Annotated in this window: 51 protein-coding genes, 1 tRNA gene and 4 pseudogenes (1 of these 56 cut by a window edge); 31 read left to right on the top strand and 25 right to left on the bottom strand. The window is 71.2% G+C overall.

All coding sequences use genetic code 11. The features are described 5' to 3' along the window. Positions 1-2,383, bottom strand: partial view of an ATP-dependent chaperone ClpB gene (gene clpB, locus ACWD68_RS12255; RefSeq protein WP_451806350.1) — the 5' portion only. Its footprint begins 230 nt before the window's first position; only the first 2,383 of its 2,613 coding nucleotides appear in the window; its start codon is at positions 2,381-2,383; its stop codon lies beyond the left edge, outside the window. Between the two features lie 129 nt (positions 2,384-2,512). On the opposite strand from clpB, the gene ACWD68_RS12250 reads away from it, so the two are divergent. Continuing rightward, positions 2,513-2,926, top strand: a complete 414-nt coding sequence (locus ACWD68_RS12250) for a pyridoxamine 5'-phosphate oxidase family protein (protein WP_451806349.1) — start codon at positions 2,513-2,515, stop codon at positions 2,924-2,926. 134 nt (positions 2,927-3,060) lie between these two features. Here ACWD68_RS12250 and ACWD68_RS12245 read toward each other — a convergent pair whose 3' ends face one another. Both ACWD68_RS12245 and ACWD68_RS12240 read right to left on the bottom strand, forming a co-directional pair. Beyond that, the gene (locus ACWD68_RS12245; RefSeq protein ID WP_451806348.1) at positions 3,061-3,396 is read right to left on the bottom strand and encodes a hypothetical protein; all 336 of its coding nucleotides are present in this window, start codon (positions 3,394-3,396) and stop codon (positions 3,061-3,063) included. Beyond that, entirely contained in the window at positions 3,393-3,527 is a 135-nt protein-coding gene (locus ACWD68_RS12240; RefSeq protein WP_451806347.1) for a hypothetical protein, read from the bottom strand. The genes ACWD68_RS12245 and ACWD68_RS12240 overlap by 4 nt, the downstream gene beginning before the upstream one ends. A gap of 266 nt (positions 3,528-3,793) precedes the next feature. Between ACWD68_RS12240 and ACWD68_RS12235 the strand changes: the two genes are divergently transcribed. Then, positions 3,794-4,786, top strand: a complete 993-nt coding sequence (locus tag ACWD68_RS12235) for a helix-turn-helix transcriptional regulator (RefSeq protein ID WP_451806346.1) — start codon at positions 3,794-3,796, stop codon at positions 4,784-4,786. 36 nt (positions 4,787-4,822) lie between these two features. On the opposite strand, the gene ACWD68_RS12230 is transcribed toward ACWD68_RS12235, so the two are convergent. Further along, positions 4,823-5,887 (bottom strand): LuxR C-terminal-related transcriptional regulator, encoded by a 1,065-nt coding sequence (locus tag ACWD68_RS12230; protein ID WP_451806345.1) that lies wholly within the window; start codon positions 5,885-5,887, stop codon positions 4,823-4,825. Positions 5,888-6,281: 394 nt separating this feature from the next. Beyond that, the gene (locus ACWD68_RS12225) at positions 6,282-6,938 is read right to left on the bottom strand and encodes a M15 family metallopeptidase (protein ID WP_451806344.1); all 657 of its coding nucleotides are present in this window, start codon (positions 6,936-6,938) and stop codon (positions 6,282-6,284) included. Here ACWD68_RS12225 and ACWD68_RS12220 point away from each other — a divergent pair. Continuing rightward, positions 6,937-7,116, top strand: coding sequence for a hypothetical protein (locus ACWD68_RS12220; RefSeq protein ID WP_451806343.1), 180 nt, complete (start codon positions 6,937-6,939; stop codon positions 7,114-7,116). The two genes, ACWD68_RS12225 and ACWD68_RS12220, sit on opposite strands and share 2 nt — an antisense overlap. A 31-nt stretch (positions 7,117-7,147) precedes the next feature. On the opposite strand, the gene ACWD68_RS12215 is transcribed toward ACWD68_RS12220, so the two are convergent. Then, positions 7,148-8,215 carry a sugar ABC transporter substrate-binding protein gene (locus ACWD68_RS12215; protein ID WP_451806342.1) on the bottom strand — a complete coding sequence of 356 codons (1,068 nt, stop codon included), beginning with the start codon at positions 8,213-8,215 and terminating at the stop codon, positions 7,148-7,150. Between the two features lie 339 nt (positions 8,216-8,554). On the opposite strand from ACWD68_RS12215, the gene ACWD68_RS12210 reads away from it, so the two are divergent. Further along, on the top strand, positions 8,555-10,225 hold the full coding sequence (locus ACWD68_RS12210) for a fibronectin type III domain-containing protein (protein ID WP_451806341.1): 1,671 nt from the start codon (positions 8,555-8,557) through the stop codon (positions 10,223-10,225). A 64-nt stretch (positions 10,226-10,289) separates the two neighbouring features. Here ACWD68_RS12210 and ACWD68_RS12205 read toward each other — a convergent pair whose 3' ends face one another. The 5 genes from ACWD68_RS12205 to ACWD68_RS12185 form a co-directional block, all read right to left on the bottom strand. Continuing rightward, the gene (locus ACWD68_RS12205) at positions 10,290-10,742 is read right to left on the bottom strand and encodes a heat shock protein transcriptional repressor HspR (RefSeq protein WP_385706498.1); all 453 of its coding nucleotides are present in this window, start codon (positions 10,740-10,742) and stop codon (positions 10,290-10,292) included. 7 nt (positions 10,743-10,749) lie between these two features. Beyond that, complete coding sequence (dnaJ, locus tag ACWD68_RS12200) at positions 10,750-11,937, bottom strand: molecular chaperone DnaJ (RefSeq protein ID WP_451806340.1); 1,188 nt, start codon at positions 11,935-11,937, stop codon at positions 10,750-10,752. Between the two features lie 33 nt (positions 11,938-11,970). Then, a complete protein-coding gene (grpE, locus tag ACWD68_RS12195) occupies positions 11,971-12,630 on the bottom strand; it encodes a nucleotide exchange factor GrpE (RefSeq protein ID WP_451806339.1) in 660 nt (219 codons plus the stop codon). Next, positions 12,627-14,471 carry a molecular chaperone DnaK gene (dnaK, locus tag ACWD68_RS12190; RefSeq protein ID WP_451806338.1) on the bottom strand — a complete coding sequence of 615 codons (1,845 nt, stop codon included), beginning with the start codon at positions 14,469-14,471 and terminating at the stop codon, positions 12,627-12,629. The genes grpE and dnaK overlap by 4 nt, the downstream gene beginning before the upstream one ends. A gap of 147 nt (positions 14,472-14,618) precedes the next feature. Continuing rightward, the gene (locus ACWD68_RS12185) at positions 14,619-15,734 is read right to left on the bottom strand and encodes an MraY family glycosyltransferase (protein WP_451806337.1); all 1,116 of its coding nucleotides are present in this window, start codon (positions 15,732-15,734) and stop codon (positions 14,619-14,621) included. 266 nt (positions 15,735-16,000) lie between these two features. Between ACWD68_RS12185 and ACWD68_RS12180 the strand changes: the two genes are divergently transcribed. The 5 genes from ACWD68_RS12180 to ACWD68_RS12160 all read left to right on the top strand — a co-directional run bounded on the left by ACWD68_RS12180 (position 16,001) and on the right by ACWD68_RS12160 (position 22,890). Then, positions 16,001-18,292 carry a (Fe-S)-binding protein gene (locus tag ACWD68_RS12180; RefSeq protein ID WP_451806336.1) on the top strand — a complete coding sequence of 764 codons (2,292 nt, stop codon included), beginning with the start codon at positions 16,001-16,003 and terminating at the stop codon, positions 18,290-18,292. 137 nt (positions 18,293-18,429) lie between these two features. Then, complete coding sequence (locus ACWD68_RS12175) at positions 18,430-19,722, top strand: FG-GAP repeat domain-containing protein (protein ID WP_451806335.1); 1,293 nt, start codon at positions 18,430-18,432, stop codon at positions 19,720-19,722. A gap of 302 nt (positions 19,723-20,024) precedes the next feature. Then, positions 20,025-21,518, top strand: a complete 1,494-nt coding sequence (locus ACWD68_RS12170) for an FG-GAP and VCBS repeat-containing protein (protein WP_451806334.1) — start codon at positions 20,025-20,027, stop codon at positions 21,516-21,518. Positions 21,519-21,676: 158 nt separating this feature from the next. Then, positions 21,677-21,844: a hypothetical protein gene (locus ACWD68_RS12165; protein WP_451806333.1), complete on the top strand. Its 168-nt coding sequence runs from the start codon at positions 21,677-21,679 to the stop codon at positions 21,842-21,844. Between the two features lie 26 nt (positions 21,845-21,870). Continuing rightward, positions 21,871-22,890: a Yip1 family protein gene (locus ACWD68_RS12160; RefSeq protein ID WP_451806332.1), complete on the top strand. Its 1,020-nt coding sequence runs from the start codon at positions 21,871-21,873 to the stop codon at positions 22,888-22,890. A 402-nt stretch (positions 22,891-23,292) separates the two neighbouring features. On the opposite strand, the gene ACWD68_RS12155 is transcribed toward ACWD68_RS12160, so the two are convergent. Both ACWD68_RS12155 and dcd read right to left on the bottom strand, forming a co-directional pair. After that, positions 23,293-23,847 (bottom strand): phosphoribosyltransferase, encoded by a 555-nt coding sequence (locus tag ACWD68_RS12155; protein WP_451806331.1) that lies wholly within the window; start codon positions 23,845-23,847, stop codon positions 23,293-23,295. A 4-nt stretch (positions 23,848-23,851) separates the two neighbouring features. Then, a complete protein-coding gene (gene dcd, locus ACWD68_RS12150) occupies positions 23,852-24,427 on the bottom strand; it encodes a dCTP deaminase (RefSeq protein ID WP_451806330.1) in 576 nt (191 codons plus the stop codon). 585 nt (positions 24,428-25,012) lie between these two features. Here dcd and ACWD68_RS12145 point away from each other — a divergent pair. From ACWD68_RS12145 to ACWD68_RS12135, 3 genes and pseudogenes are all read left to right on the top strand, one after another. Then, positions 25,013-25,086, top strand: a tRNA-Gly gene (locus ACWD68_RS12145). Positions 25,087-25,540: 454 nt separating this feature from the next. After that, complete coding sequence (locus ACWD68_RS12140) at positions 25,541-26,986, top strand: integrin-like protein (RefSeq protein ID WP_451806329.1); 1,446 nt, start codon at positions 25,541-25,543, stop codon at positions 26,984-26,986. A gap of 46 nt (positions 26,987-27,032) precedes the next feature. Next, positions 27,033-27,281, top strand: a pseudogene (locus tag ACWD68_RS12135) (alpha/beta hydrolase); the annotation flags it as partial. 142 nt (positions 27,282-27,423) lie between these two features. Here ACWD68_RS12135 and ACWD68_RS12130 read toward each other — a convergent pair. Then, a complete protein-coding gene (locus ACWD68_RS12130) occupies positions 27,424-28,059 on the bottom strand; it encodes a hypothetical protein (protein ID WP_451806328.1) in 636 nt (211 codons plus the stop codon). Positions 28,060-28,736: 677 nt separating this feature from the next. On the opposite strand from ACWD68_RS12130, the gene ACWD68_RS12125 reads away from it, so the two are divergent. The 4 genes from ACWD68_RS12125 (at position 28,737) to ACWD68_RS12110 (ending at position 31,801) form a co-directional block, all read left to right on the top strand. Further along, positions 28,737-28,940, top strand: a complete 204-nt coding sequence (locus tag ACWD68_RS12125) for a cold-shock protein (RefSeq protein ID WP_103550103.1) — start codon at positions 28,737-28,739, stop codon at positions 28,938-28,940. Between the two features lie 493 nt (positions 28,941-29,433). Next, entirely contained in the window at positions 29,434-30,930 is a 1,497-nt protein-coding gene (locus ACWD68_RS12120; protein WP_451806327.1) for a DEAD/DEAH box helicase, read from the top strand. 166 nt (positions 30,931-31,096) lie between these two features. Continuing rightward, positions 31,097-31,399 carry a CBS domain-containing protein gene (locus ACWD68_RS12115; RefSeq protein WP_451806326.1) on the top strand — a complete coding sequence of 101 codons (303 nt, stop codon included), beginning with the start codon at positions 31,097-31,099 and terminating at the stop codon, positions 31,397-31,399. A 69-nt stretch (positions 31,400-31,468) separates the two neighbouring features. Further along, positions 31,469-31,801 carry an SCO5918 family protein gene (locus ACWD68_RS12110; RefSeq protein WP_451806325.1) on the top strand — a complete coding sequence of 111 codons (333 nt, stop codon included), beginning with the start codon at positions 31,469-31,471 and terminating at the stop codon, positions 31,799-31,801. A 69-nt stretch (positions 31,802-31,870) separates the two neighbouring features. On the opposite strand, the gene ACWD68_RS12105 is transcribed toward ACWD68_RS12110, so the two are convergent. Next, entirely contained in the window at positions 31,871-32,245 is a 375-nt protein-coding gene (locus tag ACWD68_RS12105) for a hypothetical protein (RefSeq protein WP_451806324.1), read from the bottom strand. 442 nt (positions 32,246-32,687) lie between these two features. Between ACWD68_RS12105 and ACWD68_RS12100 the strand changes: the two genes are divergently transcribed. From ACWD68_RS12100 to ACWD68_RS12090, 3 genes are all read left to right on the top strand, one after another. Next, positions 32,688-33,032, top strand: coding sequence for a helix-turn-helix domain-containing protein (locus ACWD68_RS12100; protein ID WP_451806323.1), 345 nt, complete (start codon positions 32,688-32,690; stop codon positions 33,030-33,032). Positions 33,033-33,349: 317 nt separating this feature from the next. Then, positions 33,350-33,694 (top strand): hypothetical protein, encoded by a 345-nt coding sequence (locus ACWD68_RS12095; protein WP_451806446.1) that lies wholly within the window; start codon positions 33,350-33,352, stop codon positions 33,692-33,694. Between the two features lie 95 nt (positions 33,695-33,789). Beyond that, positions 33,790-34,881, top strand: coding sequence for an NAD-dependent epimerase/dehydratase family protein (locus ACWD68_RS12090; protein ID WP_451806322.1), 1,092 nt, complete (start codon positions 33,790-33,792; stop codon positions 34,879-34,881). Here ACWD68_RS12090 and ACWD68_RS12085 read toward each other — a convergent pair. Beyond that, the gene (locus ACWD68_RS12085) at positions 34,856-35,950 is read right to left on the bottom strand and encodes a sensor histidine kinase (protein WP_451806445.1); all 1,095 of its coding nucleotides are present in this window, start codon (positions 35,948-35,950) and stop codon (positions 34,856-34,858) included. The two genes, ACWD68_RS12090 and ACWD68_RS12085, sit on opposite strands and share 26 nt — an antisense overlap. Before the next feature lie 14 nt (positions 35,951-35,964). Beyond that, the gene (locus tag ACWD68_RS12080; RefSeq protein ID WP_451806444.1) at positions 35,965-36,741 is read right to left on the bottom strand and encodes a response regulator transcription factor; all 777 of its coding nucleotides are present in this window, start codon (positions 36,739-36,741) and stop codon (positions 35,965-35,967) included. A 415-nt stretch (positions 36,742-37,156) separates the two neighbouring features. On the opposite strand from ACWD68_RS12080, the pseudogene ACWD68_RS12075 reads away from it, so the two are divergent. From ACWD68_RS12075 to ACWD68_RS12065, 3 genes and pseudogenes are all read left to right on the top strand, one after another. Continuing rightward, positions 37,157-37,855 (top strand): annotated as a pseudogene (locus ACWD68_RS12075) (glycosyltransferase family 2 protein); the annotation flags it as partial. 374 nt (positions 37,856-38,229) lie between these two features. Further along, positions 38,230-38,841, top strand: a pseudogene (locus ACWD68_RS12070) (TIGR04282 family arsenosugar biosynthesis glycosyltransferase); the annotation flags it as partial. A gap of 335 nt (positions 38,842-39,176) precedes the next feature. Next, positions 39,177-40,202 (top strand): class I SAM-dependent methyltransferase, encoded by a 1,026-nt coding sequence (locus tag ACWD68_RS12065; RefSeq protein WP_451806321.1) that lies wholly within the window; start codon positions 39,177-39,179, stop codon positions 40,200-40,202. Positions 40,203-40,557: 355 nt separating this feature from the next. On the opposite strand, the gene ACWD68_RS12060 is transcribed toward ACWD68_RS12065, so the two are convergent. Next, positions 40,558-41,841 carry a molybdopterin-dependent oxidoreductase gene (locus tag ACWD68_RS12060; RefSeq protein WP_451806320.1) on the bottom strand — a complete coding sequence of 428 codons (1,284 nt, stop codon included), beginning with the start codon at positions 41,839-41,841 and terminating at the stop codon, positions 40,558-40,560. A gap of 305 nt (positions 41,842-42,146) precedes the next feature. Here ACWD68_RS12060 and ACWD68_RS12055 point away from each other — a divergent pair, with 305 nt between their 5' ends. Then, positions 42,147-43,529: a hypothetical protein gene (locus ACWD68_RS12055; RefSeq protein ID WP_451806443.1), complete on the top strand. Its 1,383-nt coding sequence runs from the start codon at positions 42,147-42,149 to the stop codon at positions 43,527-43,529. Between the two features lie 161 nt (positions 43,530-43,690). Here the strand turns inward: ACWD68_RS12055 and ACWD68_RS12050 are convergent, their stop codons facing one another. After that, a complete protein-coding gene (locus tag ACWD68_RS12050; RefSeq protein WP_451806319.1) occupies positions 43,691-44,149 on the bottom strand; it encodes a (2Fe-2S)-binding protein in 459 nt (152 codons plus the stop codon). An 81-nt stretch (positions 44,150-44,230) separates the two neighbouring features. Beyond that, a complete protein-coding gene (locus ACWD68_RS12045) occupies positions 44,231-46,315 on the bottom strand; it encodes a molybdopterin cofactor-binding domain-containing protein (RefSeq protein WP_451806442.1) in 2,085 nt (694 codons plus the stop codon). 172 nt (positions 46,316-46,487) lie between these two features. On the opposite strand from ACWD68_RS12045, the gene ACWD68_RS12040 reads away from it, so the two are divergent. Then, positions 46,488-47,075 (top strand): hypothetical protein, encoded by a 588-nt coding sequence (locus tag ACWD68_RS12040; RefSeq protein ID WP_451806318.1) that lies wholly within the window; start codon positions 46,488-46,490, stop codon positions 47,073-47,075. A gap of 107 nt (positions 47,076-47,182) precedes the next feature. Then, a complete protein-coding gene (locus ACWD68_RS12035; protein WP_451806317.1) occupies positions 47,183-47,578 on the top strand; it encodes a TOBE domain-containing protein in 396 nt (131 codons plus the stop codon). Positions 47,579-47,605: 27 nt separating this feature from the next. Here ACWD68_RS12035 and ACWD68_RS12030 read toward each other — a convergent pair. Together ACWD68_RS12030 and ACWD68_RS12025 are read right to left on the bottom strand one after the other, a co-directional pair. Continuing rightward, positions 47,606-47,728, bottom strand: a pseudogene (locus ACWD68_RS12030) (NAD-dependent formate dehydrogenase); the annotation flags it as partial. Positions 47,729-47,758: 30 nt separating this feature from the next. Then, positions 47,759-48,277, bottom strand: coding sequence for a molybdopterin-dependent oxidoreductase (locus tag ACWD68_RS12025; RefSeq protein ID WP_451806316.1), 519 nt, complete (start codon positions 48,275-48,277; stop codon positions 47,759-47,761). A gap of 220 nt (positions 48,278-48,497) precedes the next feature. On the opposite strand from ACWD68_RS12025, the gene modA reads away from it, so the two are divergent. The 3 genes from modA to ACWD68_RS12010 all read left to right on the top strand — a co-directional run bounded on the left by modA (position 48,498) and on the right by ACWD68_RS12010 (position 51,513). Beyond that, a complete protein-coding gene (gene modA / locus ACWD68_RS12020; RefSeq protein ID WP_451806315.1) occupies positions 48,498-49,334 on the top strand; it encodes a molybdate ABC transporter substrate-binding protein in 837 nt (278 codons plus the stop codon). 148 nt (positions 49,335-49,482) lie between these two features. Further along, complete coding sequence (gene modB, locus ACWD68_RS12015) at positions 49,483-50,376, top strand: molybdate ABC transporter permease subunit (RefSeq protein ID WP_451806314.1); 894 nt, start codon at positions 49,483-49,485, stop codon at positions 50,374-50,376. Positions 50,377-50,430: 54 nt separating this feature from the next. Then, the gene (locus tag ACWD68_RS12010) at positions 50,431-51,513 is read left to right on the top strand and encodes an ABC transporter ATP-binding protein (protein WP_451806313.1); all 1,083 of its coding nucleotides are present in this window, start codon (positions 50,431-50,433) and stop codon (positions 51,511-51,513) included. A 118-nt stretch (positions 51,514-51,631) separates the two neighbouring features. On the opposite strand, the gene ACWD68_RS12005 is transcribed toward ACWD68_RS12010, so the two are convergent. Further along, positions 51,632-52,573 (bottom strand): FkbM family methyltransferase, encoded by a 942-nt coding sequence (locus tag ACWD68_RS12005; protein WP_451806312.1) that lies wholly within the window; start codon positions 52,571-52,573, stop codon positions 51,632-51,634. Positions 52,574-52,654: 81 nt separating this feature from the next. Here ACWD68_RS12005 and ACWD68_RS12000 point away from each other — a divergent pair, with 81 nt between their 5' ends. Continuing rightward, complete coding sequence (locus ACWD68_RS12000; protein ID WP_451806311.1) at positions 52,655-53,113, top strand: cupin domain-containing protein; 459 nt, start codon at positions 52,655-52,657, stop codon at positions 53,111-53,113. Positions 53,114-53,295: 182 nt separating this feature from the next. Beyond that, positions 53,296-53,715, top strand: a complete 420-nt coding sequence (locus ACWD68_RS11995; protein ID WP_451806310.1) for an ATP-binding protein — start codon at positions 53,296-53,298, stop codon at positions 53,713-53,715. Positions 53,716-53,904: 189 nt separating this feature from the next. Here the strand turns inward: ACWD68_RS11995 and ACWD68_RS11990 are convergent, their stop codons facing one another. Together ACWD68_RS11990 and ACWD68_RS11985 are read right to left on the bottom strand one after the other, a co-directional pair. Next, complete coding sequence (locus ACWD68_RS11990; protein ID WP_020871138.1) at positions 53,905-54,108, bottom strand: cold-shock protein; 204 nt, start codon at positions 54,106-54,108, stop codon at positions 53,905-53,907. 281 nt (positions 54,109-54,389) lie between these two features. Next, positions 54,390-54,704, bottom strand: a complete 315-nt coding sequence (locus tag ACWD68_RS11985) for a MerR family transcriptional regulator (protein ID WP_451806309.1) — start codon at positions 54,702-54,704, stop codon at positions 54,390-54,392. 243 nt (positions 54,705-54,947) lie between these two features. Here ACWD68_RS11985 and ACWD68_RS11980 point away from each other — a divergent pair, with 243 nt between their 5' ends. Continuing rightward, on the top strand, positions 54,948-55,796 hold the full coding sequence (locus tag ACWD68_RS11980) for a hypothetical protein (protein ID WP_451806308.1): 849 nt from the start codon (positions 54,948-54,950) through the stop codon (positions 55,794-55,796). The last annotated feature ends 119 nt before the right edge of the window (positions 55,797-55,915 follow it).

The raw sequence follows: 55,915 nt of genomic DNA, 5'->3' as shown, positions 1-55,915 counted from the left end.
CGGCGAGCCGCTTTGCCAGGCGGTCGATCTGGAGCCTGGCGATGCGCTCCAGCTCCCGCTGGTCGAGCGCGGAGAAGACGACGATGTCGTCCAGCCGGTTCAGGAACTCCGGCTTGAAGGAGGCCCGGACGACGTCCAGGACCTGCCGCTTCTTGTCCTCCTCGGAGGACAGCGGATCGGCGAGACTCTGCCCGCCCAGGAACTGGCTGCCCAGGTTCGAGGTGAGGATCAGGATGGTGTTGCGGAAGTCGACCGTCCGCCCCTGGCCGTCCGTCAGCCGCCCGTCGTCCAGGACCTGGAGCAGGATGTCGAAGACCTCGGGGTGCGCCTTCTCCACCTCGTCGAGCAGGATCACGCTGTACGGGCGACGGCGTACGGCCTCGGTGAGCTGGCCGCCCTCCTCGTAGCCGATGTACCCGGGCGGCGCTCCGACCAGCCGGGCCACGCTGTGCTTCTCGCCGTACTCCGACATGTCGATGCGGACCATCGCCCGCTCGTCGTCGAACAGGAAGTCCGCCAGCGCCTTGGCCAGTTCGGTCTTGCCGACACCCGTCGGGCCGAGGAAGAGGAAGGAGCCGGTGGGCCGGTCCGGGTCGGCGATTCCGGCCCGGGTGCGGCGCACGGCGTCCGACACCGCCCCCACGGCCTCGGTCTGGCCGATCAGGCGGCGGCCCAACTCCGCCTCCATGCGCAGGAGTTTCTGCGTCTCGCCCTCCAGCAGACGGCCGGCGGGGATGCCGGTCCAGGCGCCGACGACGTCCGCGATGTCGTCCGGCCCGACCTCCTCCTTCACCATGGTGTCCTTGCCGGCCTCCTCCTCGGCCTCCGAGGCGGCCTCCAAGTCCCTTTCCAGGGTGGGGATCTCGCCGTAGAGCAGCTTGGAGGCGGTGTCGAAGTCACCGTCGCGCTGCGCGCGTTCGGCCTGGCCGCGCAGCTCGTCGAGCTTCTCCTTCAGCTCACCGACACGGTTGAGGGACTGCTTCTCCTTCTCCCAGCGGGCGGTGAGACCGCGCAGCTCCTCCTCCTTGTCGGCGAGGTCGCGGCGCAGCTTGTCCAGCCGCTCCCTGCTGGCGGCGTCCGTCTCCTTGCCGATCGCCAGCTCCTCCATCTTCAGCCGGTCGACGACACGCTGGAGCTCGTCGATCTCGACCGGGGACGAGTCGATCTCCATGCGCAGCCGTGAGGCCGCCTCGTCGACGAGGTCGATGGCCTTGTCGGGAAGGAAACGGGAGGTGATGTAGCGGTCGGACAGGGTCGCGGCGGCCACCAGCGCCCGGTCGGCGATCTGGACCTTGTGGTGGGCCTCGTACCGGCCCTTGAGCCCGCGCAGGATGGCGATGGTGTCCTCGACGGTCGGCTCGGCGACCAGCACCTGCTGGAAGCGCCGCTCCAGCGCCGGGTCCTTCTCGATCCGCTCGCGGTACTCGTCGAGGGTGGTGGCGCCGACCATGCGCAGCTCACCGCGGGCGAGCATGGGCTTGAGCATGTTGCCGGCGTCCATGGCGGAGTCGCCGCCCGCGCCGGCCCCGACGACGGTGTGCAGCTCGTCGATGAAGGTGATGATCTGCCCGTCGGAGTCCTTGATCTCCGCGAGCACGGTCTTCAGGCGCTCCTCGAACTCGCCCCGGTACTTCGCACCGGCGACCATCGCGCCGAGGTCGAGCGAGACGAGCCGCTTGTTCTTGAGGGACTCGGGTACATCGCCCTTCACGATCCGCTGGGCGAGCCCCTCGACGACGGCCGTCTTGCCGACGCCGGGCTCGCCGATGAGGACGGGGTTGTTCTTCGTGCGGCGGGACAGGACCTGCACCACCCGGCGGATCTCGTGGTCCCTGCCGATGACGGGGTCGAGCTTGCCCTCACGCGCCGCGTCGGTGAAGTCGGTACCGAACTTTTCGAGCGCCTTGTACTGGCCCTCGGGATCCGGGGTCGTCACCCGGCGCCCTCCCCTGCTCTTCTGGAACGCGTCGAGCAGCTTTTTCGCGCCCGCGCCCTGCTGGGAGAGTACGTCGGCGATCTGGCCGCCCTTCGCGGCGATCCCGATGAGCAGGTGCTCGGTGGAGATGAACTCGTCGCCGAATTCCTTGGCGCGCTCGGCGGCGTCGGCGATGACGGCGAGCACGTCGCGGTTGGGCTGCGGGGGCGCGACGGTGGAGCCGGTCACGCTGGGCAGGCCGGATAGCACCCGCTCGGCGCCGGCGCGCACGGAGACCTGATCGGCGTCCACGGATGCCAGCAGGTCGATGATGTTCTCGTTCTCCTGCCCCTCCAGCAGAGCGAGCAGCAGGTGGGCGGGGGTGAGGTCCGGGTGCCCCTCCTTCACGGCGCGGCTGCTGGCCGCGTTGATCGCGTCCCGGCTCCTGTTGGTCAGCTCGGCGTCCACGTTCGCGTTCTCCTCCTCCTGATGTCCTGACCGTTGCCTGACTCGGCCAACGTACACAAAGTTGAGTCTATTCCACTCAAGGCTGGAGTGGGGGCGGAACGGGCACCGCGAGGCGTAGATTCGGGCCTCATGGCTTCCTATCCGGTGGACCCGCGGCAGCCCGACGCCGCCTACCTGAGCTTCTGGCGCGAGCGCCACCTGTGCACACTGACGACCCTCCGGCCCGACGGCTCCCCGCACGTGGTGCCCGTCGGCGTTACATACGACCCCGAGGCCGGTCTCGCTCGGGTCATCACCAACAAGTCCAGCGCGAAAGTGGGCCACGTGCTCGCGGCGGGGCAGGACGGGGCGCGCACGGCGGTCTGCCAGGTGGACGGCCGGCGCTGGGCGACGCTGGAGGGGCGGGCCCGGGTGTCCACGGACCCGGTACGCGTCGCGGAGGCCGAGCGGCGCTACGCCGAGAGGTACCAACGCGTGCCCTCGCCGAACCCGTCCCGCGTGGTGATCGAGATCGAGCTCACGGCGGCGATGGGCCGCGGATGAGACCGCGGGCGGCGACGGGCGGGCGGAACCCGGGAATGTCCCGTAAAACTGCAGCGGCGTCACCGTGTTCAGGTCACGGTGACGCCGCTGCGGGGGGAAGTACCTGCGCGATCTACTACGACGGGGGAATCGCGTCAGGCACTGCGGGGGGTGGCTGCGATGGTTTCGATGTCCGGGACATCCGGGCCGGCCAGCTGGTGGTCGCGCTGGTCGAGGTTCACAAAGATCATTCCGTAACGAATGGCGCACCGTACTGGCTGCGGCGCCCCCCGAGGTCGCCGCAGACACCGGTAGGCCCGTACGTCCTCGTCGTCGTCGCGGGTGACGACCACGGGCTCCCCGAACACGGTCACCATCAGCGAGTCACCGCTGTAGGGGATGGCGGTGACCAGATCGATGAAGTGCCAGCCGGATCGGTAGGCGGTGGCCATTTCTCGGCGAAAGGAACGGTCGTCGGGAGGAATAGTCATGCTTCTGCGTCCGCGGAGATGATCGTCCAGCCACTGTCCACCGGGGCCGCCGCCTCGACGGAGGTCCAGCCGCTGTCCGCCGGGCTCGCCTCGACGTCGGTCCAGCCGCTGTCCGTCAGAGTCGCCTTCACGCTGGTCCAACCGCTGTCCGGGCCGGCCCACGTCCGGGCACCCCCGGCATCAAGGCCCGAGCCCCCCAGGGCGCCGGACGCCACAGCGACAGAGAAGACTGCGGCAAGCACTGAACCAAGCAATCTCGCTCGCATAGTCGGCTTCGTCCTCACTTGATGGAATCTTCTCCCCCGTCGTCACAAGACGATGGCTCATTCAGGCACGTCAATGCCACAGGAGCGATGCATCATGTTCCTGCACGTTCAGGACCCTGGGGGGTGGAGATTTGACCACAAACAACTCACAACCGACACATCCCCACGCTGTCACCACGTTGTGTGACGAAGGAGCACGCCTTTACGCCAGTGCGTTGCACTCCGGCCGCATCACCCGGGTCGAGGTGGAAACAGCCCCTTGCCTCTTGGAGTTCGCACTGCTTCATCCCGATCCCGACGACGAGAAGTGGCTGCGCCCCGTGCCGCCGTCCGTCGCGCTCGCACAACGCCTGCAGCCTCTGGAACGGGAGATCCAGGAGCGCCGCCGGCTGGCCATCGAACTGACCGATTCTTTCGATCCGTTCATCGCGATCAGCACACAGAGCGCGGCGAGCATCCACGCGATCACCGTCCTGGAGGGATTCGACCGGATCAACGCGGCGCTCAATTCGGCCACCGCCGAGTGTCACACGGAAATGCTGACGATCCAGCCCGGGGGCGGTCGCCCCGCCGACGCCCTCATGCAGGCGCTGGAACGCGACAGGCCGCTGACCGACCGCGGGGTGCGCATCCGCACGCTGTACCAGCACACCGCCCGGCACAGCCAGGGAACGCTCGCCTATGTGGAGCGCATATCGGGCGGCAGGATCCAGGTCCGCACGCTCGAGGAACTCATCGAGCGGCTGATCATCTTCGACCGGACCGTCGCCTTCATCCCGGCCAGCGACGACCGGCGGGTCGCCCTGGAACTCCGTCACCCCGGACTCGTGCTGTACCTGAGCAAGGTTTTCGAACAGCTCTGGCAGCGCGCCGTCCCGCTCACCGAGGACGTCCCGAACGACGTCGGGCCCAACGGCATCACCGGCGTCCAGCGTTCCATAGCCAAGCTGCTCATCGAGGGGTACGTGGACGAGGCGATCGCCCGCCGCCTGGGCATGAACGTCCGCACCTGCCGGGCGCACATCGCCAAACTGGCCTCCGCCCTCGGCAGCGGAAGCCGCGCTCAACTCGGCTTCCTGATAGCTCAGTCGGGACTCCTGGACCAGCCCGAGGGAGGGGAGTGACCCCGTCGGCGGGAGCAGGGGCCCGGCCCGGCGGCGTCAACGGCCGCTCGGGGACCCCCGGTCGGGCACACCGGGGGCGCCAGGGGCCGCCTCAGCGACGGTGACGGTCTCCAGTTCCGGGGACCGCTGCGGCCCGTCCAGGCCCGCCTGAGCGATCCGTACGCCCAACTGCGTCCGGCTCGCCGCGCCCAGCGTCTCCGACAGCCGGGCGATGTGCGCCCGGCACGTCCGCACGCTGATGCCCAGGCGTTCCGCGACGACCGCGTCCTGGTGCCCCTCGGCCAGCAGCGCCGCGATGGACCGCTCCCGGTGGGTGATGCCCTCGATGCCCGTCGAGGGCAGCGGCGAGGTCAGCGGGATCGCCAGCCGCCACAGCCGCTCGAAGACCGTCACCAGGTAGTCCACCAGCGCCGGGTGCCGCAGTTCCAGCGCGATCGTGCGGTCCGAGTTCGCGGGGATGAAGGCGACCGTGCGGTCGAAGAGGATGAGCCGTTCGACCACCTCGTCGAGGGTGCGGGCCTCGGCCGCGTCGCCCATCAACTCCATGTAGTTCAGCAGGCCTTGACCGTGCCGGGCCACGTGGGTGTACAGATCGCGCATACGCACCCCGCGCCGCCGCATCTCCAGCGCCCGGTGCAGACCCTCCACGAGTTCGTCCTCGCGCCGGATGCCGCCCGGCTGCACCGTCAGGACCTCGCCGGTGCACTCCGAGGTGGCCTTGTCCATGGCGGCGTGGATCCGCGGCAGCCCGTCGAGGACACGGATCGCCACTCCCTCGGCCGGTGTCCGTACCCGGCCGCCGAGCCCCGCGTACCACTCGAAGGCCGACACCGCGTCGCCCACCCGGGCCTGGCTCGCGCTGACTTCCTCGTACACGCCCTGCAGGAGCCGTGTCATGACTTCCTGGGGCGAGGTCGGCACCAGGAAGCCCATGTCGTCGGGATCGGGGTGCAGCAGCGCCAGCTCCACCAGGCAGGGCACCGTCTCGGCGTCCTCGCGGGGCACCCGGCCACGCCGCACGGCCCGGGAGTACACCCGGTCGCCGGCCTCGCACAGTCGGTCAGCGCCGTGCGGATGCCTGTCCGTCCCGTGCCCGGCCATCTCCCACCCCTGGCTCCAGCTCCAACCCCTGGCGTGAGCCCGCGTCAGGGCGTCACCGCAGCGCAACTATGCGCGGACGCGTCCGGCATCGCAACACGGCTGCACCGCCCTCGGACGTCTGTTCACCCCTGCTCATCCCGATAAATCCCGACCTCCGCCGCGCCCGTTGCAACAAGCTGAAGGGGGGCGCCTCCCGGACGTCCGGCACATCGCGGAACAGCCTCCGCGGGCACGCCCGGCATCCGTCCCGGCCTCGGCCGTCCGGAATCAACTCACGCCGTCCCCAACGGACTTGCGGCAGGGATGCGGCGCAGACCATGGCCGAGATGTTCCGCAGGCGGGTGCGGTGGGGGCGGTCGGGGTTCCGGGCTCGGCGTCGGGTTCGCCCCGGAACTCACACCTCGAGTTCGCGTGGCCCGTAGAGCGCGTGACCGGCGCCCGTGGCGAGCGCCCAGTAGCGGTCGCCGTACGACCAGTGCCACCACTCGGTGGGGTAGTTGACGAGGCCCGCGGCGGTCAGCGCGTCGGACAGGAGCCGGCGGTGGGTCCGTGCCGTCCCGCTGATGCCGTCCGCGGCGCTGTAGCAGGCGCCGTCGCTCTCCTCGGGGTTCGCGTTCACCGGCGTCCCCATGTCCAGCTCCCGGCCGTCGGCGTCGACGAGGGTGAGGTCGACGGCGGCGCCCGCGCTGTGCGGGGCGATCTCCGGCGGGGACACGTAACGGCTGGCCGCGTCGCGCAGACGCGCGGCGTCCCACTCGGGGTGCTCCGCCCGCAGTCCGGCGGCGTACCGGTCGAAGTAGAGCCGCTGCAGCGAGGGCGGGCGGTAGCCCTCGACGAACAGCAGCCGTATGCCGTCGGGCAGCAGATCTCCGGCCGCCACGAGCCGGTTCAGCACCCCTTCGCGCAGATACGCGTACGCCCCCGAGTCGTCCCGTCTGCGGGCGTCGAGGGGGAAGGGCTTCCTCGCCCGTACGTCGAGGAGCGGCTCGCCGCGGTCCACGACGGGTATCGCGGCGATCCTCGGGTCGGACATCAGCACGATCCTGGACATGCGGCGATCATGCCGCACCGGGGCGCAGCAGCCCCCAGGGGGCGCCGAAGAGGCCGGGTGGGGCATCCGGGTGCCGGGCGGGCGGACCGCCGCCCAGCGCCCCGGGAGGGCCTTCCTCGCCGCCCGTCACGACGGCGAGGACCCGTACCGACCGCCTCGCCCCGAAGCGGTGCGGTGAGCGCCCTGCCGGGGCGCCCTGGCCGAGCGACCTACTTGAGACCGATCGCGGCGCAGGCCGCCTTGTACGGTGCCGTGCAGATCTGCTTGATGGTGTAGATGCTGTCCTGGATGACCGTGTCCTGGATGTTGTCCGTGGTGAGACCCACCACGGGCACGAGCTGGGCCGGGATGTCCTTGTTCGTGGGGCTGCTGACCTTGTCGCGGGTGAGGGCGTCGAACTCGATCGAGCGACCCTGGACCTTGGCGACCGCCATCTCGGCGGCGGCGCTGGCCTCCTGCGGGTACGACTTGTACACACTCATGTACTGGTCGCCCTTGATGATCCGCTGCACGGCGACGAGCTCGGAGTCCTGGCCGGTGACCGGCGGCACCTTGCTGACACCCGCGCTCTTGAGGGCGTCGATGGCCGCGCCCGCGATGCCGTCGTTGGCGGCGTAGACACCGGCGATGTTGCTCAGGCCGATGGCCTGGATGGACTGCTCCATGTTGGCCTTGGCGTTGACCGGGTTCCAGTCCTTGGTGTCGTACCTCTTGGCGACGATCACCTTGTCCTTGAGCTCGGACTCGGCGCCGGCCTTGAACTGCGCCGCGTTCGGGTCGGTCAGCGAGCCGTTCATCATGACGATCTTCTTCGAGGCCGCGTTGGCGCCCAGCGCGCCGACCAGGGCCTTGCCCTGGACCTGGCCGACCAGCTCGTTGTCGAAGGAGATGTACGCGTCGATCGGGCCCTGCGCCAGGCGGTCGTAGGCGATGACCGGGATGCCGGCGTCCTTGGCCTTGCGCACGCCCTTCGCGATGGACACCGAGTCCACCGCGTCCACCAGGATCACGTCGACCTTGTCGTCCACCATCTGCTGGAGCTGGCTCAGCTGCTTGGCGGCGTCCTGCTCGGCGTTGGCGTAGGCGACCTTGCCCTTGTGCTCGGTGAGCTTCTCGACCTGATCCTTGATGATCTTGTAGTCGAACTTCTCGTAACGGGTGTTCTCCTTCTCCGGAAGGAGCAGGCCCACCGTGATGTCGTCGCCCTTCGTGGGGCTGGCCTTGGTGTCGCTTCCACCGAGCCCGCCCACGCCGCAGCCGGCGAGTGTGATGGCCATGGCGGACGACGCCAGGGTTATGACGGTACGGCGGAGGCCGGTGTTACGAGTGTTCACATCAGGTGCCTTCCGGGCGAGGTTGCAGCATTGCGACCCAGGTGGCTGAAAGCCAACGCGGCGATCACCTCAGCGTCAAGGACTAACCACTTAACGAGATGGCAACGGCGTTTCGTGTTCCACAAGTGAACACGACGAGAAGAGACTACGCCCTCCCTTTGAGCAATCCCCTCAGCTTCACCTTCTGTCATTCACGTCGTACAACCAACTCCCGTCCCCGGGAGTCATGATCGTCGGCGGTTTTTAACCGCTGTTGACGATCCGGCAGACCAGAAGGAACGCATGAACAGAGCCACCCGCACGACGGGCACCCTCTCCTCGGTCCTCGTGCTCGCCACCGCGGGCGGACTGCTCACCGCGTCCGGCACCGCCGCCTCCGCCGTGACGAACTGCACATCGCCCGTCTATAAGCGGCAGTTCTATGCGAACACCACATTCTCGGGCACACCGAAGAAGACGGACTGCGACTCCGCGATCGACCAGAACTGGGGATCCGGCGCGCCCGCCCCGGGTCTGCCCTCCAACGGCTTCGGAGTCCGCTGGACGGTGACCCGGGACTTCGGATCGGGCGGCCCCTTCACCCTCCCCGTCACAACCCAGGACGGAATACGGGTCCATCTGGACGACGTGCGCAAGGTCGACCTCTGGAAGAACGTCTCGGCCACCCGGTCGAAAACGGTCAACCTCACTATTCCGCCCGGAAAGCACACTCTTCGCGTCGATTTCGTTAATTGGACGGGCAAGGCAAATGTCACCTTCGCCTACAAAACCGTCACTTCCGCCACCACTGACAAGATCAAGCCACTTGTGCCCACGGGTTCTTCGGCGACCTACGACACCGTCACGGGCAAGGCCAAGGTCTCCTGGTCGCCGAACAAGGAGATGGACCTCGCGGGCTACCGCGTCCTGCGCCGCCTCAAGGGCAGCACCGCCTGGACGCGGCTGACCACGACGACCGCCACCTCGTACACCGACGCGGCCCTCCCGGTGACCGGCGAGACCTACTACTACGAGGTCCGCGCCTACGACAAGGCCGGCAACGAGTCCACGGGGACGACGGACCGCCCGGTGACCACCGCCGACCGGACGGCACCCGCGCGCGTCACCGGCCTGTCGGCACAGGGCACCACCGCGGGCAACATCCTGACGTGGTCGCCCTCTTCGGCGGACGTCGACCACTACGAGGTGTGGGCCGCACCGCTCGGGCAGAGCGACCCCGACGGACCCGAGCTCGTCCTCGGGACGTCGTACACGGACCGGATCGCCGAGGTGGGGACCGACTACAGGTACACCGTCCACGCCGTCGACGGCTCCTGGAACGTCTCCCCCGTCTCCGAGGGCGTGACGGTCATGCGCCCCGAGGAGTCCACGGCGCCCGCGCCGTCCGCGCTCCGGGGCACGCCCGCCGACGCCTCCACCCAGGTCACCTGGACCCCGGCGAAGGACCCCGACACGATGGTCACCGGATTCCACGTCTACCGCCGTACGTCCGCCCAGGGCGCGTGGACCCTGGTGGGCAGCGCCGGGGCGACGGCCACCTCCTACGCCGACACCTCCGCCCCGCGGGGCACCGCGTCCTACTACGTCGCCTCGGTCGACAACGGGGGAGCCGAGTCGGTGCCCTCCACGCAGGCCGCCGTCGACCGTCTGACGCCCGCCACCGCCACCGGGCCCGCCGCGCCGCGGCTGACCGTGGTCTCCGAGGGAGGAACCCGCTTCCCCATCACCGTCGGCGTACGGCCCGGGGCGGGTGACGAGGGACGGCTGCTGAAGGGGTACTCCTGGGAGGTCTCCGGAGCCTGCGGCTCCAGCGGCACCCGGTTCACGGACTCGGACAGCGTCGCCTGGACCCCGCAGTACACGGGTCCCTGCACGGTCTCCGTGCGCGCCGTGGACGTGTACGGCCGGGCGGGCGAGCGGAAGTCCTCGGTCGAGGTCATGGTCAACCGCTAGGACCTGACGGCACACGAGAGGGCCCGGAGGTCGATGACCTCCGGGCCCTTCAGGTGTTCGGGTCCTACTCGGACGACCGCTTGGGACGCCACACCACCAGCGCGCTGGTCTGCTGGACCTCCTGGTACGGGACCAGGTCACGGCGGTACGAGGCGTGCACGGCGGCCTCGCGCTGCTGCATGGCGGCCGCGGCACCGTCGAGGGCCGACTCCAGCTCCGCGACGCGGGACTGGAGCGCGGCCACCTGGTTCTCCAGCTCGATGATGCGCTTGATGCCGGCCAGGTTGATGCCCTCGTCCTGCGACAACTGCTGGACGGCGCGCAGCAGTTCGATGTCACGGGCCGAGTAACGGCGGCCCCGCCCGGCCGTGCGGTCGGGAGAGACCAGGCCGAGCCGGTCGTACTGACGCAGGGTCTGCGGGTGCAGTCCGGAGAGCTGGGCCGCCACCGAGATGACGTAGACCGGTGTCTCCTCGGTCAGTTCGTACGGGTTGCGCCGACGACCGGTCGTATCCATGGCTCCGTCATGCTCCCTTCGCGGCCTGGAACAGCTCCGCCCGCGGATCCTCATCCGCGGTCGCCTCGCGATACGCCTCCAGAGCGTCACGAGCCTTGCCCGACACGTCCTGGGGGACCGCCACTTCGACGGTGACGAGGAGATCGCCCCGGGTGCCGTCCTTGCGGACCGCGCCCCTTCCCCGGGCGCGCATGGTGCGTCCGTTGGGCGTGCCCGGCGGCAGCTTCAGGGTCACCGCGGGTCCGCCCAGCGTCGGCACCTTCACCTCGCCGCCGAGCGCCGCCTCCGTGAAGGTGACGGGCACGGTGACGGAGAGGTTGTCGCCCTTGCGGCCGAAGACCGGGTGGGCGTCCACATGGACGGTGACGTACAGATCGCCGGACGGGCCGCCCCGTTCACCGGGCGCTCCCTTGCCGCGCAGCCGGATCCGCTGCCCGTCGGTGACCCCCGCCGGGATGCGGACCTGCATCGTGCGGGACGACTTGGCGCGGCCGCTGCCGGTGCACTCCATGCAGGGGTGCTCGGCGATCAGGCCGCGGCCCTTGCAGTCCGGGCAGGGGTCCGTCAGCGAGAACCCGCCACCGGAGCCCCGCGCCACCTGGCCGGTGCCGACACAGGTCGGGCACACGCGCGGTGTGCCGTTCTTGTCGCCGGTGCCGGAGCAGGCCTTGCACGGCTGCTGCGAGGTCATGCGCAGCGGAACGGTCGCGCCGTCCACCGCCTCCGTGAAGGACAGCGTGACCTCGGTGTCGATGTCCTGGCCGCGCCGGGGCTGCGTACGCGTCCCCGTGGTGGCGCCGCCGCGGTTGAACAGGCCCCCGAAGACGTCACCGATGCCGCCGCCGAAGCCGCCTGCTCCTCCCGCTCCCTGGCCCTGGGCGCCGCCTCCGAAGAGGTCGCCCAGGTCGAAGTTGAAGTTGCCGCCGCCCGCGCCGGGACCCGGCCGGAATCCACCGTTGCCGAAGAGGGCGCGTGCCTCGTCGTACTCCTTGCGCTTCTTGGGGTCGCCGAGCACGTCGTTCGCCTCGGAGATCTCCTTGAAGCGCTCCTCGGCCTTGGTGTTGCCCTTGTTGGCGTCCGGGTGGAACTCGCGGGCGAGCTTCCGGTACGCCTTCTTGATCTCGGCCTCGGTGGCGTCCTTGGGGACGCCGAGGACCTTGTAGAAGTCCTTCTCGATGAAGTCCTTGGTGCTCATCCCCGACGTCCCTCCTTCCTCATCCGGTCAAGCTCAGCCCTCGTCCGGGCCACCGCTCTCCTTGTCCTCGACCGCCTCGGCCGACTCCTCGGCCTTGACCGTCTGCGCCCCGGGCTGCGGTTCGGCGACGGCCACCCGCGCGGGGCGGATGGTGCGCTCGCCGAAGCGATACCCCGGCTGCAGAATCGCCACGCACGTCGTCTCGGTGACGTCCGGCGCGTACGAGTGCATCAGGGCCTCGTGGATCGTCGGGTCGAAGGGCTCGCCCTCCTTGCCGAACTGCTGGAGGCCCATCTTCGCCGCGACGGTCTCGAGAGACTCGGCGACGGACTTGAATCCGCCGACGAGCTCGCCGTGGTCCCGCGCGCGGCCGATGTCGTCGAGCACGGGCAGGAGCTCGGTCAGGAGGTTCGCCACGGCGACCTCCTTGACCGCGATCCGGTCGCGCTCGACGCGGCGGCGGTAGTTCTGGAACTCGGCCTGGAGCCGCTGGAGGTCCGCGGTGCGCTCGGTGAGTGCCGTGCGCGCCTGGTCCAACTGGGCCGTCAGGCCGACCAACTGTGCTGCTGCGTCCCCGTCCGGGGCCGCCGCCCCCTCCGCAGAGGGGGTGGCGGACTGCGGCTCGGCGTCGTCAGAGGTGGCGCCGGAAGGGACGTCGGGCTGCTCGTCGAAGCCCGGGGTCTCCTCCGTCACGCGGCACCGTCCTTGCGCTCCTCGTCGACGATCTCGGCGTCGACGACGTCGTCGTCGGCCCTCGGGGTCTCGGCACCGGGAGCGTCGCCGCCCGCCGCCTGCGCGGCCTGGGCGTCGGCGTACATGGCCTGACCCAGCTTCTGCGAGACCGCGGCGACCTTCTCGGTGGCGGTGCGGATCTCGGCGGTGTCCTCGCCCTTGAGCGCGGCCTTCAGCTCCTCGACGGACGCCTCGACCTCGGTCTTGACCTCGCCGGGGACCTTGTCCTCGTTGTCCTTGAGGAACTTCTCCGTCTGGTAGACGAGCTGCTCGCCCTGGTTGCGGGTCTCGGCGGCCTCGCGGCGGGCGTGGTCCTCCTCCGCGTACTTCTCGGCCTCCTGGCGCATCCGGTCGACCTCGTCCTTCGGCAGCGAGGAGCCGCCGGTGACGGTCATCTTCTGCTCCTTGCCCGTGCCGAGGTCCTTCGCGGTCACGTGCATGATGCCGTTGGCGTCGATGTCGAAGGCGACCTCGATCTGCGGGACACCACGCGGGGCCGGCGGCAGACCGGTCAGCTCGAACATCCCGAGCTTCTTGTTGTACGCCGCGATCTCGCGCTCGCCCTGGTAGACCTGGATCTGCACGGACGGCTGGTTGTCCTCGGCCGTCGTGAAGATCTCGGACCGCTTGGTCGGGATCGTGGTGTTGCGCTCGATGAGCTTGGTCATGATCCCTCCCTTGGTCTCGATACCGAGGGACAGCGGGGTCACGTCGAGGAGCAGGACGTCCTTGACCTCACCCTTGAGGACACCGGCCTGGAGGGCGGCGCCGATGGCGACGACCTCGTCCGGGTTCACACCCTTGTTGGCCTCGTTGCCACCGGTCAGCTCCTTGACGAGCTCGGCGACGGCGGGCATACGGGTGGAGCCACCCACGAGAACGACGTGGTCGATCTCGGAGAGGTTGATGCCGGCGTCCTTGATGACGTTGTGGAACGGCGTCTTGCAGCGCTCCAGCAGGTCGGCCGTCAGCTGCTGGAACTGGGCGCGCGTGAGCTTCTCGTCCAGGTGCAGCGGGCCCTCGGCGGACGCCGTGATGTAGGGCAGGTTGATCGAGGTCTCGGTGGACGAGGACAGCTCGATCTTGGCCTTCTCGGCGGCCTCGCGGAGGCGCTGGAGGGCCATCTTGTCCTTGGACAGGTCCACGCCGTGACCGGCCTGGAACTGCTTGACCAGGTAGTCCATGACCCGCTGGTCCCAGTCGTCACCACCGAGGTGATTGTCACCGTTGGTGGCCTTCACCTCGACGACGCCGTCACCGATCTCCAGGAGGGACACGTCGAAGGTGCCGCCACCGAGGTCGAAGACGAGGATCGTCTGGTCGTCCTTGTCGAGGCCGTACGCCAGCGCCGCGGCGGTGGGCTCGTTCACGATGCGCAGGACGTTCAGGCCCGCGATCTCGCCGGCCTCCTTCGTCGCCTGACGCTCGGAGTCGTTGAAGTACGCCGGGACGGTGATGACCGCGTCGGCCACCTTCTCGCCCAGGTACGCCTCGGCGTCGCGCTTCAGCTTCTGCAGGATGAAGGCGCTCATCTGCTGCGGGTTGAAGCTCTTCCCGTCGAGTTCGATCTTCCAGTCCGTGCCCATGTGACGCTTCACGGAACGGATGGTCCGGTCCACGTTCGTGACCGCCTGGCGCTTGGCGACCTCGCCGACGAGCACCTCACCGTTCTTCGCGAAGGCGACGACGGACGGCGTGGTCCTGGCGCCCTCGGCGTTGGTGATGACGGTGGGCTCGCCGCCCTCCAGAACGCTGACGACTGAGTTAGTCGTGCCCAGGTCGATGCCGACCGCACGTGCCATTTCGATTCCTCCAGCAATGACTTGAGTGGAACGGACTCAAGTGTGCACGACGTCCGCCTCCCGGTCAACAGACCTGAGTCGTGGGGGCTCAACTCTTATCCGTTCCTTACACGCAGGTAGCCTCTGGCCTGCGGTTTTCTCTCAGAGTCAGTGGACCCTCACCGTGTCCGGAGCCACCCGACGAGGCCTCCCCGGCCGGTACGCGGTCCCCCGGACGGGTCCCCCGGGGGAGGGAATCGCATGCGGAGGGGGACGGCGGGAGCGGGGCCCCGGGCGAACGGCCCCCGCGACGGCGACCAGCGCCACGGCACCGGCCACCCACCAGGCGGCCCCCGCCCCAAGCCACCCCAGATCGATGAGCAGCCCGACGAGCGCACCCGCGAACGCGGCGAGCCCGATCACAACCGGGACCCCCTGCCGGGTCAGGCCCGCCCGCCGCAGCCGGTGCACCAGATGGTCCGGCGCGGGCCGCAGCAGCGGCCTGCCCGCCCGCCGCCGCGACACGAGGACCAGAACGGCGTCGGCGCTGGCCACGGCCGTCAGCGCGAACCCCGCCCCGAACCCGGGCCCCGCGGGCCGCTCCGCGTGCACCAGCACGACCGCCGAGGCCAGCACGAACCCGGCGAACAACGACCCGCACCGCCCCGGTGCGATCCGGGCCGGCGGCCATCCGTGCATCAGAAGGCCGGTGAGGGCGGCGGCCAGCACGCTCAGCAGCGCCGCGAGCCCGTCCATGACCTCGGCCGCCGCGCACCCGCTGAGCGCGAAGGCGGTGATGACGCCGACCGTCCCCATCACCCCGTCGGCGTGATCGAGCGAGCGGAAGGCATGCGTCACGAGGACGATCCAGACGACGGCCAGCACCCCGCCCGGCACGCCGAGTTCGTCATGGGGGACCGTCAGCGCGGCGGCCGCGGCGACTCCCACCACGCACACGACCGGCGGTACGGGGAGCAGATCGGCGGCCAGGCCGAGCAGGGCGACCGCGATCCCGGCGACCAGCAGCCGTCCGGCCTCCGGCCCGAGCGGGGCGATGCCCGTCCAGTCACCGGCCCAGCCGACGAACGCCGTCCCGCCCAGCAGGGCCACCCCGCCGAGCAGGGGAACCGGCCGCGCTCTCCCCGGCGCTCGCGGCCTGGCCCGCCGTGAGGGCGGCCCCGTCCCGTCGGCCCCGCCGAAGCGCAGGGAGAACGACCGCAGCAGCGCGGCGAGCGCGGCGGTCAGGAGCAGAGCGGCGGTGGCGGCCGAGATTCCGTACAGCACATCGCTAATTTAGGGGTAATTGTCACAGTATTGTGCGAATAACACGATCGGGTTTACGTGTCCTGTCGCCCCCGGGCGAAACGGACCTTCCGCCCGCCCTCGACGCGGCCGGTCAGGCTTCCCTCAGCGACGCAGATCACCGCACCTCTGGCTACAGTGCGGCGGAAGAAGTGGGTAGTCTCAGACGGACTGCATAAGTTACCGCTTAGTAATCACCTTCGAGGTCACCCTCGAAGCAACACCTCGCAGGCCCGAGGAGCCCCCGAATGCAACTCGCCGCGATCATTGTGTCGCTGGTCCTGACCGTGGTCGGCGTCGCGCTGATCGCACGGGCCGTCGCGCAGATCTACCGGTTCATCAAGCTCGGCCAGCCCGTACCCGCCGGCAGCCGCACCGACGACTGGAAGGCCCGCAGCGTCACGCTGGCCAAGGAGTTCGTCGGCCACACCCGTATGAACCGGTGGGGGATCATCGGGGTCGCGCACTGGTTCGTGGCCGTCGGCTTCCTGACCCTCGGCCTGACGATCGTCACGGCCTACGGCCAGCTGTTCAAGGCCGACTGGACGCTGCCGGTGCTCGGCGGCTGGCTTCCGTACGAGCTGTACACCGAGTTCATCGCGCTGTTCACGACGCTCGGCATCCTCGTACTGATCGCGATCCGCCAGCTGAACCGTCCCTCGAAGCCGGGCCGCAAGTCGCGCTTCGCCGGCTCCAAGACGGGCCAGGCGTACTTCGTCGAGGCCGTGATCCTCGTCATCGGCCTCGCGATCATGACCCTGCGCGGCCTGGAGGGCGCGATCCACGGTGTCGACCACTACGAGGCCGCGTACTGGACCTCGTACCCCCTGGTCGCCGCCTTCAAGGGCCTGAGCTTCGGAACGCTGCAGAACCTGGTCTACCTGACCGCCATGATCAAGCTCGGCGTCACCATGACCTGGGCGATCACGGTCGGCCTGAACACCAACATGGGTGTCGCCTGGCACCGCTTCCTCGCCTTCCCCAACATCTGGTTCAAGCGCGACGCCAAGGGCGGGACCGCCCTCGGCGAGCTGCTCCCGATGACCAGCGACGGCAAGGCCATCGACTTCACCGACCCCGGTGAGGACGACGTCTTCGGTGTCTCCCAGGTCGAGCAGTTCTCCTGGAAGGGCCTGCTCGACTTCTCCACCTGCACCGAGTGCGGCCGCTGCCAGTCGCAGTGCCCCGCCTGGAACACCGGCAAGCCCCTCTCCCCCAAGCTCCTCATCATGTCGCTGCGCGACCACGCGCACGCCAAGGCCCCGTACCTGCTGGCCGGCGGCGGCAAGAACATGGAGGGCGAGGAGAAGGCGTCCGAGGAGCAGCTCAAGGACGTCCCCGCGGCCGCCCTGGCCGAGGCCGAGCGCCCCCTCATCGGCACCGCCGAGGAGAACGGCGTCATCGACCCGGACGTCCTGTGGTCCTGCACCACCTGCGGCGCCTGTGTCGAGCAGTGCCCGGTGGACATCGAGCACATCGACCACATCGTCGACATGCGCCGCTACCAGGTGATGATCGAGAGCGCGTTCCCGTCCGAGGCGGGCACGATGCTCAAGAACCTGGAGAAGAAGGGCAACCCCTGGGGTCTGGCCAAGAAGCAGCGCCTCGAATGGACCAAGGAGGTCGACTTCGAGATCCCCGTCGTCGGCCGGGACATCGAGGACCTGACCGAGGTCGAGTACCTCTACTGGGTCGGCTGCGCCGGCGCCCTGGAGGACCGGGCGAAGAAGACCACGAAGGCCTTCGCGGAGCTGCTCCACATGGCGGGCGTCACGTTCGCGATCATGGGCGGCGACGAGAAGTGCACCGGTGACTCCGCCCGCCGCCTCGGCAACGAGCCGCTGTTCCAGGAACTCGGCATGGAGAACGTCGCCGCCCTGAACATGGCGTTCGGCGAGGAGCTCGACGACGAGGGCAACGTCACCGCCGAGTCGAAGAAGCCGCGGACGGCGAAGAAGATCGTCGCCACCTGCCCGCACTGCCTCAACACGATCGGCAACGAGTACCCGCAGATCGGCGGCGACTACGAGGTCATCCACCACACCCAGCTGCTCCAGCACCTCATCGACGAGGGCAAGCTGCTGCCGGTGACTCCGGTGGAGGGGCTCATCACCTACCACGACCCCTGCTACCTGGGCCGGCACAACAAGGTCTACACGCCCCCGCGCGAGATCATGTCCGCCGTCCCGGGCCTGCGTCAGCAGGAGATGCACCGCCACAAGGAGCGCGGCTTCTGCTGCGGCGCCGGCGGAGCGCGGATGTGGATGGAGGAGCGGATCGGCAAGCGCATCAACAACGAGCGTGTCGACGAGGCCCTGTCGCTGAACCCGGACATCGTCTCCACCGCCTGCCCGTTCTGCCTCGTCATGCTGACCGACTCGGTGAACGGCAAGAAGAACGACGGCAAGGCCAAGGAGTCCATCCAGGTCGTCGACGTCGCCCAGCTTCTCCTCGAGTCCGTCAGGACCCCGGTCGAGGACGAGCCCCCGGCGGGCGCGGCCGAGTCCGAGAACGAGCCGGAGCCGGAACCGGTGAAGTAGCGGCACGAGCGGTCCGGCCGGCCGGACCGCTCGGTACGACCGACACCCCCGTGCTCCACGGAGCACGGGGGTGTCGCCGTATCTCGAACGCGTGCATCATTACCCAGTCGTTTTCAACGGGGCTGACGAGGTGAGCGGTGCGCGGGCGAATACGCGGGACACATACGGCGACGGCTCTCGGGTGCGTCCTCCTCCTCGCCGCCTGCGGCCCCACCGGCGGCGCCGCAGCCCCCGAGCACACGCCTGTGCGGGTCGCCGACGCCCCGGCCCTGCTCCCCGTCCCGCACGGCAAGGGCAGCAAGGTCGCCGACGACTTCAACGGCGACGGACACCGCGACCTGGTGATCGACGACCTGGTCAAGGAGCAGAGCCACGCCGATGACGCGGGCATCGGGATCGTCTACGGCGGTGCGCGGGGACTCACCCCCGGTGCCCGGCAGTTGCTCGATCCGCGCAAGCAGGCCGCCGCGACCAAGGGCCGGCTTCCCGCCGTCTTCGACGCGGAGGAGAGCTGCGACCTGGACAAGGACGGTTTCACGGATCTCGTCGTATCGACCGACCCGCCCTACGACGGCCAGGGACAGCCCCCGGTCCCCCTCCAGATCCTCTTCGGCTCCCCCGACGGCCTGAACGGCAAGGGAGTGCGGCTCGTCATCCCCGCCCAGGCACGTTTCGGCAATGACTGGCCCGATCAGCCGGTCTGCGGCGACTTCGACGGCGACGGCGCGCAGGACCTCGTCGTGCACGCCTCCAACGGTGAACTGAGCTATCTGCGCGGCCCGTTCAGCCGCAGGGGCACCCCGCGTGCGGCGGGGAAGCCGCTCGCCTCCCCGGGCAACGTGCCGACCGGGCCCGCCGCCGACGTGAACCGCGACGGCTACGACGACCTCCTCGTCCGTACGGCGGCCGACGGCGCCGCCACCTCCGCCGTCGTCCTCGGCGGACCGGCGGGCCCCACCCGCACCGGGGCCACCCTGCCGGCCGGCGTCGATGTGGCGTTCGGCCGCTTCGGCCGGGGCAGGGCTCTCGACGCGGCCGTCGGATCGATGGGCGGAACGTCTGTGCACTACGACCTCCCCGGCGCCGCCCGCGGGACCGTCGCCACCCCGGGATCGGTCCTCGACGCGGGTGACTTCGACGGGGACGGACGCAGCGAACTCGTCTCCAGCGGAACGGCGTTGCGTGTCCTGCCGGGCCGCGCCGCCGGTCTGTCCGCGACCGGCACGGTGACCGTGAAGCCGCCCGCCGAGGGCACCACCCGCGTCCTGGCCGTCGCCGACTTCACCGGGGACGGGCGGGCCGACCTGGTGGTGCGGACGTACCGGGGCGAGACCAAGGACACCGTGGCCGTGTTCCCGGGCAAGGCGAAGGGGCTGCTCGCCGCGAAGCCGGCGCTCACCTTCTCGACATCGGAGTTCCTGACGTCGTAGGTCTGCGGACTTCGGAGTTCCTGACGTCGTAGGTCTGCGGACTTCGGAGTTCCTGACGTCGTAGGTCTGCGGACTTCGGAGTTCCTGACGTCGTAAGCCTGCGGGACCTCGGAGTCACCGTGGACTCGGCGGTCGCGGAAGTTTCTCGAACTCACGTACAACCCTCACGCCCCATCGGGGGTCTCCTGTTCGCCGATCAGTCAGTGAACTGCCGGACAACTTCAGGCAAATGCAGACGGTCGGCTCCCATTGACAGGAGATGCGCGCGCCAGGCATCCCCGCATGCCGCAGGAGAATCCCGCATGCACAAGCGTCACCCGCACCACGTGCGACTCGCCCTCGCGACGGCCACCGCTGCCGCGCTGACGGGCGGTCTGCTCACCTTCTCGGCCGCGAGCGCGACCGCCGCGGACGCCGCCACGGTCCCGCAGGCCGACTTCAACGGCGACGGTCGCGGCGACGTGGCCTTCTCGGCACACGGCGCCTACGTCGGCGGCCACGCGGGCGCCGGCCAGATCGTCGCCCTCTACGGCACCTCCACCGGCGTATCGTCCGCCAAGCGCTCCACGATCAGCCAGAACACCTCCGGCGTCCCGGGCACCGCCGAGGCCGGGGACGCTTTCGGCGTCGAGTCGGCGTACGCAGACTTCAACGACGACGGATACGACGACCTCGCCGTCGCGTCCCCGTCGGAGAAGGTCGGCACCGACACCAACGGCGGCGGCCTCGCCATCCTCTGGGGCTCCGCGAGCGGCCTCACCGGCAAGGGCGTCAGCGTCCCGGACCCGTCCCCCTCCTCGCACGACTACTGGGGCAAGAACCTGGCCGCCGGTGACTTCGACGGCGACGGAAAGGCCGACCTGGCCGTCGGCAGCTCGTCGAGCACCCTCTACGTCTACAAGGGCGGCTTCACCACGGCCGGCACGCCCGGCGGCCGTACGACGATCAAGCCCCCGATCTGGTCGGGCACCAACGACAGCCCGTACGGCCCGCTGAGCCTGACCGCGGGCGATGTGAACGGCGACGGCAGGACCGACCTGATCGTCGACGGCTTCGAGACCCAGACGGACTACGGCTGGAACACGAACTACTGGGTGCCCGGCACGGCGAGCGGTCTGAGCGTCGCGTCCGCGCAGGCCCTCAAGCCCGGCCTGATCACCGGCATCGGCGACATCAACGGCGACGGCTTCGCCGACGTCGTCAGCGGCGCGGGCTGGGACGCCAAGGACGAGGACGGCACGCCCGTCCCGGACTCCGCCGACGGCGGCAAGGTGAACATCACCTACGGCTCCGCGTCCGGCCCGGCCGGCACGTCCGGCATCACCCAGAACACCGGCAACGTCCCCGGCACCTCGGAGAAGGGCGACGGCTTCGGCTGGGAGCTGGACCTGGGCGACGTCAACGGCGACGGCTTCCAGGACGTGGTCGTCTCCGCCCCCGACGAGGACATCGACGGCGTCTCCAACACCGGCATGGTCACCGTCCTGTACGGCTCCGCGGCCGGCGTCAAGGTCTCCTCCGGCGCTCAGTCGTTCTCGCAGAGCACGGCGGGCGTCCCCGGCACCGACGAGAAGAGCGACCTGTTCGGCGCGGACGTCAAGCTCGACGACGTCACCGGCGACGGCAAGGCGGACCTGATCGTCGGCTCGTACGAGAACAGCGGCAACGGCGCGGTCACCTACCTGCCCTCCAACGGCAGCGTGATCACCACGACCGGCTCCCGCACCATCTCGCCGAGCACCTCGGGCGTCTCGACCTCGGGCGCCCCGCAGTTCGGCGCCGTCTTCGCCAACTAGCAGGCAGCCGGCGACGGTCCGGCCGTTCGCACGGCGTACTCGAACCCGAGGCCGCCGAAAGATCCGTCCGGCCACCCCGACCGTCCCGTCCCACCCCGCCGGGCCCGCGCACACGGGCCCGGCGGTTCTTTGTTCACCGACCAGTTGGAGCCCCCACCGTGCGCAACCGCACCCTCCTCCTGGCCGCGGCCCTGACCACCGGCCTGCTCACCACCCCCGCCACGGCGGCCCCCTCCCGGCACCGGAGGCAGGGCCGGAGGGCGGCCGGAAGGGAGGCGGTCTCCGGCCGGTTCGTCCTGCCCGGGGCCTCGCCTCCGAACCCGTAGGGGCGGACTCGCCTCTCCCGTAGGGGATGTCACAGCTCGGCCCCAATGCCCGGCCCGTTGCCCCGGGCCCGGCACGTCACTCTTCGGGACCAGGTACGTTCGATAACGTGGCTGGATTCAGGATCGGACGCGGCGGACGGGACAACCGTGCCCCGCAAGCGCGACCGCAACAACGACCGTCGTACGGACAGGCCCCCCAGGGGCGTGGGCAGCAGTCTCCCCAGGGAGGCGGGCAGCAGCCGTACGGCTATCCGCCCGCGCCGTCGCAGCCGCAGTACGGAGGACAGCAGCCGTACGGCGGACAGCAGGGCGGCTGGCCCCAGAGCGGCGGGCACGGCGGCGGACACGGTGAGCCGGAGTACTTCGGCGACGGTCACCCGCAGCAGGGCCCGGACCCGTACGCGGCGAACAGCCCGGGGCACACCCAGGCCTTCTCTGTCGACGAGGACCCGTACAACCAGGGCGAGACCTATCGCGCGGGCGCTGCGGCGACTCCGCCGGTCGGCCCCCGGCTGCACTGGAAGGACCTGCTCAAGGGCATCGTGACGGCCCCGAACCGCACCTTCCTCCAGATGCGCGACTACACGATGTGGGCCCCGGCCCTGATCGTGACGTTCCTCTACGGCCTGCTGGCGGTCTTCGGCTTCGACGGCGCCCGCGAGGACGCCATCAGCGCCACCCTCTCGAACGCCGTCCCGATCGTCCTGACGACCGCCGTCGCCATCGTCATCAGCACGTTCGTCCTGGGCGTGGTCACCCACACCCTGGCCCGCCAGCTCGGCGGCGACGGCGCCTGGCAGCCCACGGTCGGCCTCTCCATGCTGATCATGTCCATCACGGACACCCCGCGTCTGCTCGTCGCGATGTTCTTCGGCGGCGACGCGTCCTTCGTCAAGCTCCTCGGCTGGGCCACCTGGATCGGCGCGGGCGCCCTGCTGACCCTGATGGTCGGCAAGTCCCACGACCTCCCGTGGCCGAAGGCCCTCGCCGCGTCAGCCATTCAGCTGATCGCCATCCTGTCGATCATCAAGCTGGGCACGTTCTAGCGCCCTCCGCGCTCCGCGTACACACCCGAGAGGGGCTTCCGGCACCACGCCGGAAGCCTCTCTCGCGTTCTCCTCACGCCGTCGTCGACCACAGGCCGGCGGCTCGACTCGTCCGTTCAGGCCGAACCAGTTGCGTGCATAGCCCGCAGGAACATGTCGGCCCCGAACCGAACCATCGTGTTGCAGGACAGCCGTCCGCATCTCGGAGTGACCTCGGCTCAATGCCATGAGGAAGTCGGAGTAGACGACCCTCCGCGTCTGAGCCGCTTCCTTGTGCTGGTCACGGCGCCATCGGACGCGCTCAGCGAGCACGCAGAACTCACACCGACCACAGCTCCGGCCAAGGTGCTCAGCGGGGATATCCAGTCCACCCGGAAGTGCTACCCAAGTGACCGATATCCGCTAACACCCGGCTGGAGGTACGTGCTCGCGAGACTCTCTCCAGACCGCTTCCCTGTTGGTCTTGGCCTGTTCTCCCGACCTGTGTACGGGAGGCAGAACACTCCAAGGGAAGTTGATCCACTCGTCGGTCCGCTTCCACACGTACTCGCACTTCACGAGCGACTGGGTCTTCTCGTAGATCACGGCGCTGCGGACCTCGGCGACGGCGTCGACGCAGAAGTCGTGCACGAGCTTGAGCGTCTTGCCCGTGTCGGCGACGTCGTCGGTGATCAGGACCTTCTTGTCGGAGAAGTCGATCGCGTTGGGGACCGGAGCGAGCATGACCGGCATCTCCAGCGTCTTCCCCACCCCGGTGTAGAACTCCACATTCACCAGATGGATGTTCTTGCAGTCGAGGGCATAGGCGAGCCCGCCCGCGACGAAGACGCCGCCACGGGCGATGGAGAGCACGATGTCGGGCTCGTACCCGTCGTCGGCGATGGTCTGGGCGAGTTCGCGTACGGCGACGCCGAACCCTTCGTAGCTGAGGTTCTCGCGCACGGAGGACACGCTCATCGCCTCAGACCTGGGTGCGATGGAACTTCAGGAAGGACCGCGAGGCGGTCGGACCGCGCTGGCCCTGGTACCGGGAGCCGTACCGGTCGCTGCCGTACGGGAACTCCGCCGGCGAGCTGAGCCGGAACATGCACAGCTGGCCGATCTTCATCCCCGGCCACAGCTTGATCGGCAGCGTCGCGAGGTTGGACAGCTCGAGGGTGACGTGCCCGGAGAACCCGGGGTCGATGAAGCCGGCGGTGGAGTGGGTGACCAGCCCCAGCCGTCCCAGCGAGCTCTTGCCCTCGAGCCGCGACGCGAGGTCGTCGGGCAGCGAGATGACCTCGTACGTACTGGCGAGGACGAACTCGCCGGGGTGGAGGATGAACGGCTCGTCACCCTCGGGCTCGACGAGCCGCGTGAGGTCCGCCTGCTCGACCGCGGGGTCGATGTGGGGGTAGCGGTGATTCTCGAACACCCGGAAGTAGCGGTCGAGCCGCACGTCGATGCTCGACGGCTGCACCATGGATTCGTCATAGGGATCGATCCGGACCCGCCCGGCGTCGATCTCGGCCCGGATGTCCTTGTCTGAGAGAAGCACGCCCTGAGGATACGCAAGGCGCGCGGGGCCACCACAATCGTGACGACACCGCGCGCCCGTACTGCTCCGTCACTGCCACTGCGCCACTGCTCCGGCGCCCTGTCTCTCCACCACTGATCCGGCGCTCCGGCTACTGCGCCACTACTGCTCCGTCACTGCTTCTCCAAGGCCACCGGAACCGGCACCACACTGCGGAGCCGGGCACAGCGTGGACACCGGAGCAGCCGGCCGGGGCCGAGCCGCTCGGCCTGCTGCATCGGGAACGAAGCGGTGCTGAACACGTGCCCCTCGGCACAACGGACGACGGTGCGCTCCATCAAGTCCCAGAGTCCCTTCCCCAAGAGCTGCGTCAGGCTGATGCCCTGACAACGAAAGCCACATTACGGGATCAAAGGGACGGCTCTCCAGGCGGCACTCCGATCCCACCCGGACCCTCTTCAAGGCCACCACCGTACGCCCCAACTCCGGCCCCTCGCAGCCGCATCCACCCTCCGAAACGCGAGCGGGCCCCGCGGCTTCGACGCCGGTGACCGGGCATGAGGTAGAGTGAGCGAGCATTCGGCACCGGCTCAACCGGCGTCTTACGCGGGTGTAGTTTAGTGGTAGAACATCAGCTTCCCAAGCTGAGAGTGCGAGTTCGATTCTCGTCACCCGCTCCATGTGAAACCCCCAGGTCGGTGACCCGGGGGTTCTTTGTTGCCCAAACCAATGAGCGGGGCTCGCGCGGGTCTCGTGGGACGGGCGGTCTGCGGCCTGCTGCTCAGGAAGCGGCGTGGCGGGTGTCCTTTCCTGTCGCCGCCCGGTCGCGCCTGCCCGTCGGCCCGCGCATCGCTCTCGCCCTGGCCGAGGACCGCGGCATCCGGCCCTGTCATGATCTGCCGCTTGACGGGTACGCCTGGCGCACTGGCCTCAAAGCCGCGGCGGATGAGCCCAGTTGGGGCGCCGATGGCACTCGGGGTACTGATCCGCCACCTCGGTAGGGGAATCACGGTGGGGGCAACCGAGCCGCGCGACGTCGGGTCCGGCGCGTGCTGTCCCTCCACGCACAACCCTCGGTGCTCTCCGGATGTCCCACAGGTGAACTCCACACCCCTCGGACATCTTGGAGCCCCCGTGCGCACACGGATACGGACGTACGCCACAGCAGCCACCGTCGTCGCTGCGGCCACCGCCGGGCTGACGCTCCCGGCCTCGGCCGCTCCGGCCACCACCAGCGACTTCAACGCCGACGGGTACGCGGACCTCGCCGTCGGTGTTCCCGACGGCACGGTCGGCGGCAAGGCGAAGGCCGGCTACGTCAACATCGTCTGGGGCGGTCCGAAGGGAATCGGCGCCCACGGCAGTATCCGCATCAGCCAGTCCACCCCGGAGGTCCCCGGCACCCCCGAGAAGGGTGACCGCTTCGGTGCTTCCGTGGCACTGGTGGACCTCAACGGCGACGGCGTCGCGGAACTCCTCGCCGGCGCCCCCGGCGAGGATGTCACCGGGCGCGGCACGGACGCGGGCACGGTCGTCGCGGTGGGCGGTGCCAGGGGCGGTCCGGGCCCGGGCTCCGTGGTCCTCAACGGCCCCTCGGCGTCGGCCGCGTTCGGTCTGGCGGTCACCGCGGCCGACCTGACCGGCGACGACAGCAGGGACATCGTGATCGGCGGCAAGGACAAGGTCGTCCTGCGCACCGCCGACGGTATTCACACCACCGTCGTCACGGCCCCCATGGGTGGCCACGCTCCCATCCTCACCACCGGCGACTTCACCGAGGACGGCACGGCAGACCTGGCCATCGGGTACTGGACGACGACTCCCTTCACTCAGTCGCACGTACGCCTGTGGGCCTGGGACGCGACCGAGCGGGCCATGGTCAACACCTGGAACACCGACAACGCCGGAGTCTCCGCCCTCGTCGCGGGCGACTTCGACGGCGACGGCCACGACGACCTGGCCCTCGGCGAGTGCCGGGAGATCGCCGACGAGAACATCGACGACCCGTGCGGTCCCGAGGAGTACGCCAAGGGCGGTGGCATCCACGTCCACTACGGCAACGCCACGCCCGGCAGTTTCGGGTACCGGCAGCAGACCCTCAACCAGGACACGGTCGGTGTGATGGGCGTCGCGGAGACCGGTGACCGCTTCGGATCCGCCCTCGCCGTCGCCGACATCAACAACGACGGCCGCGACGATCTGATCGCCGGCGCCCCCGGCGAGGCGATCGGCACCCGCGCCGGCGCCGGTGCGGCGACGCTCCTGTTCGGCGGGCCGACCGGCCTCGTCGACGCGTGGGGCGAGGGCCACTCCGTCGCGTACCAGCAGGACACCCCGCGCGTGCCGGGCGTCGCGGAGGCCGCCGACGCCTTCGGTGCCGCGGTCGCCACCGGCGACTACGACAACGACGGCAAGGCGGACGTGGCGGTCGGCTCCCCGGGCGAGAACGCCGGCTCGGGCGGCGTGTGGCTGCTGCCCCGGGCGAGCGTCAACGGCTCCTCCGCCTTCACACCCGCCAAACTGGGCCTGCCCTCCCCGTCGAGCGCGCTCGCGTACGGCAGGTACCTCAGCAGCCAGTGACGGCCACCGGCAGGACCGGACGGGACGACAGGCAGGCCGTCCGTCGTCGCCGGCCCAGGCGGCCGACAAGTACCTCGGACCGTGGAACAAGCCCACCGCGCACCCGGTCCTCGTGGTCAATCCGACCTACGACCCCGCCACCCCCTATCAGGGTGGCGTGGCCATGGCCCGGGAACCGGCCGACGCTCGGCTGCTCACGCTGAAGGGGTACGGCCACACCGCGCTGGACAATCCCAGCGACTGCGTCGGCGGGCACGCGGTCCGCCACTTCCTCGGCGGCGCGCTCCCGCCCGTCGGCGCCGCCTGCGAACAGGACACCCCGCCCTTCGCGGCGACGACGGCCACGCCGGCCCGGACCATCGCGAACTCCACGAACTCCACGACCCCCGCGACCTCCGCCGCTCCCGGGCGCTTGTGGCCGAGGCCGCGCGGGCGGCTCAGTGCGCGACCGAGCAGTTCTTCCAGGCGGCGGCCAGGGCGTCGGGAATCGCCGGGATGTCCCCGCAGCCGTGCGGCCCGGCGGGGAAGCCGTCGCTCCCGGCATAGACCCAGGCGCCGCCGGAGCTGCGGAAGTACTTGGTGGCACTGCCCTCGTCCTGCATGCCCACGAGTTCCTCGTACGTCGCACCGTCGAATGGCTGGAAGCGGGTGGCGGCGTAACGGACGGTGCCGCACTGACCGTAGAAGAAGCCGTGCGGCACCGGCTCGATGTGCGCGAAGTGGACTTCTTGCCGGTACGCCCGGGTGACGGCGGCCTTCACCTCGTCGCCCGCGGCCAGGTTGCGGCAGCCGGGGACGGCCGTGGGGGCGTGGCTGGTCGGGGCGGGAGCGGCTTCCGTGGCCCGGACCGGGGTGGCGGAGGCATGCGACGGCGTGGGCGTGCCGGCGGAACTCGACGAGGGGGACGTGGCCGGGGCCGCGCCGTCCGCCCGTACGGCCGCCGAGGCGGAGGCGTCCGGAGAGGAGGCGGTGGTGCCCGCGGCGGAACCGGCGCCCGCCGGATCCCGGCACCCCGTCAGCAGCATGATCCCGCCTGCCAGTGCCATCACCGACGTACGTCTGAGACCGGGCATGACCCATCCTTTTCTCGGGCGACGAAGTCACGGTCACGCCCCGCGTGACCACGGCTTACGGCCACCGTGCACCCGGCCGTGAGCTCTGCACCACAGGACAGCACGGGACGGGACGGCAGTTGCAAAGAGAGGCACGCAGGACGGTCTCGATTCCGCATACGTGCCGTGCCGGCGCCGTTCCGCCGGTGACCACCACGACCGCCGCACGATGCGAGGGCGGGCCGGGGTTCGGGGGCGGGCCGGGGCCCCGGGTGGACGCAGGGCGGCCCGGCCGGTCGGTCTCGGCGGGAACGGCAGGGCGGGCCTCGGCACCGGCGCCCGCGCGGATTCGATTTTCGTCACATTTTCCGAACTGCGCCGCATGATCCCCGGGCAGAAACGCTGCGACCCGGGCGAGCCAATATCTGTGGCGGCGACGTAAGAAATCGACTCCAGGCGCGATGAGGATTTCTTGATCGACAGGCGGAGCGAGATTTCCGGCCGCACACAATCGATCGTGCCGTGCTACTGTCGATAGCAGTTGCAGTTGTGGTTCCCAAAAACTTGTGAGCATCCACCCTGTTCTTGCAGGGTGGAGTTCTTTTGTATCTCCGGTCATTTTCCGGCGGGGTAATCATCACGGCGACGCGGAGTCCGCACAGTGCGGATCCCGAGCACCGTCCCGAAGGAGAATTGACATGGCTACTGGCACCGTGAAGTGGTTCAACGCGGAAAAGGGCTTCGGCTTCATCGAGCAGGACGGCGGCGGCGCTGACGTCTTCGCCCACTACTCGAACATCGCCAGCTCCGGCTTCCGTGAGCTCCAGGAAGGCCAGAAGGTGTCCTTCGACATCGCGCAGGGCCAGAAGGGCCCGACGGCGGAGAACATCGTTTCCGCCTGACGCTGACACGCACGGCGCAGCTGGGGCCCGCACCTTGGGGTGCGGGCCCCAGCTCGCCGCGTTTTCGGCGCACGGCGCAGACGTCCCGGCAGTCCGCGGTGAGTTCGACCCGCGACCGCGCTTCCGGGTTTCAGGGTGACCTTTCCGGCTCTTTTCCTGACCTCCTGCCGCCGACGCCGCTCCAGATCCACCCCCGGTCCACGCCTGATCTGCTCCTGCAGCCACGCCCGGTCCGATCCTGGCCCTCCTGCTCCACGCCCGGCCTGTTCCCGCTCCTGGCTTGCTCCGATCCTGCGTACGACCCCATTTCGCTTCACCCCCGTCATTGCTCTTCATTCCGGGATATCGCCTTTTCTCAGGCATCACATCCCGCGAAAATTCTGCATCGATCCGATTCGGTGCTGAATTTCATTCGGCTCGTTCTCGCGATTCTCTGCGCTGCTCATTCGCTGCGGGAATTCCTTGATACGCGCCCGGTCAAGGAAGGTTCCGCATGAACCGCACGCGCACGAACGATCGTTTCACCCGCACCCGCACAGAGGGCTCCGGCGCCCGAAGGGGTGGCAGCCGCTTCGGGGCCGCCTCCACCGGCCGGTCCGGCGCTCCCAGCCGGTCGAAGGGCTACGGACGCCAGCAGACCTCACTGCAGGGCGAGTTCGCACTGCCGGTGACGACCACGCCCGCCCTGCCGGCCGTGGAGGCGTTCGCCGATCTCGCCCTGCCGGCGCCGTTGCTGGCGGCGCTCGGCCACGAAGGCGTGTCCGTCCCCTTCCCGATCCAGGCGGCGACCCTGCCGAACACCCTGGCGGGCCGTGACGTACTCGGCCGCGGCCGCACCGGCTCGGGCAAGACCCTGGCCTTCGGCCTCGCGATGCTGGCCCGTACCGCCGGGCAGCGCGCCGAGCCCAGGCAGCCGCTGGCCCTGGTCCTCGTGCCGACCCGGGAGCTGGCCCAGCAGGTCACCGACGCGCTCACCCCGTACGCCCGTTCCTTGCGGCTGCGGATGACCACCGTGGTCGGCGGGATGTCGATCGGCCGGCAGGCCGGTGCCCTGCGCGGCGGCGCGGAAGTCGTCGTCGCGACTCCGGGCAGGCTCAAGGACCTCATCGAGCGGGGCGACTGCCGGCTGAACCAGGTCGCCATCACCGTCCTCGACGAGGCCGACCAGATGGCCGACATGGGCTTCATGCCGCAGGTCACGGCGCTGCTCGACCAGGTGCGCCCGGAGGGGCAGCGGATGCTCTTCTCCGCCACCCTGGACCGCAACGTCGATCTGCTGGTCCGCCGCTACCTGACCGACCCCGTGGTCCACTCCGTCGACCCCTCCGCGGGCGCGGTCACGACGATGGAGCACCACGTCCTCCACGTGCACGCCGCGGACAAGCACCGGACGACCACCGAGATCGCGGCGCGAGACGGCCGGGTGATCATGTTCCTGGACACCAAGCACGCGGTGGACCGGCTGACCGAGCACCTGCTGAACAGCGGCGTCCGCGCCGCGTCCCTGCACGGCGGCAAGTCGCAGCCGCAGCGCACGCGGACCCTGGCGCAGTTCAAGACCGGCCATGTGACGGTCCTGGTGGCGACCAATGTCGCGGCGCGCGGCATCCATGTCGACCAGCTGGACCTCGTGGTCAACGTCGATCCCCCGAGCGACCCCAAGGACTATCTGCACCGCGGCGGCCGTACGGCCCGTGCCGGCGAGTCCGGCAGCGTCGTGACCCTGGTGACGCCCAACCAGCGCCGCGACATGAGCCGGCTGATGGCCGCCGCCGGAATCACCCCGCAGACCAGCCAAGTGCGGTCGGGCGAGGAAGAGTTGAGCCGCATCACGGGGGCCCAGGCCCCCTCGGGTGTGCCGGTCGTCATCCGCGCGCCGGTGACGGAGCGTCCGCGCCGTGGCGCCTCCGCCTCCTCCCGGGGCCGGCGTGGCCGCTCCGGCCAGGGCCGGTCCACCGGTACCGCCGCGCACCGCACGGCCCAGCAGTAGTCCGGGACCCGGCAGCGGTCGGGGGCCCGGCGGTGGCCGGGCCGCGGCCCGGCGGCTCAGGCCCCCGCCGCGCCGGTCTCCGGTCCCCTTCACCCCTGACCGGTGAGCGGGGACCCTGGACCGGTCGCCGCACTCTCCACCGCACTCACCCCGCAGGAGGCACCCTTTGACGCTCGTTCAGACGCAGCCGTACTGGGCGGAACCCGCCCCGGCCGTCGTCATTGATCCGGGTGCCGCCTCCGGGCTCCGGGTGCGTGAGGACATGACCGTCGAGGTGGCCCTGTCCATCATGACGGGCGCCCGTGTCGGGTATCTCCTCGTCTGCGACGAGGACGACCAGTGCACGGACTCGGTCACCGAGGCCCAGCTCGCCGTCGTCCGCGACGGCTCCGCGTACACGGACCGGGTCCGCGTACGCGATGTCCTCGGCCTCCGCCGCATCCCGGGCGCTCTCGCCCTCTCCCGCTGAGCGTCCCGCCGTCCGGGCCGCTCGGCCCCGGACCCGCTCGGCCCGTACTCCCGCTACCTGTGAGGCATCATGCGCTGTGTCATCGCCCGTTTCCCGTTCGACCTCTCCAAGAGTGGAGTGCTGGAATCGATGAAGGGGATCAAGCCCGAGCCGATCACGGGTGAGTCCGTGATCATCGGCCGCTGCCACTATCCCGTCAAGCAGGTGGGCGAGGTCATCACCCGCCAGGATCGCCGCGACTTCACGAGCGGGGAAGTCACCCGGGCGATGGCCCGCCTCGGCTTCACCTGCCGCACCCCGGAGGCGGCCGCGCCCCCGCGCGCGCTCAGCCCGCTCCAGAACGCCTCGGCCCTGCTCGGCAGCCCCGACCCGCTCGGCAGCCCCGCCCCGCTCGAACTCTGAGGACATCCGCCGACATCAGGGCACCATGAGGGCCCCGCCGACACAGGTCGGCGGGGCCCTCATCGCGTGTCAGTGGTCGGAGTAGCTGAAGTCGCCCACGGTCCAGGCGCTGACGTCCTTGATCGCGACGCGGTACATCCCGCCGGTCTCGGGAATCCCGACGCTGCCCTGAAGGATGCGGGCGAGATGGAAGTGCAGATGGGTCGGCTCCGCGGCACGGTCGCCCCGGGCCGCCGCCCGGCCGGGAGCGAAGACGTCGGAGAACGGGCCGAGGCGGTCCGAGTCCTTCAGGACCTCCGACACCCGCTCCCGCCACACCGCTTCGGGGGCCAGCCGGCCGGTGATCACGGCACCGCCGACGATCACGGTCAACGACATCTGAGTGCTGTGCCCGGACTCCACCATGGCGGAGATGTCAACGAGCAGCTCATCAGGGTTCGACATGGAAACCCATTCTATTCAGCGGTCCTGCCGGTCGCTGCGTGCCGCAGAATATCTACGCCTCGAACCACTCGAAATCTGTCTTTGCCAGAGTAGACATCGGCCGGTCGCGTGATTAGGGTTTCTTGTGCAGACATCGTCGGGCCGGCGGAGTTCGGAACCGGCTCGGCAAGGGCTGGACCCAGAGGGAGGACCGAGGAAGCAGACGCCATCAGGATCGCCCGGCCCGCGACGTGTCCGGGCCCGGGTGCCGCAAGAACCGGGAAGGGAAGGTGGTTCCAGGTCACGCGTACGCGATCCCCGCTCACCCGCCCGTCGCTCGGGCACGGCAGCGGAAACAGCAGGTCGGCTCCGCAGTAGGGCCGGCGGATGGTGTTCAATTTCCCTCGGGGCCCTGGTGCCGTACGGCATCGGGGCCCCTCGACGCGTGCCACAACGAGGTGAAATGACAGCGGACACTCCACTCACTGGTCGTCTCGACGACGACGACTACCCCGCGTACACGATGGGCAGGGCGGCCGAGATGCTCGGCACCACGCCGGGCTTCCTCCGAGCCATCGGTGAGGCCCGTCTGATCACCCCGCTCCGCTCGGAGGGCGGGCACCGGCGCTACTCCCGCTACCAGCTGCGGATCGCCGCCCGCGCGCGGGAACTCGTCGACAAGGGAACCCCGATCGACGCCGCTTGCCGCATCGTCATCCTCGAGGACCAGCTCGAAGAGGCCCAGCGCATCAACGCCGAGTACCGGCGGGCCGCGAAAGCGGCACCGGACGGATCCGGCGTCGGCTGACCGTGCCCACGGCCGGACCGGCCGTGCCGCCCGCGCGGCGTCGACACTCCCGGGCGACACCCCGATCGACATACGTCGGTCGAGTGCGTCCGCGACCCGGTCGGGGACCGCGTTGACACGGGGGGTCGCCCAGCGTTGACTGACAGCCGGTGTACAGCCCATGCCTCCGGTGACCGCGGCGGCCGTGATCACCGCAGTGACGACCCCCTTCCGGAACGCCCCGCCCGATCGTCACCACCGATCGACACCACCGGTCGTCGCCACCGGATCGCCCTACGCGCCCGGCCGGTACGACGTACAGGAAGTGGCCCACGATGATGTACGACCAGACACGCGCCCAACAGCCCCCGGACAAGCAGCCCGGCTCGGCCGGGAGCCGTACGCCGGGCCCGGAGCCGCTGCTCGGGTCGGACGAGCGGGCCGAACTCACCCAGCGGCTCCACCACGCCCTCAACACGTTCGCGCACAACCCGCGTGAGGCGCTGGAAGAGGCCGAGACGGCGTTCGACGATGCCGCGGCCCAGCTCATGAGCGCCCTCACGGAACGGCGGCGCGCCCTCCACGAGGGCTGGCACGGCCAGGACCCCGAGACCCAGGCCGACGAACTCCGCCACGCGCTGCGGCAGTACCGCGAGATCACCCAGCGGCTGCTGCGCATGTGAACCCGCTCCGCCACGTCACCCCAGGTCTTACGGAGCCGTGACGTGGTGGGCGCGGTGATGCCGCCGGACGGGGTGGCGGTTCTAGCGTTCGGGTCATGCGTGTACTGGTTACCGGCGGGGCCGGGTTCATCGGAGGTCATGTCGTCGCGGCGCTGCGCGCGCGGGGGCATGAGGCGGTCGTGTTCGACCTGCGGGACGGACGCGACGTACGGGACGCCGAGGCCGTCGCGGGGGCGCTGGACGGCGTGGACGCGGTGTGCCACCAGGCCGCGATGGTGGGCCTCGGCGTCGGCTTCGGCGACGCCGTCGCCTATGTCTCGCGCAACGACCTCGGTACGGCCGTGCTGCTCGCCGGGATGGCGGACGCGGGGGTACGGCGGCTCGTGCTCGCCGGGTCGATGGTCGTGTACGGGGAGGGGCGGTACGCGTGCGAGCGGCACGGGGTGGTGCGGCCGGGGCCGCGGACCGTCGCCGATCTGCACGCGGGGCACTTCGAGCCGCGCTGCCCGCGCTGCGGCGCGGAGTTGACGCCGGGTCTCGTGGGCGAGGACGCGCCCGCCGACCCGCGCAATGTGTACGCCACTACCAAACTGGCCCAGGAGCATCTCGCGGCGGCGTGGGCCCGGTGCACGGACGGCACCGCGGTGTCGCTGCGCTATCACAACGTCTACGGCCCCGGGATGCCCCGCGACACCCCGTACGCGGGCGTCGCCTCCTTCTTCCGGTCCGCGCTCGCCCGCGGTGAGGCCCCGCGCGTCTTCGAGGACGGCGGACAGCGGCGGGACTTCGTCCACGTGTCGGATGTCGCCGCCGCCAACATGGCCGCCCTGAAGGCGAGTTCGCGGGAGGGTGGCCTCACCGTCTACAACACCGGCAGCGGCGAGCCTCGTACGGTCGGCGAGATGGCACGGGCCCTGGCGGACGCGTACGGAGGACCGGAGCCGGTCGTGACCGGGGAGTACCGGCTGGGGGACGTACGCCACATCACCGCGGACTCGGCCCGGCTGCGGGACGAGCTGGGGTGGAAGGCGGAGATCGGATTCGCCGAGGGGATGCGGGAGTTCGCGGGAGCACCGCTGCGCGGGGAGCGGGAGGGGGCCCGGGGAACCGGGACAGAGGGCCGGGGCCCGGGGAGCCGGGACAGGGGGGCCGGGGTGTCTCTCACGCCCTCGCCATCGGGAGAGTGACCTCGAAGCGGCAGCCGCCGGGGACGTTGCGGACGGCGGCCCTGCCCTGATGGGCCTCGACGATGCCCCGGACGATGGCGAGGCCGAGCCCCGCTCCGGCGGGTGGCGTGCGGGCGTGGGTGCCGCGCCAGCCGGTGTCGAAGACGCGTGCAAGATCCTCCTCCGGAATGCCTCCGCAGCCGTCGGTGACGGACAGGACGACGCCGACGTCCGAGCGTTCGGCGGCGACCGCGACCGTCCCGTCGGCGGGCGTGCGGCGGATCGCGTTGACGAGGAGATTGCCGAGCACACGGCTCATCTCCTTGCCGTCCACCTCGACGGGCACCTGTTCCACGCGGTCGCCGATCAGCCGGACCCCGTGCTCTCGGGCCAGCGGATCCGCTCCCGCGAGGGCGTCGCCGACGAGGTCGTACACGGAGACACGGGACGGGGACAGGGCGAGGGCGCCCGCGTGGATGCGGGAGAGCTCGAAGAGGTCGCCGACCATGTCGTTGAGGCGTTCCACCTCCGTACGGATCTGGCGCAGGTAGCGGTCCGGGTCGGCCGCCACGCCGTCCTCCAGGGCCTCGGACATCGCGCGCAGCCCGGCGAGCGGGGTACGCAGATCGTGCGAGATCCAGGCGACGAGCTCGCGGCGCGAGCTCTCCAAGGCACGTTCGCGGTCGCGGGACTCGGCCAGCTTGCGGCTGGTGGCCGCCAACTCACGACTGAGCGCGGCGAGTTCGGCGGTCGCCGGGCCCTCGGGGGCCGCGAAGTCGCCGCCGTCGCCGAAGGATCGGGCGGCGAGGGTCAGCGCCCTGCTGCGGGCCACGACCGAGCGGCCCAGCAGGAACGCGGTGGCCAGGGAGACGACGGCCGCCATGGCGACGACCGTCGTGACCACACTCAGATCGTGCGGGGACAGGAACATCGCCCACGCCACCGCCAGCGTTCCCGCGAGCATCGCGCCGACGGCCACGGCGGCGACGACCGCGACGGAGGCGGTGAGCGAGCGGCGCCGGAGCAGCCGGAGCGCGCCCGCCCCGAGCACCCCGGCCGCGGCGGCGCCCAGGAAGGCGAACAGGGCCATGACCAGTATGTCGTTCACGGTCGGGCCTCTTCCTCGGGCGCGGGGTGGGTGGGGCCGGCGGCGGGGTGGGCCACCGCTTCCGTGTCGTCGAAGCGGTAGCCCACTCCCCACACCGTCTGGATCAGCCGGGGCCGGGCCGGGTCGTCCTCGACCTTGCCGCGCAGCCGGCGTACGTGGACGGTGACCGTCGACAGGTCGCCGAAGTCCCAGCCCCACACCTCACGCATCAGGTCCTCGCGGGCGTACGCCCGGCCGGGGTGCCGGAGAAAGAAGGCGAGGAGGTCGAACTCGCGCAGGGTGAGGGCGAGTTCGGCGCCGCCCTTCGTCGCACGGCGGGCCGACGGGTCGACGGTGAGACCGGCGGCGTGCAGCGGGCGCGCGGTGGCCGCCGGCCGGGTCCTGCGCAGGACGGACTCGACACGCAGGACCAGTTCCCGCGGGCTGAACGGCTTGGTGACGTAGTCGTCGGCCCCTACCTCCAGGCCGAGGATCCGGTCGTCCTCGTCCCCGCGCGCGGTGAGCATGATGACCGGCACGGGCCCGTCGGCGCGCAGCCGGCGGCACACCTCCAGGCCGTCCATGCCCGGCAGCATCAGGTCGAGGACCACCAGGTCAGGCCGGTGCGAGGCGGCACGGGCGAGTGCGGCGAGGCCGTCCGCGGCGCGGTCGACGAGATACCCGGCGCGGTCGAGGTATCCGGAGACGACCTCGGCCACGGTCGGGTCGTCGTCCACGACGAGGACCCGGGTGGTCTCCGCGTGAGGGAGGCCGGCGGCCTCCCCGTGAGGAATCCCGGCCGCCCCCGGGTGAGGGTTCGGGGCGGCCCCCGAGCGGAGGTTGGGCGCCGTCCGGGAGTAAGGGTTCGGGGCCGCCCCGGAGCGGAAATTGGGCGCCGTCCCGGAGTGAGGGTTCGGGGCCGCCCCCGAGCGGAGGTTGGGCGCCGTCCCGGAGTGAGGGTTCGGGGCCGCCCTCGGATGAGGGTTCGACGCCGGCGCCGCGTCAGGGTTCGACGCCGCCCCCGGGTGTGGACCCGCGGCGGACCCCGGCCCCCCGTTCACGCTCGGGGCAGGTCCGGCACCTGGGGATTCGTGCGGCTGCTGCATGCGTCCAGCGTCGCACCCGGTCCGGTCCGGCGGGCCTCGTCGACACCGACGTCCGAGTTTCGTAAGGACATGAAGTCCGTTATGCGCCTTTCGTGTTCGTAGAGTGAAGCCCGTGACCACCTTTCCCGTACCGGACCCGGACGTCGACCTGGTCCTCCCCTGTCTGAACGAGGCCGGGGCCCTGCCCTGGGTGCTCTCCCGGATCCCGCCCGGCTGGCGTGCGCTGGTCGTGGACAACGGCTCCACGGACGGCTCCGCCGAACTGGCCCGCGGCCTCGGCGCGACCGTCGTGCGCGAGGAGCGCCGCGGGTTCGGCGCCGCCTGCCACGCCGGGCTGACCGCCGCCACCGCGGACATCGTCTGCTTCTGCGACTGCGACGGCTCCCTCGACCCGGCGCTGCTCCTGCCGTTCGTCGACGAGGTGCGGGCCGGTGAGGCCGACCTCGTGCTCGGCCGGCGCCGACCGCGGGGGCACGGCGCCTGGCCCGCGCACGCCCGCGCGGGCAACATCGCGCTGGCCCGGATGCTCCGGCGCCGCACCGGCCTGCGCCTGCACGACCTCGGGCCGCTGCGCGCGGCCCGCCGCGAGGGACTGCTCGGCCTCGGGCTCACCGACCGTCGCAGCGGCTATCCGCTCCAGATGGTCGTCCGCGCCGCCGACGCGGGCTGGCGCGTCGCCGAGCACGACGTGCCCTATCTGCCGCGCACCGGTGTCTCCAAGGTCACCGGCACCTGGCGCGGGACCTGGCAGGCGGTACGGGACATGCGCCGCGTCCTGGCCGAGCCGCCCACGCCGCCCGGAGTACGGGCCCGGGCCGCAGCCCAGGCCCAGGCCCAGGACGGGACCGCAGCCCAGACACAGGCCCAGGACGGGGCCGCAGCCCAGGCCTCGGCCCAGGACGCGGCCGCAGCCCAGGCCCCGGCCCAGGACGGGACCTCAGCCCAGACACAGGGCCCGGACGGGACCACAGCCCAAAGCTCGGCCCAGGACGGGACCTCAGCCCAAGGCCAGGCCCAGGACGGGGGCGCAGCGCAGCCCCAAGCCCAGGACGGGAGCGCAGCCCAACCCCAAGCCCAGGTCCCGGCAGCAGCCCAGACCCCGGCCCCGCCACCGCCATCCGCACCCGCACCCGCACCCGCATCGGCCCTCGCACCGTCCCGAGGAGGAACCGTCCAGTGAGCGCCACCCTGCTCGTCATCGCCAAGGAACCGCGGCCCGGGCGGGTGAAGACCCGGCTCACGCCACCGTTCTCCCCCCGGGAGGCGGCGGCGCTCGCCGAGGCCGCCCTCGTGGACACCCTGCTCACGGTGGCGGCGACGCCCGCGCGGCGCCGGGTCCTCGTGCTCGACGGGGCGCCCGGCCCCTGGCTTCCGGCCGGCTTCGACGTCGTACGACAGTGCGCCGGCACTCTGGACGAGCGGCTGGCCGCGGCGTTCGCGGGCTGTGACGGGCCCGCGCTGCTCATCGGCATGGACACACCGCAGGTGACGCCCGCCCTCCTCACGGTGGACTTCTCGGACTGCGACGCGTACTTCGGGCCGGCCGAGGACGGCGGCTTCTGGGCGCTGGGCCTCGCCGAACCCGACCCTGAGCTGCTGCGGGGCGTCCCTATGTCCACGCACACGACGGGTGCCGTGCAGCGGGAACGCCTCGTCGGGGCCGGGCTGCGGGTACGGGATCTGCCCCGTCTGCGGGATGTCGACACGGCCGCGGACGCGACGGCGGTCGCGGCGACCGCGCCCGAGGGGTTCTTCGCGGCGGAGCTGGGACGGCTCGGGGCGACGGCGGGACCGGGTGCCGTCCGAGCTCCCCGGCCGTCCGAGGGCGAGGCGACCGGGCCCGTCCCGGGTCGGGCCCCCGGACGGATCGCCGGACCCGCCTCGAGACCGACGGCCGGACGGACCGCCGGATCGACCGCCGGACTCAATGCCGTGCGGGCCGCCGGACCCGGCACCGGTCCGGGCGTCGGCCCGGTCGCCGGGCGGCGGGGTGGCGGGCGATGAGCGGCGCACGCGGGCCGACCCCGCTGGGGGTGACCGATGCGCGGAGTCCTGTGCACGCCACGGGGGCCGGGGCAGCGAGCGGGACAAGGACCGGGACGGAGACGGGGCCCCGGAGCGAGATGGAGACAGGGATCAGGACCGGAACGGAGGCGGGGGTCAGGACCGGAACCGAACCGGTGGCCGGGGACGGGACCCGTACCGGAGCCGAAGGCAGGAGCGGGACGAGAGCGAAGACCAGGACGGCGACCGTCCGTACGACGACCGTCCGTGAGACAGCGACCGTCCGTGCGACGACGGCGGCGACGGCGGCGGCGACCGGGAGCGGTGCGCGGTCATGGGCCGCCGATCCGTACGCCGACGCGTTGGGCGCCGGGCGGGGGCCGCTGTTTCTGCGGCGGACGGACGGCTGGCTGCTCCCCCTGGAGGTGGAGCGCTGGTGCGCACGTGCCGACGCGGTGGACCTGCAGGTGCTCGCGTACTGCGAGGGCGCCGTGCTCGACGTGGGGTGCGGACCGGGACGGCTGGTGGCGGAACTCGCCGCGCGAGGACGGCCCGCACTCGGCATCGACGTCAGCGAGGCCGCCGTCGCCCGCACCGTGCGGCTCGGCGGGCAGGCGCTGCACCGGTCGGTCTTCGAACCGCTTCCCGCCGAGGGCCGCTGGGGCACCGCCCTCCTCGTCGACGGCAACATCGGCATCGGCGGCGACCCGGCCGCCCTTCTCCGTCGCACGGCCCAACTCCTCGCCCCGGGCGGTCTGCTGATCGCCGAGACCGTGGCGGGCGCGGACGTCGACGAGTGTGTCGACGTCCGCATCGTCCGCGCCGCGCACACCGGCGACGACAGCGCGGCCGAGGCCGACGGCGAGGGCGACGCCCAGGGCCCGCCGGCCGACCGGGCCGCCTTCCCGTGGGCCCGGCTCGGCACCCCGGCCCTGCTCCGGCACGCGGCGCGCGCCGGATGGCGCCCCGACGCTCAATGGGCGGCGGGCGGACGTTCCTTCGTGGCCCTGCGCAACGGCCCGGGGCGGGACGCGCGCAGGGACCGCAGCAGGAGCACCAGCGCGGACCCGGCGAACAGCACCGCCGTGATCAGCAGCCAGCGCGCCAGGAAGCTGTCGCCGGGCAGGGCGGTGGCCGACCGGTAGTGGTCGGCCACCTGTCCGCTGATCAGCGGGAACCACACGAGCAGCAGCAGGCCGGAGAGGGCCGCCGGAACACGGACGTAGACCGTCCGGTCCCGGTGGCCCACCGCGTCCAGCGCCTCCGCGACGCCCCGGTCCGCACCGGCGTACAGAGGCACCAGCACGAGATCGTGCAGCACCGCCGCGCCGACGAACCAGAGCGCCACCCCCAACCAGTCGTCCGCGAGCAGCCGCACCCCCGCGTAGGCGGCGACTGCGAACGTGCAGGCCAGCAGGAGGAGTTGGAAGGGGCTGCCGATCAGGTCCCGGCCGAGGGGCCGCCGCGTCCCGGTCCGGCGCAGCCGTCCATGTCGTCGCATCACAGGTCTCCGAACGTCATCCGGGCCACCCACTTGGTGTTCAGCACGCCGGGCGCGGCGGGGACGATGATCCGCGCCGGGTAGCCGTGATCGGGGGTCAGGGCCTCGCCGTTGACGAACAGGGCGAGCAGGGAACGCGGATCACGCACCTGGTTGTCACGCAGGGCGGCCACCCGGAACGCCCCGCGCCGCTGCAACGACTCGACGAGCACGCCGGGGGCCGCGTCCTCCTCGTATCCGACGAGCCCCGCCAGGTCCCGCAGCCGCACGCCCCGCCACCACTGGTCGGACGTCGACCAGCCCTCGACACAGGCGATGGGCAACGCGGCGCTGTAGAGGGGCAGTCGACGCAGTTCGGCGCGGCTCAGCCGGACCCTCCGTCCCTTCCCCGCGACGACCAGGCGCCAGGCCTCGTCGCTCGTCTCCGTGGCGGTGATGCCGCGTGAGGCGGCCGTCTTGTTGATCTGGAAGCCGGCGGGTCCGGAGCCCGGCTCGGCCCCGCCGTGCGAGGTCAGCAGCGCCGTCTCCCGCAGCGGCCCGTCGAAACTCCGGCCCGCCGAGGTGGCGGCCAGGAGCAGGGATCCGCCTCCGACGAACCCGAGGGCCCCGCGCCGCGAGACGGTGGGCGGCAGCGGGTCCGGGGACACCAACTCGTCCTCCGGTCGCGCCGGTTCCTCCTCGCCGGGCAGCGGGCTCGCATCACCCGGCCGCGCGCTCGGACTGCGCAGGTGGCGCAGATTGCGCAGGGCTGTCGGCACCCGCAGTACCGCGTGCGTCACGAACGCCGCGATGAACACCCAGGCTCCGTAGAAGTGCAGCGTGTAGAAGGAGCCGGGGAAGATGTAGTCGAGCTGGATGTTGAGCACGCCGGTGGTGAACTCGAAGAGGGCGCCTCCCACCAGCAGCAGCAGCGAGAGCCGTTCGAGGGCGTGCGCGAGCGAGCGGGCCGGCGGCAGCGCGAACAGCTTCGGTACGACCGACCACAGCTTCGCCAGCAGGACGGGGATCAGCGCGATGCCGAGCGTGACGTGGACACCCTGGGTGAGGCGGTACAGCCAGGGCGGATCGGTGGGCCAGGAGAAGAGGTAGAACCCGAGAAGCCCCTTGTCGGGGGTCTTGTCGTTCACCGGCGAGAGGTTCGGGTTGTAGGCGGCGTACGACAGGAGCCCGGTCAGGAACAGCACCGTGATCCCGACGAGCAGCACGACGCCGAGCACGGAGGTGAACCAGGGGCCGCGCAGCGGGCTGCGCCAGAACGCGGGTGAGGAGGGAGACCGTGGCATGCCCCGACCGTAGGCCGGGGGCACCCCCCGAACGGGTTCTCAAACCATGACGAAACTCTGACGTCCACCTCAGTGGCGGCTCCTGACCGAGCCCCCCGGCCTAGCGTGCGGGTGTGAACCGCGATCTCCCCCGCGATCTGTCTCGCGAGCACCCCGGGGACTCTCCCCGGACTCCGTCCCAGGCTCCTTCCCCGACCCGCTCCCGGCCCCCTTCCCAGGCTCCTTCAGGGGCCTCTTCCCGGGCCCTGGCGCAGATCCTGTCCCGAGCCCGCTCCCAGGCCCGTTCCCCGGACCTCTCCCGCGCACTGCTCAGCGACCGGCACCGGGACATCCGCCGCGACCTGTCGGCGGCCCTGGCCGCCGCGCTGCTCGTCCTGACGGCGGCGGTCGTCGGCTATGTCATCGAGCACAGCGACGGCACGCTGTTCGTCAGCGCCGCGCCGCTGTACGGGCACTGGGGGCCGCATGTCGGGCCCGGCACCGCGGCCGCGGTCACCGTGGCCGTCGCCGTCGTGGCGTACGGGCCGCTCCTCGCCGCCCGGCTGCCCTGGCGACGGCTGCTGCCCGCCGTGTGGGGCACGGCGACGGCGTGGACGTTCTCCCTCGCGCTGATCGACGGCTGGGAGCGGGGCGTGACCCGGCGTCTCACCACGCGCTACGAGTATCTCCAGGTCATCTCTCCGGTCGATCGCTTCCATGACATCCCGGCCGCCCTGCGGGACTTCACCCACCACATCCTGTTGCACTCCCCGGACCACTGGCCCCCGCACATCGCCGGACATCCGCCCGCGGCCACCCTCACCTTCGTCCTCCTCGACCGGATCGGGCTGGGCGGCGGGGCCTGGGCGGGCGTCTGGTGCGTCACCGTCGGGGCGACGGCGGCGGTGGCGGTGCTCGTCACCGTGCGTGTCCTGGCCGGGGAGGCCCTGGCCCGACGCGCCGCGCCCTTCCTCGTCCTCGCCCCGGCGGCCGTGTGGATGGGCACCTCCGCGGACGGCTACTTCGCGGCGGTCGCCGCCTGGGCCCTCGCCCTGCTCGCCCTCGCGGTCACGGGACACCGGCCGCGGACGACCGGCCTCGCCTCCGGCCTCCTCCTCGGCCTCACCGCGTATCTCTCCTACGGGCTGACCCTGATCGCCGTGATCACCTGCGCGGTGCTGCTGCTCGGCTCCCGTCCCCGGCTCCGTCCGCTCCCGTACACGCTGGCCGGACTCACCGTCGTACCCCTGGTGTTCAGCCTTCTCGGCTTCAACTGGTGGGAGGCGTACCGCCTGTTGGTCACCCGCTACTACGAAGGGGCGGGCGGCATCAGGCCGTACGGCTACTGGGTGTGGGCGAATCTGGCCTGCACGGTGCTGATCGTGGGACCGGCGACGGTGGCGGGGCTGCGGAGGGCCGGGGCGGCGGTCCTGCGGATGACGGCGGCGCCGGTACGGGTCCCGGCGGCTCCCGCACCGGTGGGCCGGGTTCCCGCCCCCCGTCTCGCCGTCCTCGTCGTCGGGGCCCTGCTCGCCCTCCTCGTCGCCGATCTCTCCGGCATGAGCAAGGCGGAGACCGAGCGTATCTGGCTGCCGTTCGCGATGTGGATGCTCCCGGCGGCGGCGTTCCTTCCCCGGCCGCGGGTCTGGCTCGTCGCCCAGGCGGCGACGGCCCTGCTCCTCAACCACCTTCTGCTGACGGGCTGGTGAGCGTCGGGAGCGGGCCCGGGCGCCCCGGGCCCGGCCGCGGCCGATCGTCGGCTCACGTCGACGAAGGCAAGGATCGAGGTCGCCGTGCCCGTCGTGGACGGCGCGGGGCAGCGGCCTCGCCGATGTCGTCGTCACCGTCGACACGCCGGCCGGAGAGGCCCTCAACCGTCGTGCGCGGAGGCCTTCTTGATCGCCTCGCGGATACGGGAGTAGGTGCCGCAGCGGCACACGTTCTCGATGCGGTCGATGTCCGAGTCCGTGGGGTTCGCCGTCTTCTTGAGCAGGGCCGCGGCGGCCATGATCTGGCCGGGCTGGCAGAAGCCGCACTGGGAGACGTCGCAGTCGAGCCAGGCCTGCTGGACGGGGTGCAGACGGTCGCCGTCGGCGAGGCCCTCGATGGTGGTGACCTCGCGGTTCACGCAGTCCGCGACCGGGACGACACAGGGCTGGATCTCCGCGCCGTCAAGATGGCTGGTGCAGGCCCGGCAGACACCGACACCGCAGCCGTACTTGGGCCCGGTCACCTCCAGCAGGTCGCGCAGCACCCACAGCAGGGGCATGTCAGCCGGTGCCTCTACGGTGACCTGTTTCCCGTTGAGGACGAAGGAGTAGGACGGCATCAGCACTCTCTCCGGAGCGGCATCGGTACCTGCACCTCTAACGGGTCTCGGAAGGGGGTCGGAAGGGGGTCGGAAGGGGTCTCAGAAGTTGATCGGGAATCGGCGCGGGCGGGTCCCCGTCGCACGGGCGTAGGCGTTGGCCACCGCACCGGCCGCCGCCGGGACACCGAGTTCGCCGGCCCCTCCGGGGTCTCCTGCGGAGGGCATGATGTGTGCCTCGAAGTGCAGCGGGGCGTGCCGCTGACGGGCCCAGTGGAAGTCGGCGAAGCTGCCCTCGCGGACGGCGCCCGCGTCGAGGTGCAGGCCGGCCGTCAGCACGGTGGAGATGCCGTCGACCGCGGTGCCCATGAGCTGGGCCTCGAGTCCGCGCGGGTTGACGGCCGTTCCGACGTCGGCGGCCATCACGACCTTGGTGACCCTCGGGTTCTTCGGGTCGACGGCGTCGATCTCGACCAGACAGGCCACGCAGGAGCCGTACTCCTCGTGCACGGCCATGCCCTGCGCGTGCCCGTCCGGCATGGTCCGGCCCCAATGTCCGGCGTCCGCCGCCCGGTCCAGCACGGCCCTGACCGCCTTGCCGCGCAGTGTCGTCCGCCGGAACGCCACCGGGTCCCGGCCGAGGCTGCGGGCGATGTCGTCGACGACGATCTCCTCCGCGGTGCGCATGGTCCCGGAGTCCACGGAACGCCAGGCACCCAGCGGCATGGCGAGACCCACCGATCCCGAATCGCCGGAGACACGGCCGAAGTTGTAGAGCCCGCTGTCGCTGGGCAGTGGGCCGCCGGCCCGCGCCGCCGTGGTGGTGACACCGCCTCGCGAGGTGCCGCCCGGCTTCTCGTACGACTCGCTCACCGAGGCCGTCATGTGCGTGAACGCCACCACCCGGCCACCCGCGTGGCTGGCCCGGATGCGGTGGTGGCTGGCCGGGCGCATCCGGCCGTGCCGCATGTCGTCGCCCCGGCTCCACATCAGCTTCACCGGACGGCGGGCCGCCTTGGAGACGAGGGCCGCCTCGATCGCGGCGTCGTAGGTGAGCCGCCGCCCGAACGAGCCTCCGCCGCGCAGGACATGGACCCGGACCTTCGAGGCGGGCAGCCCGGTCACCGAGGCGATGGTGTCGCGCGCGTCCATCGGGGTCTGGGAGGAGAACCAGATCTCGGCACTGTGCGCCCGTACGTCCGCGACCGCGGTCAGCACCTCCATCGGGGCGTGCCCGACGAACGCGAACTCGAACTCGCCGCCCACCTGCAGGGTGCCGAGCGGAGGAGTGCCGAGCGGCGGGACGGCCGCCCGCAGCCTGGCCCGTACGGCCGCGTCGGACAGTGCGGCGAGCGGGCCGGGCGACCAGGTGATCCGCAGGGCGTCCCGGGCCTTGAAGGCGTGGTGGAAGGTGTCCGCCACGACGGCGACGCCTCCCTCGATCCTGACGACGGCGTGGACGCCGGGCAGCGCGCGGGCCGCCCGGTCGTCGAGCGAGCGGACCTTCCCGCCGAGCGTCGGCGGCCGGGCCACCACGGTCGGCTTCGCCCCGGCCACCGTCAGGTCGCCGGTGTACTTCGCCCTGCCGGTGACGATGTCCCGCGCGTCGATCCGGGAGGTCGGCCGCCCGATCACCCGGTGCCGGGAGGCCGGCTTGGGGTCGGTGGACACGGCGGGCCGGTGGATCCGGGCGGCGGCCGCGGTGAGCGATCCGAACGTGGCCGTACGGCCGTCGGGCGCGACGACCATGGTGTCCCGCGTGCGCAGCGCCTTCGGGGGGATGTGCCAGCGGCGGGAGGCGGCGGTCACCAGCTTGGCGCGCGCGGTGGCGGCCAGCGCGCGGGCGGGCCCGTACAGCGAACCGACCGAGTTCGAGCCGCCGGTGAACTGGTTGCCGCGTCTCCGGGCCTCGGCGAGCGGGATCTCGACATCGGCGAGCCGGGCGTCCAGCTCCTCGGCGATCATCATGGCGACCGCGGTGGTGATGCCCTGGCCGACCTCGACCCGCGGCAGCCGGACGACGACCTTGTTGGCCGCGGTGACCTCCAGGACCAGCATCTCCTCGTCGGTGCCGGTCACCAGGACGTCGGAGGGTCCCGCGGCGGGCTCGGCGCCCTCCGCCGGGGAGGCGTCGCAGCCGAGCGGCGCGGCGACGGTCAAGGTGGACGCCGCCAGTGTGTGGACGATGAATCTGCGGCGGGACAGCTGACGGGCCAACGAAGGCTCCTCTCCGAGCCACCCGGGGGCGTACGACTGGTAGGAGGGGCGGACCGGCCGTGAGGTTCCCTCCGGACCCACCGAACGTATGCGGCGTCTCCGCCGTCCCCGTAGCGACGGGATGGCGGAAGGGGAGGGCCGGATGAACAGGCGCGGGATCAGGGGAACCGCCGGAGTCGTGGCGGCGAGTGCCGCGGCGCTCGTGGCGGTCCAGGGCTCGAGCGCCACCGCGGGAGACGGGGGATCCCCGGCGGCGGACCGTACGACCGTGTGCGTCGGCACCCGGCCGGTGGGCAGCCTCCCCGGGCCGGAGCCCTCTCTGTACCGGGTGCAGGCCTACATCGAGAGGAGGGGCGAATCGCGCTACCGGAGCGTCTTCACCGGTCTGTCGGTCGACGAGGGCGGGAAGACGGCGGACGTGTACCGCATCCCGTCCGGGGCGTTCGACGCGGACATCTGCGCCCATGCGGAGAAGGGGGTGAGGGTGCGGATCCACGACACCGATGTAACCGCGCGCCGCCTGGAAGCCCTGACCGAGCGGATCGGCGACGAAATGGGCCGCTGGGACGGCCGGTTCGAGCTGCGCGAGGTGGGCCCTGACCCCAGGGGCTGGGTGTCCTTCGGCGTCGACGATCCGGCGACGGCCGACCTCATCCTCAAGAAGGCGCTCGGGAAGTTCTGGGCGAAGCACATCAGGGTGGAGTACGCGGAGTCGGCGTCGCTCGTCTGACACCGGAAACGGTCCGGAGCCGGGCCCTTCACCCTGTTCGGAACGGCTGCCGCCGCTCCCGGGGTCCGGCTTGCAGCCGTGCGGGCCGCCTGCCTATCGTCGCGCGTATGCAGTCCTACACCATCGGCCAGGCCGCCCGGCTCCTCGGGGTGAGTCCCGACACCGCCCGGCGCTGGGCGGACGCCGGGCGGGTGACCACGCACCGGGACGAGGGCGGACGGCGGCTCATCGACGGGCGCGATCTCGCCGCGTTCTCGGTGGAGCTGGCCGGAGCCGGTGGCGAGGAGGGGGTCGCCTCCTACACGTCCGTCCGGAACGCCTTCCCCGGCATCGTCACCGCCGTCAAGCTCGGCGATGTCGCGGCCCAGGTGGAGATCCAGGCGGGGCCGCACCGGCTGGTCTCTCTGCTGACCCGGGAGGCCGTCGAGGAACTGGGCCTGGAGGTCGGCATGGAGGCCACGGCCAGGGTCAAGTCGACCAACGTGCACATCGACCGCGTCTGAGGAACGGCCGGTCCAGGAGACCGTCGTCGAGTACGCGTGGGCTCCCGTCCCGGCCCGCGCGCCCCTGTAGACGATCAGGTACTCGTCACGGATCGGGATGCCGTCCAGCCGGCACACCAGGATCTCCCGGGTGCCCGCCGCGTAGCGGGCCCACCGGTCAGCCCCTCGCCGGACGGACACTCACCGGGCCGGCGCGGACGGCCGGCCGGGGCCTTCGGCGGACCAGGACGGGTAACGGCCGTCCACCCGGATGGCGTTGATGCCGCTGATGTGCCGGGCCCCGCACCGGTCCTGCGGGAGGACCAGCTGCGGGCCGGCCCGATCCAGCGGAGTGCCGTCGATGCCGACCGCGAGCAGCACCGGGGCGTCCGCGAAGTCGGGATCGATCTCGGCCCAGGTGAGCAGGGCGTGATGGCCGTCCGCGCCCGCCACCGCGATGAGGAAGCGCAGCCGGTCCTTGCGGCGGGCCGGATCGAAGCGGGGTCCGGCGTCCCGCAGCACGTCGTGCAGCAGCGGGCCCTGGAAACCGTGGTGCTGTACGCCGCTGGTGGCGCACTCGAAACTGACCCGGACCCGGTGCTGGGGCCAGGCGAACAGGTCGGGCACGGTCAGCCGGGCCGGCCGGCCGAGGTCGCCGGTCAGGGCGAGCTCCGCGAGCGGGGGAGCCGGCGGCGTCGGCTGTGTCAGGGACTGGCTCACTGGGCAGCACCTCCCGGAAGACCGTACCCAGCAGACGGTCCCGTACAAACGCACATGCGTACATCCCAAGCCCGTATGCACAGCTCATGCGATGCAACAGGAGACTTACAGCTCGCATATGCGGAAGTATGATCGGCGCACAGCAGAACGTGAGCTCAGGACTGAAGAGCACGACGGAGGCTTCAGCGGGCTTCAGAGTTACCGAGGGAGTAGATCCGTGATGACCCGATCCGCGCGCCGGACCCGCCGCACCACCCGGACCCTGCAGGTGGCCGGCGTCGGTGCCGCCGCGCTGCTGGCCCTGAGCGCCTGCTCCTCCTCCGACGACGCGTCCGACTCCTCGGGCACGCCGAAGTCGTCGTCCTCGGCGAAGCTCTCCGGCACGGTGACCGTCTTCGCCGCCGCCTCCCTCAAGGAGAGCTTCACGACGCTCGGCGAGGACTTCGAGAAGGCCCACCCGGGCACCAAGGTCACCTTCAACTTCGGCGGCAGCGACACCCTCGCCGCGAGCATCACGGGCGGCGCCCCGGCGGACGTGTTCGCCGCGGCCAGCCCCAAGACGATGGCGATCGTGACCGACGAGAACGACGCGGCGACCGACCCCGCCACGTTCGTGCGCAACCAGCTGGAGATCGCCACCCTGCCCGGCAACCCGGACAAGATCGCCTCCCTCAAGGACCTCACCAAGTCCGGCCTCAAGGTCGTCCTGTGCGACAAGACGGTGCCGTGCGGCGCCGCCGCGCAGAAGGCGCTGGACGCGAGCAAGCTGAACCTCACCCCCGTCTCCTACGAGCAGGACGTCAAGAGCGCCCTGACCAAGGTGGAGCTGAAGGAGGCCGACGCGGCGGTCGTCTACAAGACCGACGTGAAGGCCGCGGGTGACAAGGTGGAGGGCGTGGAGTTCCCCGAGTCGGCCGACGCCATCAACGACTACCCGATCGCCCTGCTCAAGGACGCGCCCAACGCGGCCGCGGCCAAGGCGTTCATCGAGCTGGTGCAGTCCCCGGAGGGCCAGAAGGTGCTGACGGCGGCCGGGTTCCTCCAGCCCGTTTCCTGACATCCGGCTCCTGCCACCCGGCTTCTGACATCCGGCTCCTGCCATCCGCCGACCCGGCAGCCGGTTCCCGGCGCCCACGGCCCGGCACGCGCCTCGTGCCGGGCGGCCGGCCCTTGAAGCCGACGCCCCCATCCCGTCTCCTGAAGCCATGAGTGATCCCGTGACCTCGCTCGACAAGTCCGACGCCCCGGCCGACACCCTGACGGGTGGGCCGCGGCGCGGACGCGGCCGGACGCGGGGCCGGACAGGCGGCCGGATGCGGGGCGGGGCGCCGCTTCCCCTCCTGCTGCCGGCCCTCGTCGGGCTCACCTTCCTGCTCCTCCCGCTTCTCGCGCTGCTCGTCCGGGCGCCCTGGCGCAGCCTGCCGGAACAGCTGGCCAAGCCCGAGGTCTGGCAGGCCCTCCAGCTGTCCCTGTTCTCGGCCACGGCGGCCACCGCGGTGAGCCTGGTGCTCGGTGTGCCGCTCGCCTGGCTGCTGGCGCGTACGGACTTCCCCGGGCGCGGGCTCGTCCGGGCGCTGGTCACGCTGCCGCTCGTCCTGCCTCCGGTGGTGGGCGGCGTGGCGCTGCTGCTGGCCCTCGGCCGCAACGGTGTCGTCGGGCGGCTGCTCGACTCGTGGTTCGGGATCACGCTGCCCTTCACCACGGCCGGGGTGGTCGTGGCCGAGGCCTTCGTGGCGATGCCCTTCCTGGTGATCAGCGTGGAAGGCACCCTGCGGGCCGCCGACCCGCGCTACGAGGAGGCCGCCATGACACTCGGCGCCTCCCGCTTCACGGCGTTCCGCCGGGTCACGCTGCCCCTCATCGCGCCGGGCATCGCCGCCGGTTCCGTACTGGCCTGGGCCCGCGCGCTCGGCGAGTTCGGCGCGACGATCACCTTCGCGGGCAACTTCCCGGGCCGTACCCAGACCATGCCGCTGGCCGTCTACCTGGCCCTCCAGAGCGACCCCGCCGCCGCGATCGCCCTGAGTCTCGTGCTGCTCGCGGTGTCGATCGCGGTTCTCGCCGGGCTGCGGGACCGCTGGATGACGGCGGCGTCATGACGGACAGCCATACGATCATGACGGACGTCCGGACGAGGGTGAGGTGACCGCGTGATGACGGACGCGACCCCGGCGGCCACAACAGCACCGTCCGACAAGGGCCTCGACGCCCGTCTCGTCGTCCGGCGCGGCTCGTTCCACCTCGACATCGAGCTCGCCGCCGCCCCCGGTGACGTCGTCGCGCTGCTCGGACCGAACGGCGCGGGCAAGACCACCGCGCTGCGGGCGCTGGCCGGGCTCACCCCGCTGTCCGAGGGCGGTCGGCTGCGGCTGGACGGCGCCTCCCTGGACGGCACGCCGCCCGAGTCCCGCCCCGTCGGCGTGGTCTTCCAGGACTACCTGCTCTTCCCGCATCTCTCCGCGCTCGACAACGTCGCCTTCGGGCCGCGCTGTCAGGGCGTACCCAAGGCCGAGGCGCGGGCGCAGGCCGCCGCGTGGCTGGAGCGCATGGGTCTCGCCGAACACGCCGGGGCCAAGCCGCGCCGGCTGTCCGGCGGTCAGGCGCAACGGGTCGCCGTCGCCCGCGCCCTCGCCACCCACCCCCGGCTGCTGCTGCTCGACGAACCGCTCGCCGCACTGGACGCCCGCACCCGGCTGGACGTGCGCGCCCAGCTCCGGCACCACCTGGCCGACTTCGAGGCCGTCGCCGTCCTCGTGACGCACGACCCGCTGGACGCCATGGTGCTGGCCGACCGGCTCGTGGTCGTCGAACACGGCAGGGTCGTCCAGGAGGGCAGCCCCTCGGACATCGCCCGCCGCCCGCGCACCGACTACATCGCCCAACTGGTCGGCCTCAACCTCTACCGGGGCGAGGCCGAGGGCCACACCGTACGGCTGGAGGCGGGCCCGGCGATCACCACGACCGAGCATCTCGACGGACCCGTCTTCGTGGCGTTCCCGCCGAGCGCCGTCACGCTCCACCGCGACCGCCCCACCGGCTCCAGCGCACGCAACCTGTGGCAGTGCCGCGTGGACGGTCTGGAGACCCACGGCGACCAGATCCGCGCGGACCTCGGCGGCGAACTCCCGCTCGCCGCCGACCTGACGACGGTCGCCGCGGCGGAACTCGACCTGCGTCCGGGCGCCGCCGTCTGGGCGACGGTGAAGGCGACCCAGACACACGCCTATCCGGCCTAGACCGCGTCCACGGCCGCGGGACCCCCGAACCGCAGGACCCCCGGACCCCGGGACTTCCGGACCGCAGGACCCCCGGACCCCCGGACCCGGGGACTTCCGGACCCCGGGACTTCCGGAACTACTCCCCCGACGGGTCGGGCGGGACGGCCGCCGCGCGGACCATCACGCAGTCGAACTCCACCACCCGCCCGGTCGCCGGCTCCCGCGTCACCGGGTACATGCCGGATATCTCGAACCCGTTCTCCTCGTACACCGCGACGGCCTCGCTCATCCGGGGGCTGCCCTCGTACAGCCGCAGTGTCGCGACCTCCGACTGCATCCCGACGAACTCCGCGACCCGGTCCCCGGCGCCCGCGAACACCTCCAGGTCGTAGCCCTGGGTGTCCATCTTCAGATAGGGGCGCGGGTCGGTGATCCCGGCGAGCGCCTTGTCCATCATCCCGTCGAGACGGCGGACCTCGATGTCCTCGGTACGGGTCCTGGCGAAGCGCTTGTAGCGTCCCTTGCCGTAATCGCTGGGCGGGAGAAGGGAGTTCATGCTGTTCCAGCCGACATGGATGGCCCGGGTGGCGTCCTCCCGGCCGAGACCGACCTGGTACACGTGCCAGTCGGGGTCGCCCTCGGCCGCGTGCCGGAGCTTGGCGAATGCGTCCGTGGTGGGCTCGAAGGACACGATCCGGCCGGTGTAGCCGAAGCGGCGCAACTGGCGCCCGTACTGGCCGGAGTTGGCGCCCACGTCGAAGACGCAGTTCACCTCGTACCGGTCGAGCAGGGCGGCGATGTGCTGGCCGCAGAGATAGGCCGCGGCCGCCAGCTGGAACTTGCGTTCGTCGGCCGCCGTCTCCTTCTCATCGAGCAGCAGCCGGGCGCCGGTGTCACCGAGCGGCACATGCCGGAAAGCCGCGGTCCGTCCGCGCAGCACCAGATCCGCGCCCTGGCCCAGGGCGACGCGTCTGCGCTCCCCGCGCCGGTAGACCACCGCGGCACCCGATCCGAGATCCAGCACCTGCACCCCGAGGCGGGGAAGCAGACCGAGAAGCTTTCTGTGAAGGGTCACCATGACCGACACCCTTCCAGACTCACCCGGGCGTCCACCGGGTGTTGGTTGAACCCCTTTAGGCCCGCGTGGTAGAGGCAGAGGGTGACTTCTCCTGACACCGGGATTCCGGAACTGGCCGCCGCCCTGAACATGCAACCCCACCCGGAGGGCGGCTGGTTCGTCGAGACCTGGACCGCGCCGCAGGCCTTCCTCCCCGACGGCTACCCCGGCCCCCGCGCCGCCGCCTCCGCCATCTACTTCCTCCTCGCCCCCGGCGACACCTCCGCCTGGCACACCGTCCGCTCCGACGAACTCTGGCTGTGGCACCGCGGCGGCCCCCTCGACGTGCTGCTCGGCGGCGACGGAAACTCCCCTCACTCCACCCCGCAGGTCGTCCGTCTCGGTCCCCGCGTCGAGGCCGGGGAACGCCCCCAGGCCCTCGTCCCCGGCGGCGTCTGGCAGGCCGCCCGACCGGCCGGCGACCAGGAGGTTCTGGTCAGTTGCGTGGTGGCGCCGGGCTTCGACTACGACGACTTCCATCTGCTGGACTCGGGGCGCTGAAGCGGCCCGCGCACGCACGTGTGGCGGCTTTGTGACGTAGGTCGTTGGTTGCGGATCGCCCGGGAGGGGCATCACCCGAGGGCAGGACCGGCCGCGCACGTTACGCGCGGGGTCCCTGTCGACGGGGACGGAGCCGTCGGCCGGGTGCTGGTTGTCCTGGAGGGGGAAGAGAGGTGTCAGTCATGCGTGCGCACCAGCGCACCGTCCGGCCGACCGCCCGCGTGGAGTACACACTGCCGCGTACGGCCGTCTCGGCGGGCAGGGCCCGCAAGCTGACCACGGCGTTTCTGACCCGACCACGACCACGGCTCGCGTCGCCGACCGCCGACCAGGTGGACGACGCCACGCTGATCGCCTCCGAGCTCGTCGCCAACGCCGTGCGGCACGGGCGCAGCGGCTGCAGACTGCGCCTGCAGCTGGGGCACGGGCAGGTGACGGTCGAGGTCCGCGACGACAGTCCCGGACGGCCGCAGGTCGGCGTCCTGGACACGGAATCGGAGAGCGGCCGGGGCCTGGCGATGGTCCAGCAGCTCGCCCACAGCCTGGAGGTCGTCAGCACGAGCCTCGGCGGCAAGACCGTGCGCGCGGTCCTCGCGGTGTAGCGGGCTTACGCCATCGCCATCGGCGGGCACCGCTCGATTCGGCGCGGTCGAACCGAAGAGCTGAGTTTGGCGCCACGGAAAGTGGGCACGGGGCGCCGAAAAGTTCATCGCATATTCAATGACCGCCAAAAAGCAGATGGCCGGCGCCCGCACCTTGCGGTGCGGACGCCGGCCACCCGGTGTCCCGGACTAGGCGGGGACGATGTTCTCCGCCTGCGGGCCCTTCTGGCCCTGCGTGACGTCGAAGGTCACCTTCTGGCCTTCCTGGAGCTCACGGAAGCCAGAGGTGGCGATGTTGGAGTAGTGGGCGAAGACGTCGGCGCCGCCGCCGTCCTGCTCAATGAAGCCGAAGCCCTTTTCCGCGTTGAACCACTTCACGGTGCCAGTAGCCATGTCAAATCTCCTTCGGGGCAAAGCTCGAAGGCCCACACTGTGTGGACCTGCGTCGCCGCAATGATTGCCCCAACCGGATATGCACCGGAAAAACTTTGGGAACCACAACTGCAACTGAAATCGACACTAGCACGATGCGAGCCTCGAAGGGGGCGCACTATCTCACCCCGGCGTGGGGAATAACAAAACCTCGTGGACCCGCGCACCAAATTCTGTAACGGCCGAAGCAGATATCCCCGGACCCGGCGGAGAATCGGTCCAGGAGGGCGCCGGACTCCCGCTCAGGCGTCCTGCGGCGTCGACCCGCGCAGCTCCTCGTTGATCCGCAGGGCCTCGTCCAGGCAGTCCTCCAGCGTGACGATGCGGCAGGCGGCCTCGACGGGGGTGCCCTGGTCGACGAGGTCCCGGGCGCGGGCCGCGACACGCAGCTGGTTCGCGGAGTAGCGCCGGTGGCCGCCGTCGGAGCGCAGCGGCGTGATCAGCCCCGCCTCCCCGACGGCCCGCAGGAACGCGGGGGTGGCGCCGATCAGCTCGGCGGCCCGGCCCATCGTGTAGGCGGGGTAGTCGTCGTCGTCGAACCGGTCGGTGGGGCTCATGGTGCTTCCCTGGGGCGCGTGCATCACCTTCCACTTTGGCAGATCCCGGTCCGGTCCCGGCCGGGAGCACCCCGGTCCCGGTCCGGTCCAGGTCCGGTCCCGGCCGGGAGTACCCCGCATCGGCCGGTGACGTCCGCGCACCGCACTCACCCGGACGGCCCCGTGCGCTGGTGGGAGGCCGTGGCCGGTGATGGCGTGGGAGGACACAGCCCGACCTCGGGACCGTCCTCGGGAGGCCTTCGCATGAGCGTGAAACGTCCGTCCTGTCTCCTCGCATCCGCCCTGACCACGGGGATGCTGCTCTCGACGGCCGCCTGCTCGGGCGACGGCGGTGACGGCACCGGCTCCGGCTCCGGCCGTACGGACGTCTCCGCGTCCCCTGTCTCCGCCTCCCCCGTCGCCGAGGAGCCGCGCGCCGCGTCTCCCTCCCCCTCCGCCGTCCGCACGCTCACCAAGGACGAGGCCCGCACCGCGCTGATCACCAACTCCGACCTGGGGTCGCAGTGGAGCGAGTCGAAGGGCGTGGCGACCTGGCACGACGCGCTGCTCAAGAGCACGGTCGACCCGGCGGACTTCATCACCGACAAGGCGAACGCCACCCAGTGCCAGAAGCTGCTGGACGGTCTGTACACCGAGGATCTGCTGGGCGAGCCGAAGGGCGCCAGTGCCGTCACCGGCTTCGACGACAGCGACAACGACGCCCAGATGCGCTACGAGGTCGGCGCGTACGGGAAGGCGGCTCTGGACGACAAGCTGAAGTGGCTGAAGACGCTGCCGGACACGTGCGACGAGTTCACGGCCGTCAACGGCAAGGGCGACCGGCAGACGGTCCAGGTCATCTCGACGGATCTGCCCGATGTGGGGGACGCCCGGCAGGGACTCAGGGTGACGATGAACGGCGACCTGGAGGGGGACCCCGAGACCCTGACGCTCGACTTCGCCGCCGTGCGGGTCGGCGACAGCGCCCTCTCCCTCACCAACGGCGGCCTCGACGGCACCGAGCACGACTCCACCAAGCAGGCGGCCGAAGCGGGCGCCAAGCGCCTGCAGGACGTACTGGCGGGGAAGTCGCCCGCGCCGACTCAGGGCTGAGGACCGGGTCGGACACGGACCGGCGCCGCCGCTCCCGCCGCCTGGAACTACGGCGCCAGTCTGAAGAACAACCAGAAGAACGCCTACTTCTTCGGGTACATCGAGGGCTACGACAAGGT

This window comes from Streptomyces sp. NPDC005141 (genome assembly GCF_053599975.1).
The sequence above is the reverse complement of the archived record's forward strand: the minus strand, read 5'-3'. Positions and strand labels throughout refer to the sequence as shown.

What these genes read in the sequence shown, in the direction of transcription:
- ACWD68_RS12090 (WP_451806322.1), top strand. Translation starts at nt 33,790, where the DNA reads ATGCGTGTACTGGTTACCGGCGGGGCCGGGTTCATCGGAGGTCATGTC.
- ACWD68_RS12180 (WP_451806336.1), top strand. Translation starts at nt 16,001, where the DNA reads ATGCAACTCGCCGCGATCATTGTGTCGCTGGTCCTGACCGTGGTCGGC.
- ACWD68_RS12095 (WP_451806446.1), top strand. Translation starts at nt 33,350, where the DNA reads ATGTACGACCAGACACGCGCCCAACAGCCCCCGGACAAGCAGCCCGGC.
- ACWD68_RS12205 (WP_385706498.1), bottom strand. Translation starts at nt 10,742, where the DNA reads ATGGATACGACCGGTCGTCGGCGCAACCCGTACGAACTGACCGAGGAG.
- ACWD68_RS12050 (WP_451806319.1), bottom strand. Translation starts at nt 44,149, where the DNA reads ATGCCGTCCTACTCCTTCGTCCTCAACGGGAAACAGGTCACCGTAGAG.
- ACWD68_RS12230 (WP_451806345.1), bottom strand. Translation starts at nt 5,887, where the DNA reads ATGGCCGGGCACGGGACGGACAGGCATCCGCACGGCGCTGACCGACTG.
- ACWD68_RS12245 (WP_451806348.1), bottom strand. Translation starts at nt 3,396, where the DNA reads ATGACTATTCCTCCCGACGACCGTTCCTTTCGCCGAGAAATGGCCACC.
- ACWD68_RS12040 (WP_451806318.1), top strand. Translation starts at nt 46,488, where the DNA reads ATGAACAGGCGCGGGATCAGGGGAACCGCCGGAGTCGTGGCGGCGAGT.
- ACWD68_RS12130 (WP_451806328.1), bottom strand. Translation starts at nt 28,059, where the DNA reads ATGCCCGGTCTCAGACGTACGTCGGTGATGGCACTGGCAGGCGGGATC.
- modB (WP_451806314.1), top strand. Translation starts at nt 49,483, where the DNA reads ATGAGTGATCCCGTGACCTCGCTCGACAAGTCCGACGCCCCGGCCGAC.
- ACWD68_RS12010 (WP_451806313.1), top strand. Translation starts at nt 50,431, where the DNA reads ATGACGGACGCGACCCCGGCGGCCACAACAGCACCGTCCGACAAGGGC.
- ACWD68_RS12210 (WP_451806341.1), top strand. Translation starts at nt 8,555, where the DNA reads ATGAACAGAGCCACCCGCACGACGGGCACCCTCTCCTCGGTCCTCGTG.
- ACWD68_RS12035 (WP_451806317.1), top strand. Translation starts at nt 47,183, where the DNA reads ATGCAGTCCTACACCATCGGCCAGGCCGCCCGGCTCCTCGGGGTGAGT.
- ACWD68_RS12105 (WP_451806324.1), bottom strand. Translation starts at nt 32,245, where the DNA reads ATGTCGAACCCTGATGAGCTGCTCGTTGACATCTCCGCCATGGTGGAG.
- ACWD68_RS11980 (WP_451806308.1), top strand. Translation starts at nt 54,948, where the DNA reads ATGAGCGTGAAACGTCCGTCCTGTCTCCTCGCATCCGCCCTGACCACG.
- ACWD68_RS11985 (WP_451806309.1), bottom strand. Translation starts at nt 54,704, where the DNA reads ATGAGCCCCACCGACCGGTTCGACGACGACGACTACCCCGCCTACACG.
- ACWD68_RS12060 (WP_451806320.1), bottom strand. Translation starts at nt 41,841, where the DNA reads ATGCCACGGTCTCCCTCCTCACCCGCGTTCTGGCGCAGCCCGCTGCGC.
- ACWD68_RS12065 (WP_451806321.1), top strand. Translation starts at nt 39,177, where the DNA reads ATGGAGACAGGGATCAGGACCGGAACGGAGGCGGGGGTCAGGACCGGA.
- ACWD68_RS12125 (WP_103550103.1), top strand. Translation starts at nt 28,737, where the DNA reads ATGGCTACTGGCACCGTGAAGTGGTTCAACGCGGAAAAGGGCTTCGGC.
- ACWD68_RS12005 (WP_451806312.1), bottom strand. Translation starts at nt 52,573, where the DNA reads ATGGTGACCCTTCACAGAAAGCTTCTCGGTCTGCTTCCCCGCCTCGGG.
- dnaJ (WP_451806340.1), bottom strand. Translation starts at nt 11,937, where the DNA reads ATGAGCACCAAGGACTTCATCGAGAAGGACTTCTACAAGGTCCTCGGC.
- ACWD68_RS12225 (WP_451806344.1), bottom strand. Translation starts at nt 6,938, where the DNA reads ATGTCCAGGATCGTGCTGATGTCCGACCCGAGGATCGCCGCGATACCC.
- ACWD68_RS12170 (WP_451806334.1), top strand. Translation starts at nt 20,025, where the DNA reads ATGCACAAGCGTCACCCGCACCACGTGCGACTCGCCCTCGCGACGGCC.
- ACWD68_RS12100 (WP_451806323.1), top strand. Translation starts at nt 32,688, where the DNA reads ATGACAGCGGACACTCCACTCACTGGTCGTCTCGACGACGACGACTAC.
- ACWD68_RS12220 (WP_451806343.1), top strand. Translation starts at nt 6,937, where the DNA reads ATGCGGCGATCATGCCGCACCGGGGCGCAGCAGCCCCCAGGGGGCGCC.
- ACWD68_RS12085 (WP_451806445.1), bottom strand. Translation starts at nt 35,950, where the DNA reads ATGGCCCTGTTCGCCTTCCTGGGCGCCGCCGCGGCCGGGGTGCTCGGG.
- ACWD68_RS12250 (WP_451806349.1), top strand. Translation starts at nt 2,513, where the DNA reads ATGGCTTCCTATCCGGTGGACCCGCGGCAGCCCGACGCCGCCTACCTG.
- ACWD68_RS12160 (WP_451806332.1), top strand. Translation starts at nt 21,871, where the DNA reads ATGTCACAGCTCGGCCCCAATGCCCGGCCCGTTGCCCCGGGCCCGGCA.
- ACWD68_RS12155 (WP_451806331.1), bottom strand. Translation starts at nt 23,847, where the DNA reads ATGAGCGTGTCCTCCGTGCGCGAGAACCTCAGCTACGAAGGGTTCGGC.
- ACWD68_RS11990 (WP_020871138.1), bottom strand. Translation starts at nt 54,108, where the DNA reads ATGGCTACTGGCACCGTGAAGTGGTTCAACGCGGAAAAGGGCTTCGGC.
- ACWD68_RS12120 (WP_451806327.1), top strand. Translation starts at nt 29,434, where the DNA reads ATGAACCGCACGCGCACGAACGATCGTTTCACCCGCACCCGCACAGAG.
- ACWD68_RS11995 (WP_451806310.1), top strand. Translation starts at nt 53,296, where the DNA reads ATGCGTGCGCACCAGCGCACCGTCCGGCCGACCGCCCGCGTGGAGTAC.
- ACWD68_RS12215 (WP_451806342.1), bottom strand. Translation starts at nt 8,215, where the DNA reads ATGGCCATCACACTCGCCGGCTGCGGCGTGGGCGGGCTCGGTGGAAGC.
- dnaK (WP_451806338.1), bottom strand. Translation starts at nt 14,471, where the DNA reads ATGGCACGTGCGGTCGGCATCGACCTGGGCACGACTAACTCAGTCGTC.
- modA (WP_451806315.1), top strand. Translation starts at nt 48,498, where the DNA reads ATGACCCGATCCGCGCGCCGGACCCGCCGCACCACCCGGACCCTGCAG.
- ACWD68_RS12110 (WP_451806325.1), top strand. Translation starts at nt 31,469, where the DNA reads ATGCGCTGTGTCATCGCCCGTTTCCCGTTCGACCTCTCCAAGAGTGGA.